This window comes from Campylobacter sp. RM16189, assembly GCF_012978815.1.
GTDB lineage: Bacteria > Campylobacterota > Campylobacteria > Campylobacterales > Campylobacteraceae > Campylobacter_A.
The window spans coordinates 1-57,671 of record NZ_LIWR01000044.1; the positions used below are offsets into that span (position 1 = coordinate 1).

A 57,671-nucleotide genomic window follows, 5' to 3' on the forward strand; every position below is an offset into this window, starting at 1 on the left:
ATATCGCTCTCATAGAAGACGGGCTTAGCGCGCTAAATGAGTTAAAGCAATGCGGATTTAAGCTCTATGCAACAGCAAGCGGCGGTAAAAACGTAAATGAGATGAAATTTGGTCCTAAAACAGCTCTTGTTATGGGAAGTGAAGGCGAAGGAATGCCGAAAAAAGCGATCTTAAAATGCGACGAGTGCGTCGGTATAAAGATGAAAAACGGCTGGGATTCGCTAAATGTAAGTGCGGCTTTCGCCATAATTTGCGACAGGATTATAAATGAATGAAACTAGTATCTTACAAGAGATTGGACTAAACGAAATAGCCAGAAAAACGCATATAGAAGCTGAATATGTAGGTTATATTATCGATAGAAATTATGAGAAGCTTGCAAGACTAAATGTCAGAGGCTTTATTAAAATTTTAGAACGTGAATATAATGTAAATTTTAAAGAGTGGTTAGAGGAATATGATCAATTCGTATCTAAACACAAGGATGAAACTCCACAAAAAAGCACGGCCATTTTCCCAAAAATTTCATCATACACATCTACTGGTAAAAAATCATCCTGGGGTTTATTTTGGCTTCTTATTATCTTGATTGTAGTAAGTTTTTTAGTATGGTTTTTTGAAGGATATAAACATATAGGTAGCATATCTAGCCTATTTGAAGACAAAAATAGAAGTGTAAGCTATACGAATACTGTAGTAGTAGAAGAGGCTGAAAAAAATATAAACAGCATAAAAGAGACCAATGTCACTATAAATTTACCGGCCCCTATAGCAAAGCAAAATATAGAGCAAAAGCCTGAACTTATAATTGTATCTGCTCCCACACCTCAAGAAGAACCGGCCAAAGCTGATCAAATAGATGAAAATGAATCAAAAGAGCAGCCTGAACCTGAAGAGAAAGTTCAAAAAATAGAGCCTGAGACAATATTGCAAATAGACACTTCAAAAGTCAATCAAATAAAATCTACCGAAATAGGAAGCCAATATATAACAACCGGATTAAACGAAGTTAAAATTCATCCACGCAAGAAAGTTTGGATAGGCATTATAGATCTTGAAAGTAGCAAAAAAAGATCTGTCGATACGGATAAGCCTCTAAATATAAATTTAGATAAAAAGCAATTAGTAGTAACTGGGCACGGCTCTATAAATTTAGATATAGATGGAGAGGTTGTAAAATTTAGCACCGATAATCCAAAGAGATTTTTAGTAGAACAAGACAAGATAACGCTTATTAGCTATGATGATTTTGTGTCTTTAAATAAAGGCAAATCTTGGTAAAAAAAATTATTGCATTTGCTTTAGCGGCTTCTTTTGCTTTTGGAGCCAATGTATTAGAGATAGTAGATGGCATACTTGGTCAAACTAGCGCCAATACAACTGCACTATTTGGAGATGGACTGGATTATCTAGATGAAGACGGACGACCTAATATAGCTAAAATTTCAAACACGCTAAAGTCAAATTCGCTATTTCCTACTTCATATAAAGAGAAAATAAATTTAGATATACAATTTATATCAAGTCAAGCAAATCCGCTACTTTTGATAAAGATTGTAAAAGAAGCGCTAAACAGCCTTGGATTTAATGAAATTTTAACAACCGAATTTACAAATACCAAAGCTACGATTTGGGGAATTAGGCTAAATACTAAATTTATGCTTGATCCAGGCTCATTATATACTGCTTTTAAAAATACAAATACCATTATACAAGCTATTGAAAGAACAGATACCTTCACTTATAAATACGCACTTGATACCTCAAAATCCATATTAAATTTAACGGCCGTAGAAATAGGAAAAGAGATAGAACTATCAAAACCTCTTGAGCCATATTTTATAGATGTAAGCGATGCAAACAAGGTCGAAATAACTGCAAAAAATGGCGATAGTTGGTTTGCTTTGGTTAGAATTTTGGATAAAAATTTAAATTTGATAGATGAAAAAAGAAAAAACAAAAAGACGACTAAAATTAATTTTATACTTCCTTCAAACGCAAAATACATTACAATAGACGATGCAAACAGCCTTGAAAATATAAAAAGAGGCTTAAGAATCCATATACAATAACTAGGAGATAGCTATGTTTGATGAAATTCGCTTTAATACGATTGAGAGACTACCCAACTACGTATTTGCAGAGGTAAATGCTATAAAAATGGCCGCACGTCGTGCGGGAGAAGATATTATAGATTTTTCTATGGGAAACCCCGAGGGCAGGACTCCTCAACATATAGTCGATAAACTCTGTGAGAGCGCACAAAAAGATAAGACTCACGGATACTCCGCTTCAGCAGGGATCTATAAACTCCGCCTTGCTATTTGCAACTGGTATAAGCGCAAATATGACGTAAATTTAGACCCTGAAACAGAGGCTGTAGCCGTAATGGGGTCAAAAGAGGGCTTTGTGCATCTTACACAAGCTATCATAAATCCTGGAGATATAGCCGTAGTACCTGATCCTGCGTATCCTATTCATACTCAAGCATTTATCATTGCGGGTGGAAATGTCGCGAAAATGCCTCTAGTTTATAATGAAAAATATGAGCTTGACGAGAATAAATTCTTTGAAAATTTGCAAAATACCATCTACTCAAGCTCACCAAAACCAAAATATGTCGTGGTAAATTTCCCGCATAACCCTACGACTGTAACGGTTCAAAAGAGCTTTTATGAGCGACTTGTGGCAATGTCAAAAAAAGAGAGATTTTATATCATATCAGACATCGCATATGCCGACCTTACTTTTGACGGATACAAAACACCTAGTATTTTTGAAGTCGAAGGAGCAAAGGACGTAGCAGTAGAGTGTTATACTCTATCAAAAAGCTATAATATGGCTGGCTGGAGAGTTGGTTTTGTATGTGGAAACAAAAGGCTTTGCGCGGCACTTAAAAAAATCAAATCATGGTTTGACTACGGAATGTTTACTCCAATTCAAGTAGGCGCAACAGTGGCATTAGACGGTCCTCAAGATTGCGTAGAGGGAATTCGCCAAATTTATGAAAAACGTAGAGATGTCCTAATAGAAGCATTCGATAATGCAGGCTGGCAAATAGAAAAACCGAGTGCAAGTATGTTCGTATGGGCAAAAATACCTCCTCAAGTGGGCAATTTAGGAAGCTTAGAGTTTTCCAAACAGCTTTTAACTAAAGCTTGCGTGGCCATAAGTCCCGGAATAGGCTTTGGAGAAGGCGGTAACGATTATGTAAGAATCGCACTTATAGAGAATGAAAACCGCATTAGGCAAGCGGCAAGAAATATCAAAAAATATCTAAAAGAGTTCTAATGAATGTAGCAATTTTAGGAGTTGGCACAGTCGGCGAACAGGTGGCTAAAATTTTGATTCAAAATCAAAAGCTAATCAGCGCAAGAGCCGGCAAGGAGATAAAACCAGTCATTGGTGTTGTAAGAAATTTAGACAAAAAACGTGATGTAAATTTACCGCTTACAAATGATATAAATAGCGTTATCAATAGAGACGATATCGATATTTACGTAGAATTGATGGGCGGAGTTGATGAACCTTATAGAGTCGTAAGTGAGATTCTACATAGAAAAAAAGCTGTTGTTACAGCAAACAAAGCACTTTTAGCTTACCATAGATTTAAACTTCAAAATCTAACAGGAGACACTCCTTTTGGTTTTGAAGCTAGCGTGGCTGGCGGAATCCCTATTATAAAAGCTCTTAGAGAAGGTCTAAGCGCTAATCAGATTCTCTCTATAAACGGCATAATGAATGGAACCAGCAACTATATACTAACCTCTATGATGAATAGCGGAGTCAAATTTGAAGACGCTCTTAAAAAAGCTCAAGAACTTGGATACGCAGAGGCTGATCCTACCTTTGACATAGGCGGATTTGATACGGCTCATAAGCTGCTAATACTAGCAAGTATCGCATACGGTGTTCACGGAGATCCTGAAGACATACTGATAGAGGGTATAGAAGGCATTACAAAAGACGATATTTTCTTCGCTCAAGACTTTGAATATGTCATCAAACTTCTTGCGATAGCTAAAAAAGTAGGAGATAAAGTAGAGCTAAGAGTACATCCTGCACTTGTAGCGAAAGATAAGATGATAGCCAAAGTCGATGGAGTCATGAACGCAGTAAGTTTAGCAGGAGATGCTGTCGGAGAAACCATGTTTTATGGTCCTGGAGCTGGTGGAAGCGCTACCGCAAGTGCTGTTATAAGCGATCTAATCGATATTGCCAGAGGCACAAATTTCCCGATGATGGGATACAAATCACCTCTTGAGATAAAACCCCTAGAGTTACTTGCCCAAGATGAGATTAGAACCAAATACTATTTCAGACTAAAGGTTGATGATAAAGTCGGTGTTTTGGCTAGAATTACAAATTTAATGAGCGAAAATAATCTTTCAATCGATAGTTTTTTACAAAAACCACACATTAAAAATGAAGAAAATGACAAAAAAGCGACTCTATTTTTTACAACTCATACAAGCAGAGAGGCTGATGTCAAGCGAGTTATAAGAATACTAGAAGAGCAAGAATTTATAAGAGAAAAGCCATTTATGATAAGGATTGAACAGTAAGTGGGCTTAAATGAATATCTCTTTGGAATAAGCTCAGAGGATATAGCCTCTAGGCATGTTAAAAACGAGGGATATGAAATTTTAGATAGAAATTTTAGCTCAAAATTTGGCGAGATAGATATTATCGCAAAAAAAGATGAAATTTTACACTTCATAGAGGTCAAAGCAACCAAAGGAGAGTATGAAGCGATATATAGACTAACTCCTGCTAAATTTGAGAAAATTTTAAAAACTATTGATTTTTATCTGCTTCAAAATGGATTAAACTCCGATTTTCAAGTGGATCTGATAACAATAGAAAATGATAATATAAAGTGGATAAAAAATATTAGTTTATAATTTTTATTATTTATTATTTTTTAAACTTGTTTATGTATAATACAATCCAAAATTCAATTAGGAGAAAATTATGGGAAAATACATTGAGCTTACATCGGCTAACTTCGACGTAGCTAAAGAGGGTGTTGCACTTGTTGATTTCTGGGCGCCTTGGTGTGGACCTTGCAGAATGCTTGCTCCGGTTATTGATGAGCTTGCGGAAGAATTTGACGGCAAAGCCAAAATTTGCAAGGTAAATACAGATGAGGTTCAAGATCTGGCGGTTGAGTTTGGCATAAGATCAATCCCTACATTGCTATTCTTCAAAAATGGCGAAGTTGTTGAACAAATGGTAGGAGCTCAATCAAAACAAGCAATAGCAGATAAGATAAATTCGCTTCTTTAATGAGCATAAAAAGGCGGGGGACTTTACTCCCCCTGACTTCGGTTTTTGCTTCATTTATTGGCGCCGCTTTAATTGCTTCGGTTTTTGCTTACAATAATTATAGATTCTCAAAATACAAATTTGTAGACTTTAGCTCTTTAACTTTTTATGAGAAAAATGAAATTTTTATGCCGAAAAATAGTAAATTTTTGCTAGTTGTTTTTAGCTCAAACATGAATAATTTAGACAAAATTTTAGAAATTTCAAATAAAAATTTGCCTATTGTAGCAGTTGATCTATTCCAAAAAAGATTTGAACCAAAGGAAAATATAACTTATATTACATCAGATATAAATACTATTTTAAAACTTATGAATCTTCTGAATATTACTACATTGCCAAGTAGTGTTGAGATGATCCATCAGGACGAAAAAATTTATAAACAAGATTCAAAAATAAATAAAATTTAAAAGGAATACAATATGTTGGATTTAGCTATCATAGGTGGTGGTCCTGCAGGACTAAGTGCCGGACTTTATGCGACTCGCGGCGGACTTAAAAATGTTGTTATGTTTGAAAAAGGCGAACCTGGCGGACAAATCACGGGAAGCTCCGAGATAGAAAACTATCCTGGTCAAAAAAATCCAGGTGAGAGCGGAATGGATTTCATGAGCACTTGGGCTCCTCAATGTATGAAATTTGGGCTAAAACACGAAATGGTAAACATAATAAGAGTTAGCCAAAATGCAGATAAAACCTTTAAAATCGTATTTGATGGAGGAAAAGAGGAAAGTGCAAAATCTGTAATCATAGCCACCGGCTCAACTCCTCGTCGTGCAGGCTTTAAGGGCGAAGATGAGTTCTTCGGAAGAGGAGTAAGCACCTGCGCTACATGCGACGGATTTTTTTATAAAAATAAAGAAGTTGCCGTTCTTGGTGGCGGCGATACTGCTATAGAAGAGGCGATTTATCTTGCCAATATCTGCTCTAAAGTCTATATCATACATAGACGAGAAGGTTTTCGCGCAGCTCCAACGACTTTAGAAAAGGCTCGCAAAAACGAGAAGATAGAATTTATCACAAGCGCCACCATAAAAGAGGCTTATGGCGATAAAATGGGTCTTAACGGACTTATATTAAATACAAAAGATGGAGAGCGCGATCTAAAAGTTCCTGGAATTTTCACATTCGTGGGACTAAATGTAAACAATGAAATTTTAAAGCAAGAAAATGGCGAATTTCTATGTAAAATGACAAACGAAGGTCAGGTAGATGTAAATCTAAAAATGCAAACAAATATACCGGGACTCTTTGCCGCTGGAGACATTAGAAAAGATGCCCCAAAACAAGTCGTAGTAGCTGCAGGAGATGGTGCAGTAGCTGCTCTTTCTGCGTTAAGCTACATAGAAAGCCTAAACTAACTCAAATTTAGCCGAAATTTCGGCTAAATTTAACTTCTAGTAAAATTTATCAATCCTCGTTTCATACTAGCCCTATCTATTTATCGCTATTTTTATCAAAAATATGCTAAATTACAAATCTTAAATTAAAAAGGATTAATCATGATAAAAATCGGAATTCACGGCGCAAGCGGAAAAATGGGAAGAATGATAATAGAGTGTTTAAAAGACAATAAAGAAGCTGTTTTAACTGCCGCTTATACGATAGAGCCTCTTGATTTTGCCCTTAATGCAGTGGTAACAAATAGTCTTGAAGAGCTATTTGAAAATTGCGATGTAGTAATTGATTTTACTATAAAAGATGGGGCAATAAATCTAATAAATTATGCAAGAACCAATCCAAAACCACTAGTAATAGGCACAACAGGACTTGGAGAGGATGGAGCTCAGCTAATAGCTCAAGCCTCAAATACAATGCCTATACTGCAAGCTACCAATATGAGTCTTGGTGTGGCTGTGCTAAACCGCCTTGCAGCAATAGCCTCAAAGACGCTAAAAGAATTTGACATAGAGATAGTAGAGCAGCACCATAGGCATAAAAAAGACTCTCCAAGCGGTACTGCGCTAACTCTTGCAGAGCGTGTGGCAAATGCACGAGATTTGAATATAAAAGAGGTTATAGTAACAGGCAGAGAGGGTCTAATAGGAGCAAGAAGTAAAGATGAGATCGCGGTTTTAGCGGTGCGCGGAGGAGATGTTGTGGGGCGACATACTGTTGGATTTTATAATAATGGAGAATTTATAGAGTTAAATCATACCGCAACGAGTCGTGCAACATTCGCCAAAGGTGCGATTAAAGCCGCTATCTGGCTATCCTCTCAAAAAAACGGACTATACGGTATTGATGATTGTCTATGGTTTTAAAGAGCTATTTTTATAAATTTTATATTGTTTTATATCTAAAATTTTTAAAAATTTAGATAAGTTTGGCTAAAATAAATTTTAAAATAAAACAAAAGGTCTAAAAATGTGCGCTGTGGTAGGAGTGGTTAATTCAAAAAATGCGGCAAAAACAGCTTATTATGCCCTGTTTGCAATGCAGCACAGAGGTCAAGAGGCAAGCGGAATAAGCGCCAGCGATAACGGCTATATTAGAACTATAAAAGCCACAGGACTTGTTACCGATGTTTTTGACGAGAAAAGCTTTGAAATTTTAAAGGGTGATATGGCGATAGGACACAACCGCTACTCGACTGCAGGAAGCGGCTCTATAGATGACGCACAACCGATATCCGCTAATTACAATCTAGGCTCAATCTCACTGGTTCATAACGGAAATTTAATAAATAAAGATGAAATTCGCCAAGCCCTCATAGACGAAGGAGCGATCTTTCAGTCAAATATGGATACAGAAAACATTATCCATCTAATAGCAAGAAGTAAGAAAAAACATCTAAAAGATCGTATTACAGAGGCTTTAAAAAAGATTATAGGTGCATATTGCCTTATAATCCAATCAAGACATAAAATTTTTGCCGTGCGTGATAAATATGGCGTAAGACCTCTATCTATAGGCAAACTAAAAGACGGAGGATACATAATAGCCAGCGAAACTTGCGCTTTTGATCTCGTGGGAGCTAAATTTATAAGAGATGTAAAACCGGGAGAGATGATAATATTTGAAAACGGCAAAGATGAATTTCAAAGTATAGAACTATTTAAGCCAGATCCCAGAATTTGTGCGTTTGAATACATCTACTTCGCACGCCCGGATAGCGTCATAGAGGGAAAAAGCGTATATGACGTGCGTAAAAACATGGGTGCTGCCCTAGCCAAACAAAGCGGCATAAAGGCTGATTTCGTAGTGCCTGTGCCTGACAGCGGAGTTCCTGCGGCTCTTGGATATGCAAATGAGAGCAAGATACCTTTTGAACTTGCTATAGTAAGAAACCACTATGTAGGACGCACTTTCATTGAGCCTACTCAAGCGATGAGAAATCTTAAGGTCAAGCTCAAGCTAAATCCTATGTCAAGCATACTAAAAGGCAAGAGCATAGTGGTAGTGGATGATAGTATAGTTAGAGGCACTACGAGTAAAAAGATAGTAGAGCTACTTCGCTCTGCGGGAGCTAAAGAGATACACTTTAGAGTCGCTTGCCCAGAGCTTAAATTTCCTGAACGCTACGGTATCGACACTCCAAGCTTTGAAGAGCTTATCAGTTATAAGATGAATAAAGATGAGGTATGTAAATTTATAGGAGCCGATACTCTTGAGTTTTTAAACCTCAAAGATCTTGTAAGCAGTATAGGCAATGAGCGAAAATACTCGCTTGTAAGTTTTAATGGGGATTATTTTATAAAATAATTAATAGCAATCCAGCTTAGTTATAAACATAGTATTTTTAAAATACGGAGGATATGACATAGAGACACTAAAATTTCTAGCCTCTCTTATCTTTAAATTTTTAGCAATACTTACCTTTTGCTCGATTGTGTTCGGACGAGCATCTTTATCATTCTTAAGCCATGAGAATAGCGACAATCCGCTTGGTTTAAATATCGCATCGCCCTTTAAACCTTCCTTACTTATAGGGTCATTTATCAGCTTTACTATGATATTGCAGTTAGATATATCAAATGAGCCTACATTCCTTATAATACCTTTAATTACTACGGTTTCATTCATTAAAACTCTACTTTTAGTAATGCCTTCTAAAATAGCTTTTTTAGTATATTTGTCCACAACAAACATTAAAAATATCCCTATCAGAAGAGTAACGCTAAAATTTATAACTATTAAAGAAGTAAATATTTTTTTGTTTTCTTCATATTTTGACAGATACGCCAAGAGTCCTGAAAGAAGCAATAATATAACAATTATTAGAATATGAAAAATATTAAAATACTCTAGCATTAAAAACACTCCGAACTAGCCGTTATATTATAATCACTCAATTTAAAATTATTTATTACGCCTTGCACACGCTTTGTCTCATTGATATCCAATATCTCTTTAAGAAATATCTTATCTTTCATGATTGGTCTTAACATATTTATTTGATTTCTAAGCTTATTTCCGGAAGGCTTATAAAATTTAAGATCAATCCTGCAATACTTAAGTGGATTTTTTGATAAATTTGTAAGCTTTAAATCGACCAAAAGAGTATTTGAGTATGAAAGCTGCTTTTGTGATATTAGCTCTAAATTTCTAGTTCTCAAATTCTCATCCAAGAAACGATTTATATAAAATATCCCGAAACCAAAAGCTACTATATTTAATAACATCAACAAAAAGCCTAAAAGATGAAATCTTGTAATTACATATATACAAACTACAAAAAGGATAAAAAACATCAAGACAAGCCATATATAGGCCGCTATATCTATCCAGCCTAAATGCTCGAGATAGAAGCTTAGTCCATCTTTTAGCTTATCTAACATCTCTTGATTTTTTCTCCTCGATTCCACTTGCTCCAAACCTTCTAGCAAGCTCATCTTTGATGCGATCAGGGTGAATATTATGAGCGGCAAGTGCTACCATAGAGTGAAAGCACAAATCGGCCGCCTCATACACCAAATCGTTTTTACTTTTTTCATCTTTGGTATTGGAAGCATCTTTACACGCCATTACAAACTCAGTCGCTTCTTCGCCGATCTTTTTAAGTATTGCGTTTTCGCCCTTTTTAAACAGGCTTGCCACATACGACTTTTGGGGGTCTGCGTTGAGTTTTCTATCTAAAATTTCGTGATATACTTTGTCAATTATCTGGTAATTTGTCTTTATATCTGGCAATTTACTATCTAAATTTAAGTTCTTGTTACTTGAATTAAGCTCAAATTTCCTAAAAAAGCAAGATTTCTTACCGGTATGACAAGCCGCGCCACCAATCTGCTCTACTTTTATTAAGATAGTGTCATTATCGCAGTCCAAAAATATCTCATCGATTTTTTGGACATTGCCACTCTCTTCGCCTTTTTTCCAAATTCTATTTTTTGTGCGTGAAAAATAGTGGGCAAAGCCGGTTTGAACGCTTAAATTTAAAGCCTCTTTGTTCATAAAAGCAAGCATTAAAACATCATTTGTAGTGCTCTCTTGCACTACCACAGGTATCATCCCTCCGACTTTATCCCAATCTATCTTCATCGCACTCTCTTAAAATTTATTTCTAACGCTCAATAGCCGATTGTCTTGCCTTGTCTTTTGTATCAACCCAAATATTTGGCACCGATCCTCCAGGTGTTAAGAAAATTTTAGCATCGCTATTTTCACGCAAAGCTTCGTTAAATTTACCCTGAATCTCTATTTGTTTTAACTCTAGCAAATTTTGATCCAAACTCTTGGCAACCTCTTTATTTGCATACGCTTGAGCATCGGCTTCTATCTTAACCGCATCAGCCTTACCTTTAGCCTCTATGATAGCTGCCTTTGCGGTTCCTTCTGCAAGAGCAGCCTTTTTAAGCGCTTCTTGGTTTGCACGCTCTACTTCGTATTTGGTTCTCTCCGCCTCTTGTTTAGCGATTTGAACGCGCTCAATTTGCTCTTTTACCTTTTCAGGCAAGATTATCTCTCTAAGTTGAACGGTAAGCAGCTCTACCGGCCTATTTGGCTGAGAGTCGATATCTTTGCGAATTCCTTCATCGATTTGAGCGGCTATCTCATTTCTCTTAGTAGGAAGCTCTTCGGCTGTATATTTACCAGTTACGCTTCTTACCACATCTCGCACTACCGGATCTACTATTTTGCTTTCCCAGCTAAGTCCCCAAGCAGCAATTGTTTGAGGTGCATTTTCCGGATTTAAGCGATATTGAACCGTAATATCTATACTTACAGGAAGGTTTCTAGCGTCTAAAACTGAAATTGAGTTTTTGCGAATAATTCCCGCTTGAGATTGGGTTGAAAATTTTTGTGTCTCACCCATATCCTCGCCTGAAGTATAGTTTATAAGGCGAACTCTAGTATCTACGATTATAACCCTTTGAATTCCTGGTATAAAGAAGTGAAAACCCGGCTGCATTGGGTTTGGATCATATTTACCTGCTGTAGCCTTAATGCCTACTTCGCCCGAGTTTATAACCACAAAAGGCTGAGTAATAGCTAAAATAGCTATGATAACTATGATAGCGTAAGCAAGTCCTGACATTTTTCCAAAATTCTTTGGTAAATTTGGCGCCTTGAAATTCAGCTTTGGACCGTTATTGCTTCCGCCGCTACTATTGTTCTTTTTATTAAAATAATCATTTAAATCTGCTGGCATTCATATCCTTGTTTAGAATTTTAAATATAAGTTAGCATTGAAGCATATTTTTGATTTCGTCCGTAAACTACGTCAAAATAAGCATCTTGCAGTTTTTTAGTGACTTCGCCACGTTTTCCACTTCCAATAACTCTAGCGTCAATACTGCTTATCGGAGTTACCTCAGCCGCCGTTCCCGTAAAGAAAGCCTCATCGGCTACGTAAGCCTGATCTCTAGTAATTCGCTCGCGGCGAACTTCATAACCTAAATCTTTTGCGATCTTGATAACGGTATCTTGAGTAATGCTTGCTAGGCTATTATCATTTGGAGGAGTTACGATAGTGCCGTTTTCCACGATGAAAAAGCACTCGCCAGGACCCTCAGCCACGAAGCCTTCGCCATCTAAAAGAAGCGCCTCATCGTAACCCGCATCTTTTGCTTCGTAATTTGCCATTTGCGAGCTTAGGTAGTTTGAGCTTGCCTTTGCTCTATTCATTTGACCGGCCGGATTTAGCTTGGCAAAGCTTGAAATTTTAACTCTAATGCCCTTTTCAAGCCCTTCATCACCAAGATAAGCACCCCACTCCCAAGCTGCGATTGCGGTTTGAACGGGAGCTTTTGTGTGAGCTAGCCCCATTATGCCGTAACCTAAAAATATAATCGGGCGAATATATACGTTGCCGTTAAATTTATTTGCTCTTAAGAGCTCTATTTGTGCGTTTTCAAGCTCTTTTTGAGTATAAGTGCAGTTTAAAATTGTCATTTTTGCAGACTTTAAAAGCCTGTTTGTGTGATCTTGTAAACGAAAAATCGCTAAACCTTTATCGGTTTTATAAGCCCTTGTGCCTTCAAATACGGCATTTGCATAGTGAAGCGAGTGAGTTAAAACATGAACTTTAGCCTCATCCCATTTTATTAATTTTCCATCCATCCAGATAAATTCCGAAGCATTCATCTTGTGCCTTTCATCTTGTAAAATTTACGGAGTTTAGCAAAATAATCTTTAAAATTTAATTGTTTTGTAAATAAACACGAAAAAGCTCCATTAAACCCTTGTAAATACAAAAGTAAATCATATAGCGACACCTACAAATAAAATTTACAAATTTAAGAATATAAAAAAGAAAAATTCCAAAGATAAAAATCCAATAAGGACATTCAATTCAAGATAAATTTAAAAGAAAAATTAAAGAGCCAAGCAGTATCGCTTAGCTCAAATCGGGAGTATTATTTAGAGAATGCCTTTTCTATACTAAACGGAAATGCTTGATAACCCATAGCGTTTGTCATTTTAATCTCGATTGAAGGCTCTTTTGCACCCCATTCAAATTCATTAATATGCGGACTTGGTACGCCTACAGGTTTGCCCGCTGCGATGTCAAACTGCATTCCGGCAACTGCCGAATAAGCAAATACGCTATCAAGGTCGTCTTGGTACTCAGCAAGGCTGGTTACCGAGCTATACCAATCAGCTCCTCTTTGCTTGCCGTATTCCCAAACTTGCTCTACGGTTTTAGCCTTCTCATCTACCTTATAAACTACAGCACGGGAGTATTTCATGCCCGCTATTGCAGGTTGCTCAAATCCTCTACTGTCGCCGTTATCAAATACGGTTAGATACACTATGCCTTTTTTGGATTTGCTATCGATTCTAAATGCGGTGTGCTGAGTGTATTGCCAGTCAAACCCGCCTGTGTCGCTTTCATATCCCGGGCATTTTGTATAATCGTCTTGGCAAACGATCTTTTTGCCGTTTTTATCTACAGGCTGTAAAAGAGCGTCTTTAAATTTATCGCCCCAGCCTTTATGTCCGCCGATTATCCACTTAACTTTCTTGTCGCGTCCGATTTTAATAACCGCATTTTGATGGCGTGAGCTTATGATGATACTATCATCACTCGGGTCGTGATCCACACTATATTACATGAGCCCAGTTACGTCCCGGCCCACTTCTTACGATATCACCCCCATTTCAGGAAGTTCGCGGTTAAAAATTTCGCGTCCTAAGATATCGTATTTAACGTATCTTTGTCCATATCCCCAAGTGATAGCTCCGTCTTTGTTTTGTTTAAAGCCCATCATAACGCCTGCGTTAAAAGGCTTTTTAAGGTCGTAAATTTTGCTAGGCTCAAGATACCATCTAACTTCACCTTTAGTATCAAGAATAAAGTTGCTAGGCGTATAGTTCCACTCAAGAGCTCCGCCTGCAGGGTTGTTCCAAACCACTTTAGTGCCTTTGCCCGTTTTATTATAGAAGTTATTTACATAGTAAAGTCTATTTTCAAATTTCTTGCTTGGAGCTTTTATAACTTCGATCTTATCAAATAAAGCTCCCTTTTGGCTTGGATGTCCCGTAGCCTCAAGATAGATAGCCGGAGCGTAAATTTTATACGTCTCTTTTATCCTCTCTTCTTTGCCTTTATAAGTTTTTGTATATTCTACTTCAACCGTATTTTGATAGTCGGCATACATGCCAAATACGGGAATTCCGCCGTGAGTGCGAAGGTGCTTGTTGGCTACGTCATAGCTTATTAATTGTCCGCCAGGTTTTGGGACGATAGTTATTTTGGCGTCTTTTATGTCGTATCCGCAGTTTTTAATAACAGCCGTTAAAGGTGCGCTATCATAAGGATTTACTACAACTTCTCCCAGTTTTCCCGCAATAGCGTAATCTATGCTATGTTTTAAATTATAAATTTTAGTATATCCCCCAAGAAGATCTTGGGGGAGGGAATTTCAGTAGTTATTATTTTTTGCTTTTAACTTTGCGGTCAAATGCTTTATCAAGATGTATAGGTATAGCTTGATATCCTATGCCTGTTCCTTCAAATTTCATTTGAAGACCAGGCTCGGTAGATCCCCACTTAAACTCAAGCAACTCAGGAGCAGGCTCTCCTACAGGAACACCTTTTGACAAGTCAAACTGCATGCCCGCCGTTGCAGAATAAACTAGCAATGAGTCTTTATCGTCATGGTATTCAGTAAGGCTCGTAACCGCACTAAACCAATCTCCGCCTCTTTGTTTGCCGTATTCCCAAACTTGCTCTATAGTCATTTTGTTTTGATCTATCTTATAAACAACACCGCGTGAATACTTCATACTAGCAAGAGCAGGTTGTTCCATGCCGCGGCTATCTCCGTTATCAAAAGCGGCTAGATAAAGGATGTCTTTATTTGTTTTTGAATCGATAATAAACGCCGTATGTTGTGTCCAAGTCCAGTCAAATCCGCCTTTTTCGTTTGTGTATCCAGGGCATTTGCTATACTCGTCCTCGCAAACGATTTTGTTTCCTTTGCTATCGACAGGCTGCAATAGGTATTTTTTAAATTTCTCACCCCAACCTTTATGAGGACCGACTATCCATTTGATTTTCTTATCACGTCCGATTTTTACCATCGCATTTTGGTGGCGGCTGGAAACTACTATAGAATCATCATTTGGATCATAATCAACGCTGTTTACGTGAGCCCAGTTTCTGCCTATTCCCGTTCCTGCTATATCGCCAAATTGATTATTTTCATCAAGTTTAGCTAGCTCGTCAGCTCCTATAGTATGTCCAGCTTGAGAAGCATCAACGTTTAAGCAAACGGCTCCTTGGTCAAGAACCATGATAGCATCGGCTCTATAAGGATCCATGATCTCATAAAGTCTCCAATCGTCTACGACGTATCCGTCTTTATCAACCTCTACTATCGTATCTCTAACGGTTCTAACGTTTTTACCGTCAGGGCGTTTTGTGTTAGATGAGCCGACTCTTAATAGATAGTTGCCGTTTTGTGCGTTATTTAAAGAGTGAGAGAAGTCGTTATAAGCAAGCGGAAGCTGGCGATCAAAAATTTGTCTTCCCATCAAATCGTATTTAACATATCTTTGTCCAAAGCCCCAAGCAAGAGCTCCGTCATTATCTTGCCTAAATCCCATTTGAATACCGGTTCTATAGATATTGCCAAAATCCAAAAGCTTGTCTGAGTCAAAATACCATCTAACCTCGCCTTTTGTATCTACTATAAATGAATTTGAAGCGTCATTCCACTCCAAAGCGCCGCCCGCAGGGTTATTCCAAACGGCTTGAGAGCTTCTGCCCGGAGCTTTTCCAGGAACGTTGTTTATAAGATATAGCCTATCTGCAAATTCCTTGTCTGCTTTTACAACGGTTACTTTTTCAAAAGGAACTCCCGTTTGCATAGTAAGTCCTGACGGAGTAAGTCCTATACCGCCTGTCGTTACTTGATACTTTTCGGTAATAGTTTCATCCTTAAAGCCCATGGCTGATTTAGTATAAGTAACTTCAACCGTATTCTTATAAGACGGATATAGCCCAAAAACCGGGATACCGCCGTAAGTTTTTACCGTTTGGTTATCTACCTTATAGCTGATAGTTTGACCCCCTGGTTTTGGAACGATAGTTACTTTAACGCCTGATAAAACATAGCCGCCGTTAGTGATGATAGCTGTCAAAGGTGCGTATCCGTAAGGATTCATCTTAACAACTCCAAGCTTGCCTTGTTGTTGATAATCATTCTTTGGACCGCTTGGACCGCCTATAGCAAGAGAAGAAGTAGTTAAGCCTCCGACTAGTAGCCCTGCTACAACAATTGATGAAAGTAAATTTCTAGCCTTCATACGGACTCCTTTAATAGATTTTGTAAATTTTACCTAAAGCAAAATTTATCAAATCTACTTGTTAGGATAGAATGCAAGATATCTTTTTTGACTTTTTTAATACTATTTCTTATAAAATTTTATTAGTGTAATTTTAAAAAAATTTACTAACATAAAAATCACACAAATATTAAAATATCTTTAAATAATTTTACATAATATAAACTTCTTATAAAATTTAAATTTGCGAACGGTTATTAAAATTTGAACTGAATTTTATCATTAAAATATAACTAAAATACCTAATTATAAATTAATGCAACAAAATATCTAAAAAATAATCAAGCTAATAAAATTATATAAATTTAAATGCTACCAAATAATGGTTGTGCCTTTATCAGCACATACAATTCTTAAATTTGAGAACAAATTTATATTATTTTTTCCTTAAAAAACTTTTGTTTATATGACTATAATTACCGGTAGATTATATAAATTTTAGATATATAGGCATAAAATTAAATTAAAAAATAAATTTTATATATATTAAAGATTATAAAATTTCAGTTATGAGAAAAGTGTTGATTAAAAATTTTACACATTGCATAAAAACTTTTTTGATATTAATAAAAAGCAACTTCTAGTCTATGGAATTCATTAAAACAAACCGATAAAAATTTAAATAGATTTTAAGTGTATAATCTAATTTTATATATTAATATTAACTACTAAATTTATCTTAAATTTATTTTCGTGTTATTTTTGTGGAAGTTAGGTTGTATAAAATTACAATATCAAATTTATTCTAAAGGAGTTTAGATGAAATCTCTACTTACAAAAACAACTAAAATTTTAGCTGCAGTTGCGCTTTTTGGCGCCGTAAGTGCTAACGCTTTTACAGAAGGTAAGGATTATATGGTTCTTGAAAAACCTCTAAGTGTAGAGAAGGGAACTCTAACTAAAGTTTTTAGCTACGCTTGCCCGTTTTGCTACAAATACGATAAAAGCGTAACTCCAAAAGTGGTTGAAAAAGTATCCGGCCTAAAATACGTGCCGTATCACTTAAAAACCAAGGCCGAATACGGAGAGGCTGCGAGCAAAGTTCTTGCCGTTTTGGTGGTTAAAGACCAAGAAAAAGGGGTAAATTTACTTGATGATAACTCAATGTTCAAAAAAGCGAAATTTGCCTACTACAAAGCATATCACGATAAAAAAGAGAGATGGAACGACGGCAAAAATCCCGAAGCCTTCATAAAAACAGGGCTTGATGCTGCCGGAATGAGCATGGATGAATACAACAAAGAGCTTGAGAATCCAAAAGTAATCGAACTTCTTAAAAAATGGGACGAGTTTTACGAAGTGGCTAAAATTCAAGGCGTTCCTGCGTTTGTAGTAGACGGCAAATACCTTATCTACACAAGCACCATCACTTCGGTAGACGGCTTTGCCAAGCTTATAGAAGAGTTGCTTAAAAAATAGGCTTTCAAGATGAATATAGTAAATAAAATTTCAGCTTGGCAGGATACTAGATTTCCTTGGCTGCTGATGGCTTTTGCGAGCATTGCGCTGGTTTTGCTGGCGCACTCGCTCTTTCAAAAGTACGTCTATATGCCGCCTTGCGAACAGTGCGTATATATAAGATTTGCTTTTTTATGTATGGCATTTGGCGGTTTGGTAGCGGCTATCAATCCTAAAAATTTAGTTCTTGCGTTTATAGGATATATGTTTGCGTTTTGGGGAGCGATCCAAGGGATAATGTATAGCGTTAAGCTAGCCAAAATTCACACCGCAGTTCATAGCGACGATCCTTTTGGAGTTCAAGGATGCTCAACGGATCCCGTATATCCGTTTAACCTACCGCTTCACAAATGGGCGCCTGACTGGTTTTTGCCTACGGGAGATTGCGGATACGATAACCCTATAGTTCCCGACGGAGTGGCTTTAAGCGGATTACAAAAATACCTTGTAGACTTATATCAAGACGGCTGGTATCTAATCCCTTCAAAGCACTTCATGTCAATGGCGGACTGCACGCTTCTTGGCTTTGGTCTATGCTTTATAATCCTGCTTACAATGGCGGTATCTAAAGTCATAACCTTAGTTAAAAACCCTAAATAATCTAATAAAAGGTCTGAATTTTCAGACCTTTTTAGATATACTGCTTGCCTAAACAAGGAGTAGTCCGGTGGGTATTGATATATTTAACAGATACAACTTCAAAATTTATATCATCATAATCCTATCCAGCCTGTTTGTGATACTTCTTGGCGCAAACGTATATAAAAACGCCAAACACCACATCGCAACCCTTTCAAATACAAACAAAATAGCCACTAGCGAAAATATCGTGCAGATATTTCAAATTTGGCTTGATGAGAGGATAAATTCTCTTGTGAAAGCCTCTAAGCTTATACAAAATGCCGATATTTTAGACGATGAAGAGAGTATTAAGAAATTTACTCAAGCCTTTTTGGGCGATTTGGGTGAATTTGATCTGGTTCAGCTTTTAAAAGACGACGGAGAGATCTACATAAACGGCGAAAAATTTCCAAAAAGCCCCAAAGAGATAAATTCCAGACTTAGCCTTATCTGGTATCTGGAGACAAAAAATAGCAACAAACCTACAGTAAATTTTATGCCCGAGCATACGATTTTAGAGCAAGAGACTTTAAATTTATGCGTACCAAACTACAAAAACGGTAAATTTGCAGCCGTTTTATGCGGAGTAGTCAAAGTAAAAAGCATATTTGACAACATAAGCAACTTCAAGCTTCCTCCCAACTCATATTCCTTTATCGTAACGCACAGCGGCGAAATTTTAACAAAGATGAAAGATGAAAAGTTCAAAGCGCAAATTGAGGATAAATTTCAAGAGCTGTTTTTAAAAGATGAGGACATAAGCAGCATAGTTGTGGATTCAAATTTCATATCCATTGCGGAAATTCCCTCGCTTAATTGGTTCATAGGCGCAGGCACGGACAACGCAAAAGAGACAAAAGAGCTGCTTGGAGCAACGACCAAAAACGCACTTACGTTACTTTTTGCGTTTATCGCGCTTGCCTTTATCGCAAACTCGCTTCATAACTTTATGTATGCCAAGATCAAAAAGCGTCAGGATGAATACGAAGCCATTCTTGCGCACAAAGCCAAGATGAGCGAAGCGGGCGAGCTCATAAGCGGGATAAATCATCAGTTCATTCAACCGGTAAATTCGCTAAATTTAGCCATATCAACGTTGCTTATGCTAAAGCGAGAAGGCAATCTTGACGAGCAGATGCTGCAAAACATACTTGAAAAAGGGCAAAAGTCCATATTGCTACTAAGCAATACGATAGATATCTTTAGAAATTTTTACAAAACAAGCGAAAACATAAGAGAATTTAGCGTCAAGCAGAGCATTAAAAATCTCTTAACTCTTATGCACACCGAGCTTACAAGAGCCAATGTGCATGTGGTTTTAAGCGAATTTCAAGATAAAAAAGTAAATCAGATAGAAAATATAATCCAGCAAATTTTACTTATCTTAATCCACAATGCAAAAGACGCTTTGGTGGATAAATTTAAAGACGATATCAAGTCAAGAAGAGTGCAAATAGATGTAAAATTCGATGAAAACAGGTGCTATATAGAGGTCATCGAATTTGGAATCGGAGTGAGCGAAGCGATGAGCCGCAAGATATTTGATGAGCCAAAAACTACTAAAAAACAAGGCAGCGGCATAGGGCTGTACTTCGCTAAAAAGCTTGCCAACAGAAAGATAAACGGAGATATTAAGCTTGTAAATAGAGCGCTTCCTACGGTATTTGAGTTAAATTTCGATGTTGATTTAAAGGGCGATAAATGAATAACGAATCTTTAAAATTACTAAAAAAGCTATCGATTTTGATCGTTGAAGACGACGATATGTCAAGAGAGCTCATAGCAAGCGGGCTAAAGCCCTATTGCGCTAGCGTTAGAGTCGCCGCGGACGGATGCGAGGGGCTTGAATGCTTTAAAAAACAAAAATCAGACATCGTCATAACAGATATCCATATGCCTATAATGAACGGATTTGAGATGATGAAAGAGATTTCAAGGCTTAAACCTCATCAAAAATTCATCGTCTTTACCTCTTACGATACGGATATGAACTTGATAAAAAGCATAGAACAAGGCGCTGCGCTATTTTTAAAAAAACCTATCGACATCAAAGATCTTCGCTCAATGATAATTGCGTTAACCTACGAAAAAGACGAAAAATTAATCAAAATCAGCGACGAAATAAGCATAAATTTAAAAGAGGAGAAAATTTATAAAAACGGAGAGGAAATTTATCTGACATACTTGCAAAATAAATTTTTCTGGCTCTTTGCGTACAACTTAAACAAGCTCGTTAGCTACGAGATGATAGAGGAATTCGTCTATGAAAACGAAGCCGTAAGCAAGGGTGCTATACAAAATATCATCTTGCGTCTAAAGCGAGAGCTTGGGATAAAATTTAAAAATATCTCAGAAGCGGGTTACATCCTAGTAGCAAGCCAAAAAGAATAAAAGGGCTTGCAAAATTTAATTGGAAATTTAAAAGAAATTTGCCCGCTTGATAAATAAAACGGGCAAAAACATTGGCTAATTAAATTTAGCGGGCTATCAAATACAAAATTTTGATGCTAGATAGGATTTATCTCGCTACTTCTTGCGTTATAAACGAACCAACTTAAGATCATGACCAAAAACACCGCTCCAATAAATGCAAAACCGATAAAGCCTATTACTGACAAAGAACTACTAATCTCGGCACTTTTAGGCAAAAAAATAGCTGGCATCCACTCATTAAGAGGTAGTCCAAATGGGAATGAGAAATTTTCCAAAGATAGTGTCTCGCTCTCATTTGTATAACTAAGTCCGAAAATAACACCTAAAAATATAAAAATATAGGCTATTAATTTTACCGCAAAAGATTTAGGCTCTATCATGGCAATAATAGCACCAAGTAAAATAATCGCCAAAATAGATCGAATAATCATACTAAGAGGATCTGAGGCGCCACAAAAAAATGATCCGACAAGCAAACCGATACATACTAAAAACAGAGCCATCCAAGGCTTCCTTGTGCGCTGAAAGTTATATATCCAGCAGACAAAACCTTTATTATCTTTATTATAATCCATAATCTACTTTCCCAAAAGTTCTTTTATAATTTCAATTAATTTATCTATCGAATAAGCCGCATCTAGATTAATTAGATATTTTCCATTTACGACAAAAGCGGGTACTCCACTTAAAACAGCAACCGAATAGCTATCGTCCCAACCAGCTAAAATTTCTTGCGCTCTTGCGGATTTTAGGGCATTTTCGTAATCACTTCTATTTACCTTGGCATCTTTTAAAATTTTATTTATATACTCGTTTTTATCATTAAATTGATCATTTTTGTCGTGATATGATCTATAAATGGCAAATTTTGCTCTTTTAAACAGAGATTTATCATCAAAATAGCCTATATTTTTCTCCTCATCAAGTGAGATCATAGAGGCTAAAATTCCGCTCACAGTCTCGCCAAATTCACCTTTTGACTTTAGATGATAAGGTATAAATTTAACTCCATCAAGTTTAGACATTACTTTTTGAGTTACGCCTTTATCAAATTTATAGCAGTGCGAGCAAGCGTAGCTAAATACTTTAGTAAGAGTATTATCGCCTACCGAAAGCGGTCTTTCGAGCACCTTATATTCTATCCCGTCGGTTAGAGCAAAAGCGCAGGAGCTAAAAAGCCCAAGTGTAGCCAAAACCTTTATAAATTTAGTAAAAATTTTCATACAACTCCTTATTAGTCCTGATATTTTATGAAATACTATAAAAGAAATGATAAATTTGAGGTTAAAACATTATCTGCCAAATTCGCAAATAATCCGTATAAATCAACTATAAATTTTAGTTAATTTTAATATCCTAATAATGTCAAACATGCCATCTAAATCGGCTTTTATCTTTTTGTCTAATTTTTTACTTACAATGTTCTTATGAATATCAGGCTCAAAGCTATCAATGCCTCTATCAATCCTTATATAAATTCGCCCGTCAACAAAGCTTAATCCAATAGGAACTCTCATATACTTAGCAAGCTTTACAATAGCCTCCATTAAAGCCGGACTTAGTATATACATTGCATTTTGGATATCGGTTGTATAAACTCTAAAAAGTTCGTTAAATTCAGCATTATCAACGATAAATCGTTTAGCTAGGGGATCATGCGGCTTGCCTTTTGCTAGCACAAAGGTTTTTGATTCTATCTTTTTATTAAAATCAGCCATAAAAAATATCCCTTTAAAAAAACTTACTTCAACACTCTCTTGTTCCATAGTTGCTGGATTAAAGAAACTATCTTTACCGATTAATTTTAAGTCGCTAAAGCTAAATTTGACTCCATCTATCTCTCCGCTTACCAGATCATTTCCAAACTGTTCGGTTATGCTAAAGAACAATCTGCTTTGCATTATATAAAATAAATTTATATGATTATTCATCTCATATTTAAACCCAAGCGAGTTAAAGTAGCTCTCAAGGTAAAATTTTTTATATTTTTTCGCAAATTCACTTTTTTCCTTTTTTGCAAAATAAAAGAAAAGATTATGATAAAAGATATAAGTAATAACCAAAGAGAGTATCAAGGCTAAAATTTGACCTAAATTTTTACCTTTTATGAAACCAAATTGCGTATTTAATGGAGCCTCGGTAAAGATTTGATACAAAAAGTAAAAAATAAATACAAATATTATGAAAGTAACAAATATGCGATATGAGAAAAATTTAGAAAGTATTAGTTTTCGCTCTTTTTCAAGCTCAAGTAGTGTCTTCAAACGCAACCTTTAAATTTGAGTAATTATATCAAATTTAAGCTCTCAAAGAGGATTAACGCGGCCAAATTTAGCCGCGTTAAAAAAGTTAGTATTCAAATATATTTGGATTTATAACAAGCGAGCGATAAGCCACGTCATCTCTTGAAGCAGACTCTACATCCATTTCAAATTTGATTTCATTTGTCTTTGGATCGATCTCAACTAAAACCATCTTTATAGTCTTATCAGGGCGAAGCAGATTTACGTTTGAGCTTGAGATGTAGTAAGTCTTTTTATCTTTTTGCCACTCGGTGTTGCTGGTAACCGCGCTATAAAATTCAAATCCGCGCTCTTTGCCAAATTCCCAAGTTTGCTCAACGGTCAAATTTTTCTCATCTATTTTGTATTCAACTGCGCGGGAGTATTTATCCTCTTTGAATGCAGGCTGCTGCATACCTCGCCCGTCGCCGTTATCAAACACGCTTAAATGCTTGATATTGCCTTTGTTTTCGTATCTGTCCGTTAGCCAAGCGGTGTGCTGTGTCCAAGACCAGTCAAAATCACCTTCACATTTAGAATTTTCGCATTTGATCTTTTTACCATTTTTATCAACAGGAACCAAAACTTTAGCCTTAAAGTCATCACTCCATCCCTCAGGGCTTGCCAGTATCCATTTGACCTTTTTATCTTTGCCGATTTTTACGATACCTTGATGGCGAAGAGAGAGAATAATACCCTCATCGACTACATCATAAGAGATAGAATTTACGTGAGCCCAGTTGTGCCCTGTGCCGGTGCCGATCTTATCGCCAAACGGAGCGTCCGAGCTAGTGTCGATTTCCTTTGCGTTCATGTCGATGTTTAGACAAATCGCACGTGGATCAAGCGCCTTTATAAGGTTACTTCTATAGACATTATTTCCGAAAATTTCGTTTAGATCCCACTCGTTTACCACCTTACCCGTACTGTCAAGCTCAATGATATGATCGCGGATAGTGTGCGAAATTTGTCCACCTTTGTGGTAATAGTTGTATTTGCCTACACGAAGTAATAAATGATCGCCCTTAATCGGCAAAACTTCATGGCTTAAATCAATATAGCCGCGTGGCAAAATTCTTTCATAAACTTGTTTGCCCATAAGATCATATCGCATATATTTTTGCGACATTCCAAAGCTTATATCGCCGTTTGGCAGCTGATGAAACCCCATCATCATACCTGTGTTTTCGACATTTCTCTCGCGGCGATCGTAAAATTTAGCATAGTCAAGATACCATCTAACCTCGCCTGTAGTATCTACGATATAGTTTTCTGTGTAGTCATTCCAGCTAGCCGCACCGCCGTATCCGCTTCGCCAGTCAAACGGCTTATAAATTCCCGTAATTGTATTATTGATAAGATAGAGTCTATCTTTAAATTCGGGATCTACTTTCTTTGGAACTCTCTTTTGCATATGCTCAAATCTAAAATCTCGGCTTAAGGTTACGATCGGTTGAGCGTAAATTTTATATACCTCTTTTTTCTTTTCACTCTTAAATACATAGCTTACTTCAACCTGGTTCAGATAGTCGGGATATAGCCCCCATATAGGCACGCCGTCGTGGTTTAAAAGAGCGTTTTGCGAAACGTTGTAGTTAATATCAACTCCTCCGTTTGGCTTGCCAAGTACGCGCACGTGGATATCGGTTATATCTTTGCCGGCACGATCTACTATAGCAGTAAGCGGCGCTACGTCATATGGATTTATAAAAACCTGCCCAAGCTCGCCTTGTTTTTTGATCTGATGAGCCAAAACTCCCGAATTTGCAGGCGTAGCAACAATAAACAACATAGCCGAGGACAAGCCTACTGCAAGAGCTGCGGAAACTAATGAAATTCTTTTCATATTCATCCTTTTCTCAATAAATTCAAAGCAAAATATAGTTTAATTTATAGATAAATTTAAATTTTATATATTTTTACTATCTAATAGCATATTTTAAGTATTTTACACTGAATTTAATATTATTTGTAAAACAAAGAGTTAGTAAGTATTTTATGTTTATAAGATTAAATTTACCTAATATTATATGCAAAATTATTTAAGCTAAATTTATTATTAATTTTAGCTATAATCACTGAAATTTTAAAGGAGAAAAAATGCCATTTGTAAATATCAAAGTTTCAGCCCCCGAACCCTCAAAAGAGCAAAAAAAGCAGATCATCGCCGAAGTTACCGATACTCTAGTAAGAGTACTTGGCAAAGATCCCGCCGCGGTTCTTGTGATGATAGAAACACTTGAGGCTGAAAGTATCGGCAAAAACGGACTTAGTTTAGAAGATTTAAGGAGTAAAAAATGAGTTGCAAGAAAAAAGAAGCTTGTGAAGTAAAAAGCGAATTTAGCAAAGAGGATATCGAGCGCAAGGTAAATCTCGCAGCCGGCGATAAGGCGCCTGAATTTAGCCTTGAAAATCAAGACGGTGTGAGTGTAAATTTAAAAGATTTCATCGGTAAAAATGTCGTGCTTTATTTTTACCCTAAAGACAACACTCCAGGATGCACTACCGAGGCTTGCGAATTTAGCGCTATTTATGATGATTTTATCGCAAGCGATACAGTTATAATCGGCATAAGTCCAGATAGTGTAAAAAGTCATGCGGGCTTTATAGAAAAGCAAAATTTAAGGCACATTTTACTAAGTGACGCAAATAAAGAGGTAGCGAAAATTTACGGAGTTTGGCAGGTGCGTAAAAATTATGGTAAAGAGTATCTTGGCATAGTTCGCACAACTTTTGTGATAGATAAAAAAGGCAAAATTTCTAAAGTCTATAAAAGCGTAAAGGCTAAAGATCACGCTGCAAAAGTTCTTGCCGACCTAACTAAATAAAATAAATTTATAAGGAGTCAAATTTATTGACTCCTTTTTAAAAAATATTTCATAGTATCTTAAAATTAAATTAATATATAAAATATAATTTATTGTAAAAATTTAAAATATTTTATTTAAATATAAAAAATTTTACAATAAATTTAAATTTCATAAAAGTATTTTTATAGTAAAATACATTTTATATATTAATTCTTATATTTTATCTATTTTTAATAAAACTACCTATACAATATCACGAAAGTTAAATTAATATTATTATAGTAATACTAATTTAATAATAGTACTAATAAATATCAGGAGGTTTTATGCTGAGTGTTTATAAGATAAATACCTTCCCGCCGTCTGCAAATTCAAGAGGCGGTGAGGCTGAATTTGAAGGCACTTATCGCAAAGGCGAACTTAGAGGTATCATAACGATAAATCAAGATAATTGCGTCGGATGCGACACCTGTCGCTCTTTCTGTCCGACGGATGCGATAGAAGGCTCGTTAGGCATCGCACACAGGATAGATCAAAATTTATGCGTAGCCTGTGGTCAGTGCCTTATCAACTGTCCGTTTGCCGTTATCGAGCAGATGAGCTTTGTTGATGAGGTTATGGCCAAACTTGAAGACAAAAAGACCTTTGTCGTAGCGCACCCTTCTCCTGCCGTTCGTGTCTCTTTGGCTGAAGAATTTGGCGGAAAACCTGGCGAACTAACGATAAATAAGATGTATAACGCTCTTGAGATGGCGGGCTTTAATATGTACGACGTAAATTTCGCCGCCGATCACACTATCCTTGAAGAAGGAACCGAGCTAATCAAAAAGATCAAATACTGGCTACTCGGCGAGCGAAGCGCTGATTTAGAGCACGTTTCGCACCATCCATTCCCGCACTTTACGAGCTGTTGTCCGGCTTGGGTTAGAAATGCTGAAATTTTCCATCCCGAGCTCATACCTCACATCTCAGGTGCAAAATCACCTATCCAAATGGGCGGACCGCTTGCTAAAACATGGGCGGCTAAATTTGTCTGGAACAAAGACCCGCGCGATATCTACGTAGCGACCGTTACACCATGTACTGCTAAAATTTATGAAGCAAGCAGACCTGAGTTTAACTCGGCTTACGAGTACTTAAAAGAAACAGGCGAAATTCCTGCGGATACAAAGAGCTTCCCTGATATAGACGCAACTCTTACGGCTCGCGATATAGCTGAAATTTTCCGTAAAAAGGGCATAAATCCGCTTGAAATGAGCGATGAATATCCTGAAAAAACAATGAACGTATATACAGGCGCAGGAACGATATTCGGCAATAGCGGAGGCGTTATGGAGGCTGCACTTAGAACGGCTTATTTCTTGCTATCGGGACAAGAGTTAAGAGATCCTGAACTAACTCCTGTAAGAGGGTATGATAAAGACTTAACCGAAGCGGTTATACCTATCCCTTTAAAAGACTACGGCGGCAAGACGCTCGAGCTTAAAGTAGCGGTAGTAAACGGCGCTTCAAGAAACCTCGGCACGATACTAAAACATATCACGAAAGATTCTAACAGATATCACTTTATCGAGGTTATGAACTGCCCTGGAGGCTGCGTAAACGGCGGTGGTCAGCCGGTTCACGCTATGGGAACGTCGTGGCTTCATCCATTGCTTCCTCTACCTCTAAAAGCATAAATTTAAAGGACAAAAGATGAAATTTCAATACATAGAAAAACCGGTAGGCAAAATCTTCTCAAGAAGAGATTTTTTAAAAGTTGGTGGAGTGATGACGGCGGTCGTTGCAATGACAGGATATGCCATCACAGATATCATAAAAAGACGCAAATCCTATATCGCAATGCGCCAAGAGGGCTTATATAAAGATGACAAGCGCTGTCAAAATTTAAAGCTTACAAGCTCTCATCAAAACCCAAGCTGTGCGAAATCCTACGAGGATCTAAAGACCGAACCGATGGGCGAGATAGCCGAAAAACTTCTGCATACCAATGCTTATTTCGATCGCAAAAATTTGATCTTACAAGGAGCTAACCATGCATGAAAAAAGAGTTTTAAAATTTCCTCTATCAGAAAAGGTCTTTCATAACGTAAACTTAATCACCTGGATAGCTCTTATCGTAACGGGTGTTTTGATCTACTTTCAGCTTGTAGATGAGCCTACTTCAGAGCTTATGATGGATTGGCATATCGGTATCGGCATAGTATTTACGATAAATTTCTTCGGATTTGTATTCTTAAATTTCGATCGTTTTGCTTTGATGATGAGAAATTTACTCATCTGGGATCGCGATACTTTCGCTTGGTTTAAGAATTTCGGCGGATATCCAAGAAGACTGTTTGGCATCAAATTCGGTCCTGAAGAGGTAGCTCCTCAAGGCAGATTTAACGCCGGTCAAAAGGCTGCTTATCTTATATTTATGTTTATGATATTTGGGCTTATAGTTTCAGGCTGGTTGCTTTATGCATATCCTGCCGCGATGGGCAAAATTTTCGTTAAATGGATGTTTTACTTCCACGTTTGGGGCTCGATACTAACAAGCTTACTTGCATTTTGCGTGCATATGCCGCTAGCGATTATAAACGTAGAGGATCTAAAGGCTATGTTTAGAATAGGCGCGGGCGACGTGCCGCTTGATGATGCGCACCATCACGCCCCAAAATGGGTAGAAAACGATCTTATGGCGGTTGATGCTGCAAAACCCGCTCATTAAAGGCGATTTATGTCGTGGACAGATGAACGATACGAACAAATTCTAAAATGGGTTAGCAAGCACGAATACGAAGATTTCATTAATGAAAACGAGATAGAAGAAATTCTATCTCAAACCAAAAACGCAAGCAAAGATGAAGTTAGAGCCGTCATCAAAAAGGCTAAAGAAAACGCTATAAAAGGCACCATGCTAACTCCTTACGAAACGGCGGTGCTTTTAAATAACTCTCACGATGAAATTTGGGATGAAATTTTTGAAGCCGCAACGGAGGTCAAAGAGGAAGTTTACGGTAACAGAATGGTGCTTTTCTCGCCTCTTTATATCTCAAGTCCGTGCGTGAATAACTGCAAATACTGCGGATTTGCCGCTTCAAACACCGCTACGAAAAAGAAAATTTTAAAAGACGACGAACTAAAAGGCGAGATAGAAAGCCTGCTTGATATGGGACAAAAGCGTCTTATAGCGGTTTACGGCGAGCATCCAAAGAGTGATTATAACTATATCGCAAAGACGGTAAGAGAAATTTACGGCGTTAGAAAAAACAACCTCAGTATCCGTAGAGTAAACATAAACGCCGCTCCTCTTTTTGAAGACGAATATAAGGTAGTTAAGGCTGAAGGCATAGGCACATTTCAGGTATTTCAAGAGACCTATCACAGAGAAACTTACGCCAAATACCACCCTAAAAATACGCTAAAAGGCATTTACGACTGGCGCGTTTTTGCGCTTCATAGAGCTCTTAAAGCAGGGCTTGATGATGTGGCTATAGGCGCACTTTTGGGACTTTATGACTATAAATTTGAGATTTTAGGCTTGCTTTATCATGCCATGAGTTTAGAAAAATACTTTGGCATAGGTCCGCATACTATATCTTTCCCTCGTATCAAAAAGACCTCAGCCGGCGCAAACGACATGCCTTATGCGCTAAGTGATGATGAGTTTTTAAGAGCTATTGCGATCATTCGCCTGATGTGTCCGTTTACAGGCACTATCCTAACGGCTAGAGAAGAGCCGTCCGTAAGAGATGAGGCGATAAGAAAGTGCGGGATTTCTCAAATGGACGCAGGCACAAACATAGGCATAGGCGGGTATTCTAAGAAAAATATCAAAGACGAGCTTGACAATCAGCAATTTAAAATCGGGGATCACCGCTGTATCGACGAATTCGTGCTAAACGTGATGAAAAAGGATAAGATCCCAAGCTTTTGCACATCCTGCTACCGCGAGGGTCGCACGGGTGATCACTTCATGCCTTATGCAAAAAACGCCAAGATCAAGTATCTTTGCTTGCCAAATGCGATCTTAACGCTTAAGGAGTATTTGCTAGACTACGGCTCAACCGAAGCAAGAGAGCTTGGCGAAAACGTGATCATTCCAAAGTATCTTAGTGAGCTTGAGGAAAATTTGCCTAGCGTTGCGCAAAAAGTTAGAAATTTGATAAGCGATATGGAAAAAGGCGCAAGAGATTGTCATCTATAAAATTTATAAACGAGCTTGAAGCAACCCATACCACTTCGCTTTACGGGCTTGAAAAGATCATTGCTGACAATGACAACTGCGAGTATCTTTTCGAGGCGGCAAACAGAGTTAGACAAAAATTTGTAAAACAAGAGGTACATCTAAAAGCTCTTATAGAGATCTCAAATATCTGCGCTAAAAAGTGCTTTTACTGCGGTCTTAGAAGCAAAAACAAAAGTCTAAAACGCTACAAGATGAGCGCAGATGAGGTAGTATCTTGCGCTAAAGAAGCCGCCATCAGCGGATATAAAACTATCGTAATGCAATCAGGCGAAAGTAGTGCCTTTAAAGATGATGAAATTTGCAAGATCATACGCGAGATAAAGAAATTTGGCGTTCAGATCACGCTTAGCTTTGGCGAAAAGAGCTTTGAGCAGTATAAAGCCTACAAAGAAGCGGGTGCAGATAGATACCTGCTTCGCATAGAAACTACCAATCAAGCTCTTTATAAAGCCCTTCATCCCAACATGAGCCTAAAAAACCGCATTAAGTGCTTAGAAAATTTGCGAATTTTAGGCTACGAGACAGGAAGCGGCTTGCTTGTGGGCTTGCCGGGAAGCAGCGCTAAAATCCTAGCAAGAGATCTGATGTTTTTAAAGAAACACGACTTTGACATGATAGGCATAGGGCCTTTTATACCTGCTACAAACACGCCACTTGAGCACTCAAAAGCAGGCGAGATAAAGCTTGCTCTAAAAGCAAACGCTCTAACAAGACTGCTCTTGCCTGAGATAAATATCCCCGCCACGACCGCTATTGAGACGCTTGATCCAAACGAAGGACGCAAAATGGCTTTAAGAAGCGGTGCAAACGTCATCATGCCTTCAATCACGCAAGGCAGATATCACGATCTATACAGGCTCTATCCGAATAAATTTTGTCTAAAAGAAAGCGTGGCGGAAATTTATGATAGGTTTGATGATATGCTTGCCTTGATAGGAGATAAAATTTCGCTTACAAACGGCAACAGCGTGCATTTTAACCAAAGGCAAGGGCTGTGAACACTCCAAAATCGATGCGCACGGCCATAGGGATTTTCGGCAGGCGAAACGTCGGCAAATCAAGCATTATGAACATGCTAAGCAATCAAAGCGCCTCTATAGTATCCGATGTGGCGGGAACTACGACCGACACGGTGCAAAAAAGTATCGAGATACACGGACTTGGCGCCGCTACGCTATTTGATACGGCGGGCGTTGACGATGTGGGCGAACTTGGCAAGCAAAGAGTTTTAAAGACAAACGAGACGATAGAAAATATCGATATAGCCCTTTTGGTCGTGGAAAATAACGAATTTGGCAAATTTGAAAGCGAGCTTATTGCTAAATTTAAAAGCCTGAACAAGCCTTTTTTGGTGCTTGTAAATAAGTGCGACCTCAAAGAGTCAAAGGACAAGTTTTTAAATTTGATAAAGCCATTTAAATTTGTCAAAACTTCTGCCAAAACGAGTCTTAATTTAGAGCTAATTTATGAAAATTTAGCCGAAATTTCAAAGCAAATTTCAAAAGATACTGACGATCTTTTTAGCGGAATTTTAAATCCTAATGACATTGTCTTGCTTATAACGCCGATTGATGATGAAGCTCCTAAAGGCAGGCTCATACTGCCTCAAGTGCAAGCCATAAGGCAAATTTTAGACGGCAAGGCTTACGTTTGCGTCTCAAGTAGCGCGGATGTGTCAAAAACCGCGCAGATGTTTAAGCCAAATTTGATAGTGTGCGACTCACAATGCGTCTTAGAAGTCGTAAAAACAGCTCCAAAAGAGGCAAAAATCACTACTTTTTCTATCCTGATGTCAAGACTAAAGGGTGATTTGAGCGAATTTATAAAAGGCTCTGAGCGAGCCAAAAGCCTAAAGGATAACGATAAAATTTTAATAGCCGAAGCCTGCACTCACAACGCAAAAGATGGTGACATAGCAAGGGTTAAGATCCCAAAAATGCTTAGCAAATTTAGCGGCAAAAAGCTTGAGTTTAGCTACACAAACGGCAAGGATTATCCTGCGAATTTAGACGAATTTGCGCTCATTATCCACTGCGGAGGCTGCATGATAAACAAAACCATGATGAAAAACCGCATGCAAAAGGCCTATCGCGCCATAGTGCCTATAACAAACTACGGCATTATCATCTCGCTTTGCCAGGGTGTGCTTGATAGAGTGACTGAAATTTTTCAAAACAATCTACAATCGGGAGCGATAGGGACGGATTTAACGAGGTATATTGCTACAACAAGCGAGCCTAAATACTAGCCAAACTTAGGCTAGGCGATGATTTAAAGATACCTATTGTCGCTAAAAAACAGCACAAGACAACGCTAAACGATATTGCAGACAAGTATTTTTGATAGTAGAGCAATAGCAGGCGAAATAATAGCGCAGGAGTAAATTTAACAGACATCTAAGAGACACAATAGGCTATAAGCCTTTAGTATCGATTAAAAAAGATGATGTTATAGAGCTACAAAAGGAGCTTATAGGCGCAGGATATGCAAACGCAACTATAGGCAATATATTACAGCTTGGCGCAACGATATTTTATTATGCTATTAAGCAGGGTTTCTTTAATTTTGCTAACCGGTTTATAAGCGTAGAACAAGTGGCGAAGCAAGACTATACGACAGCTTAACCGATAAGACTTTTTACGTAAGTATTAAAAACGAGCTGCCGCAGAGCATAGAAACAGCCGATAAAATAGCGCACAGATTACACGCTAGAGGGCTTACCGATGATAACCACCTGATATATCAACTTAAAGCATTTACAGACGGCAGAACACTAAACCGCAAAGGGCTACAAGACCGCTTTAACTCAAAACAAGCATTAGACAATTTTATCAACACAAGCCGAAAAAAACGCACAAAAAAACGGATAAATTTTAATTACAATCCGCCTTTAAAAATGTCGGAATTGAGATTTAAAAGAGGGTTTAAAAATGTTGGAATTGAAAAAAATCATTTCAAAATATATCTTTTAAACACGCTTTAAGCGGGCTTTAAACTATTTTTAAAAACCTCAACGAGGTAGAGCAATTAAAATATTTATTCAGTGCAAGGGTGAATAAAATCAAGCAAATTTAACTCAATTCATAGTATATAAATTTTAATATTCAAAATATTTGTGTATCAAAAAAGAGCAAATTTTATACACAAGACAGCAAAGCAATCAAAAAGTAAAATATATTTTCAGCTCAAAAGCATTTCAAACCTTAAATTAAGAAAACTAAAAAATTAATCATTTTTTGATTAAAACCTTAAGAAAAATTATAAAAATTTGGCATTTTTTGAAGTTGTGAAACGTGCTTTAAGTTTCACAAAGCTTAAACGGCTAAAAATGCTTGAAAAGTGAAAAGCACAAAGAGCGAAAAGAACGCAAAAACCCTAAAAAACGACATTTTGTAAAAAATTTGTATTGAAAAGTGCAATTTCATAACTATTTTTGTTTTTTGGTGTATTCTTAAACTTTTTAATTAATATTTTGTAGAACTAAATAACAACGATTTATTATATCAATTTCTAAGCTTAAAAAATGTTTAATTATTATTTTTTATGCCAAATAGCTATAAGTAAGCTTTAAAAATATAGGGCTTTTTTTGTTACACTTACTTTTTACACTTTTGGCTTATTAAATACCGTATTTTAGGGCTTTTTTATAAAATGGATTAGATGAATTAGTCCGTATAGTATCTCATAAATGCCCTAAAATAGGCACTTTTAAGCACTTTGTTACACATGGCTTACACTTTTGATATTTTTCTAACCTTAAGAGGTTGTCAAAAGCTCGTATTTTAGGGGATTTTAAAAGGGAAAAAAGTTAAAAATGGTGCGGATGAAAGGACTTGAACCTTCACGCCGTGAGGCACCAGATCCTAAGTCTGGCGTGTCTGCCAATTTCACCACATCCGCACGTGTATAAAGAATGAAAGTTTATCTAAAAAATCTTAAATAAACCAAATGGTACGCCCAAGAGGATTCGAACCTCTGACCTACGGCTTAGAAGGCCGTTGCTCTATCCAGCTGAGCTATGAGCGCATAACAACAAAGTGGCGCGCCCGATAGGAGTCGAACCCATAACCTACAGATCCGAAGTCTGTCGCTCTATCCAATTGAGCTACGAGCGCCAAAGTGGGGTGAGTGATGGGAATTGAACCCACGACCCTCAGGACCACAATCTGATGCTCTAACCGACTGAGCTACACTCACCACATAGATGGTCGGGGTGAAAGGATTCGAACCTTCGGCCCCTTGGTCCCAAACCAAGTGCGCTAACCAGACTGCGCTACACCCCGAAGTATGTGTACCTACTTCATTGAAAAAGCGCATTTTAACCAAAATCTAGTTCAATGTCAATAAATTTTAGATTAAAATTTATTTTTTAGCAAGATATCTTTATTTAACACTTAAAAACGACCAAATTTAACTAAGCTAACAAAATTCACCAAATCAAATTCTAAGCTTTACAAGCTCATCTTTTATGCTTTTTTCAACGCGAAAGCTGTCTCTTATCTTTGAAATAGTCTTGTTTTGCACAAATTTATCAAGCCTTTTACTCTCAAGTAAATTTAAAACAGACTCTTTAAATTTGATAAAAATTTCAGCTAAAGCCCACGCCATAGCCATTTTCACATAGTATCTATCATCTTTTTCGTTTAAGCAAATTTCAAAAAATTTATTAAGCTCAAACGCCTCTAAATTTCTCATATAATAAACATAAAAAAAGCGCTTTTCATACTCCAAATTTGAGCTAAGACACTGCAAAAGAAGCAAATTTATAAATCTGCTATCTTTGAATTTTATCGCATCAAACTGATCACAGATCGCCCAATTTGGCATAGTTTTTACAAATTCGCTTGCTAGCTTAAATTTACTCTCATCATCTTTTATATCGATAATCAAAAACGCCTTGATAGCAAATTCTTCATGAAAAACAGGCTCAAAAAGACGAATTTCATCTAAGCTTACTTCTTGCGCAATTTGCTTTGCTACCCGTTTAAGAGTAGGCGTTCTAACGCCTAAAATTTCAGGCTGAGTTATTAACTTTTGCGAAAAAATCCTAAATTTCTCCTCGCTATGCGCTAGCAAAATTTCAAGCAATTTTTCTTTAAGATTCATAACCTATCCCTTCTTGGTAGCTTTTTGAGCTTAAAATACATATAGACCAAAAAGCATCCGGCTGTAAAATATACGTTGAAAAACATGCCGACCCAAATATCCACAAGCACTCCTTTTAGCACATAAACCACGAACGAAAATATGCAAATTTGAAGTAAGATAAGCCGCATGGCATTTAGCACAAACGCCATGATAGGCTGCTTTATCGCTTGTAGCGCGCTGCCTGAGATGTTTATGATCGCATATCCCAAAAAAGCAAAGGAATTTATGAGTAGATAGCTTTGTCCTGCGCTGATAACCTCCGGATTTGCGTCAAAAAGTGAGATGATATAAGTGCCGCAAAACACGCAAAAAGCACAAGCAAAAAGGCAGAAATAAAGCAAAATTTTAAGCGCGCTTTTGTAGCACTCTATCACGCGCCCATACTCTTTGGCGCCAAAATTTCGCGAGATGATGCTAAGGACTGCCGCAGCGATACCCACAGTAGGAAGCGCCACGATCTGCTCGATCCTAAGCGCAATACCGTATCCTGCGACTGCGTTTGTGCCGTAGTGGCTTATAAATTTAAGCAAGATAAGCCCGCCAAAAGACATCGAAAGATAGTTTAGGCAAGCAGGCACGGCTTGTTTTAAAATTTTAGAGTAAATTCGCCAGTCAGGCAAAAACATAGTCAAATTTTTAAAATCAATCATACCCGTATCGCGAACTTTTTTAGATAGATAAAGAGTGCCTAAAAGCTGCACGCTAGCGGTTGCAAGCGCTATGCCGCCAACTCCAAGATCAAAGATGTAAAGATAGACGTAACAAAAAAGAGCGTTTATAAAAAGGCCGACAAAAAGCCAATTTCTAAGCGTTTTCGTATCGCCAAGTGCTACCAAAACTCCGTTTAATCCCTTAATCGCCAAGAAAAAAGGAGAAGCCAAAAAAATCACCCTTATATACTCAAGCGCTTCGCCTAAAAACTCATCGTTTGCGCCCAAGAAAATGAGCAGTTTCGGAGTGATAATATAACCTAAAATTCCCATCGAGATAGCAAAAAGAAGTACAAAAGCAACGCCTTTTTGAGCGTAAATTTTAGCTAGAAATTCTCTTTTTTGCCCGAGTGAATTTCCAATGAGCGCAGTAAGCGCAGAGCCAAAGCCAAGCCCGATACCAACGACGCTAAGATAAAGCAAAAAGCTCATCGACATGCCTGCAACCGCAGTAGTTGAGATGGTAGAGGCAAAGTAAGTGCCCGTGACGTTATAAAGGGTGTTAAACATCATAGCAAGCCCGGCCGGCGTAGCTAGAGTGATGATAAGCGGTCTAATGGGGTCTTTGGTTAAATTCATGACTGAATTCTATCACAAATTTGGCTTGAAATTTAAGCGAATGATAAAATTGGCGCTGCCGTAAAAAGAAAGTAAATTTGCGCTTAACTAGCTTAAATTTAAGAAACTCTTTTGACCGCAAAGCAGCCAAAAGAGTAAATTTATCAGTGGTTTTCTATCTGGCGAGCTTTCTTTCTTGCGTAGATATTAAGAAGCTCAACAGAGAGAGAAAAGCCCATCGCAAAGTAGATGTAAGCCTTAGGCACGTGCAAGCCAAGACCTTCGCCAACAAGCGCAAATCCGATAAGGATAAGGAAGGCAAGGGCGAGAATTTTGATCGTAGGGTTGTTGTCCACGAAATTTGATATCGCCTTGGAAGCAAACATCATCACGCCAACTGCGATCATAACCGCAAGTATCATGATCTCGATGTGATCGGCCATACCAACCGCTGTGATAACGCTATCAAGCGAAAATACGATGTCAAGAATGGCGATTTCGGTGATGATGATCCAAAATCCAGCCGCTTTAGGCGTCTTTTGCTCGTGATGTTCGCCGGTTACGTTTGAGTGGATCTCAAGAGTGGATTTTGCGATAAGGAAAAGTCCTCCTAAAATTAGCACCAAATCCCGCCCCGTAATCGTAAAATCAAACACGGTAAATAGCGGCTTTGTAAGCTTCATAATCCAAAATAGCGAAAGCAGCAGCAATATCCGCGTAATCATCGCAAAGGCAAGTCCCATTATACGGGCTTTGTCTCGCTGATGAGGCGGAAGCTTGCCAACCAAAATCGCTATAAAAATGATGTTGTCAATTCCCAAGACTATTTCAAGTGACGTAAGGGTAATAAGCGATAGCCACGCCTCAGGAGAGCTCATCCATTCAAACATTTATTTTTTCCTTTTATTAAAATTTGGCTGATTATATAACAATTTAGTTGTTAGTTTTATGAAATTTTGCTTTTAATCAAAGCGCCTTTATATCGGCTACGAGTGCTTCAACCTCTTCTTTTTTGGTCGACCAGCTAGTACAAACCCTGATAAAATTTCGCCCGTCAGTCATTTTATAAATAAACTGAAATACATACTTTTGACTTAGTTTTTCAAGCCATTCATCACTAAGCGCGAAAAACTGCTGATTAGTTTGAGAATTTGACATAACCTCCACACCTTTATCCTCAAAGGCTTTTCTAATTTTAAGCGCGTAAGAAACGGCATTTTTACAAATTTCAAAGTAAAGATTATCCGTAAATAGCGCATCAAACTGGATTCCAAGCATCCTACCTTTAGCCAAAAGCGCACCACGCTGTTTCATTATATACCTAAAATCTTTTTTAAGAGTGTTGTTTGTAATCACCACAGCTTCTCCAAAAAGAGTTCCGCACTTGGTGCCTCCGATATAAAAAATGTCGCAAAACTCAGCAATATCTGCTAAATTTAGATCACAAAATTCGCTCATTATCCCATATCCAAGCCTGGCGCCATCTATAAAAAGTGGTAAGTTTAAGCTTTTGCAAACGCTACTAAGATCTTTAAGCTCTTGCTTTGAATAAAGCGTGCCAATCTCGGTAGGAAATGAGATATATACCATTCCAGGCTGAACCGTATGATGTCTTACAGGATCTTTTTGATGTAGTTCACAGCACTCTTTAACCTGCTCGGCCGTTATTTTTCCATCAATTGAAGGTAAAATCAAGACCTTATGTCCGCCAGCTTCTATGGCTCCAGCTTCATGGACGGCTATATGACCACTATCTGCAGAAATTACGCCCTGATGAGGACGTAAAATAGAGGCTATAACTATAGAGTTTGTCTGAGTACCTCCAACCAAAAAATGTACATCTGCATCAGGTTTTTGACAAGCATCTTTGATCTTTTCTATTGCTCTTTCACAATATTTATCACTGCCATATCCTAGACATTGATCGTTATTTGTCGCAACTAAATTTTGGATGATTTTAGGATGAGCCCCGCTTGCATAATCGCATTGAAAATATGTCATTTACTCTCTTTGATATTTTTTTAAAAACAAGATTATACAATAAAAATCGGAATAGAATTTGCAGAATAAATATTACTATCAATCTGACTTATAAAAATAATTATCTATTAAGTAGTTTAAAGATACAATTTTGTTTTTCTAAAGATAGAGATTAGAAGTGGTGACCCATACGAGACTCGAACTCGTGTTACCGCCGTGAAAGGGCGATGTCCTAACCGCTAGACGAATGGGCCACTAAATTAAGCGGAAGTGCAATTTTATCTAAGAAATATTTAAAATTAGCTTAATAGAAAGTACTTGATGAACAAATTTTTAAAAATCACATATATATTTTTAATATTATTTATATTTTCAGGCTGCGCTAACCTTCAAATCAGCAAGGTTTCAAACACTTTTGCTATAACAATTCTATCTCCCATTATAAAAATAAATGATGTAGGTTTTCTTCATAAAACCTCAAATTCTCTAAATTTACAAATTTACAGCTCTGCAGTAAATTTAGCAAATATAAAAATTTCCGAGCAAATTTGCATAAGCGCCGTCTGCTATGAAAAAAAAGATTTTAATAAAATATTTTTCCTAAACGAGCATTACGATGAGTTTTTTAGAGAGATTTTAGAGAGACAACCTATATATAATGGGCAAAATTTAGTAACAAATGAGTGCGGATTTAGCCAAAATCTAAGTAAATATTCAATACAATATGAAGTTTGCAATAAGAACATCCGTTTTAATGATGCAAAAAATAGAATAAAAATAATAATAAAAGAGCTTGAATGAAATATATTGGTGCACATGTAAGTGCGAGTGGCGGAGTCGAGAACGCTCCGCTAAATGCGATGCAAATAGGCGCAAACGCCTTTGCACTCTTTGTTAAAAATCAACGTCAATGGAGCGCCAAGCCGCTAACAGACGAAAATATCTCAAAATTTAAAGAAAATCTGAAATTAGCTCAAATTTCACCAGAGCATGTCTTACCTCACAATAGTTATTTGATAAATTTAGGTCATTTTGATAGTGAAAAGCGTCAAATTTCAATAGATGCCTTTTTAGATGAAATTAATAGAGTAGAAGAGCTTGGTCTAAAAATGATAAATTTTCACCCTGGCTCACATCTAAAAGAGATTTCAACCGAACAGTGTCTAGACAACATAGCCGAATCTATAAATTTTTTGCTTGAAAATAGCCAAAATGTAAAGCTTGTGATAGAAAATACTGCAGGACAAGGAAGTAATCTGGGCTTTAAATTTGAACACATCGCATATCTAATTAAAAAATGCTTCGATAAGAATAGAATTGGAGTCTGCCTTGATACCTGCCACACTTTTTCTGCTGGTTATGATATAAAAGATAGCTACGAAAAGGTTATGAATGAATTTGACCAAATAATAGGCGTAAAATATCTAAGCGCGATGCATTTAAATGACACAAAATTTGGGCTAGCATCCAAAAAAGATAGGCACGAGAGCCTTGGAAAAGGTTTTTTGGAGCTAAGAACATTTGAAAACATTATAAAAGACAAACGCACAGACAATATCCCGCTCATACTTGAGACGATTGACGAGAGTATCTGGGCGGATGAGATAAAAATTTTAAGAAATTTTATAGAATAGGAGAGCTATATGAAAAAATATTTATTGTTTTCTTTGGCGGCTTGTAGCCTTTTAAACGGTGCTGGGTTTAAACTACCTGAGCAAAGTAGCGATAGTGTAGCACTTTTAAACTCGAACATTGCAACGAGCTTTGGTCCTGATGCGGCCTATTTTAACCCTGCGAACATGTTGTTTTTAGATGATCCTAGACATCAGTTTGAAAGCTCGTTTTCATATTTGCAGCTAGATAACGTCAAATACACTCACTACGACGGCAAAAAATACAAATCAAGAAAATCAAAAGCCCTTCTTCCGACATTTCATTTCGTATCGCCTGAATATATTGCGAACTGGAAATTTGGTATATCTTTAGTTGTACCTGCAGGAATGTCGATGAGATGGGACGAGGATCTACCTAAGGCAACTTCAAAGAAATTTGATCTAAAGGTAATGGAGCTAAATCCTAGCGCCGCTTATAGAATTACAGATAATCTGGCTATAGGTTTTGGATTAAGAGCAATATATACAAAAGGAGAGGCCATTCAGGATATAAACTCTCCTCTTAAAGCAGACCAAGATATCAAAGGTGATGGCGTAAATTTTGGATACAACATAGCTTTGACATATAAACCTATCGAAAATTTAAGCCTAGCAGCCACATATCGCTCAAAGGTTGATATGAAACTAAAGGGAGATACCGATATCAAAGCGCCTGCTCATCCTCTAGGAGCATTTCCTGATGGCTCTTATAATGGCAAGGCTAAATTAAACGTTCCGCTTCCAGCATCTTTAAATTTGGCCATTTCATATGAGATCAAAGATACAACCCTTATGTTTGCTTATGAGAAAACTTACTGGTCAGCTTGGAAAGAGCTAAATTTCGACTATCCTAATGCTGGTGCATCAAATTACTCAAATCCATTTTTTAAAGCCTTTGATGAGCCAAAAGCTAGAAATTGGAAAGATACAAATACATATCGCTTTGGTATAGCTCATAATGCAACTCAAAAACTAAGAATCATGGGCTCTATCATATTTGATGAGGCGGCCTCTTTAAGTAGCACAACCAGCTTTGATTTACCTGATACAAAGGCCGTTGCATATGGAACAGGCTTTAACTACAAATTTAGCGAGGATTTAGAGCTTGGCATGAGCTACTTCTATCAAGATAGAAAAAAACGAGATGTGAAATACTATAGCGGCAATCCTAACTATCCAAATGGAACCTTTGAAAGAGGAAATGCTCAAGCTATAAATTTAGGTATAAAATATAAATTTTAAGGTATAAAATGAGTTATGTTTATCAAAATTTTTACGAGATGCTTAATGAATCTTGCAAGAAAAATCCAAAAGGTGTGGTAATTTATGGCGAGGGGTATAAAACTACCTATAGTCAGCTTAAATTTAGCATCGACAGAGTCGCAGCATATCTACAAAGTATCGGAGTAAAATTTGGCGATAAGGTAGCGATGATAGTCTCAAATTCGGAAGAATTTCTAATAAGCTACTTTGCAATATCTGCCATAGGTGCTGTCGCAGTACCAATAAATACATTCTTAAAACATGAGGAATTTGAGTATATCTTAAACGATTGCGGGGCGAAAATTTTATTCGCCTCCTCAAATTTATCAAAAGAGATTAAGGGGCTTGAAAGCAGAACAAATTTAGAAAAAATCATCTGGATAGGTGAATTTGGTAAATACAACGAATCAAACATAAGCTTTATAACAGCCCTTAGCTGCAAAATAGAGCTAGATCTGATAAAACAACCCGTATTAACCGATCTAGCGCATATCATCTACACTTCAGGCACAACGGGCAAGCCAAAAGGTGCGATGCTAAGCTATAAAAACGTATTTTCAAATATAATCGGCGCTACAAAGTGCTTTGATATCAACAAAAAAGATAGATTTATAGTCTTTTTACCTATGTTTCATAGTTTTACTCTCACCGTTATGGTTCTTTTACCTGTATTTACGGCAAGTTCGCTTATACTGATAAAGTCTGTTTTTCCATTCTCGAATGTTTTAAAACAAGCTCTTTTAAAAAGAGTTACAGTATTTTTAGGGGTTCCTGCGATATATACAGCTATAGGTAAGGCAAAAATTCCATGGTATTTCAAGTGGTTTAACTGCGTAAGGCTCTTTATCAGCGGTGCAGCTCCACTTGCAGAGCAAACCATAATCGACTTTAAAAAGAAATTTCCGCGCGCTAAGCTGCTTGAAGGATATGGTCTTAGCGAGTGTTCGCCAGCAGTCGCGATAAATCCAAGCAACAAGCAAAAGATAGCAAGCGTGGGGCTTCCTCTGCCGGGATATGAGATAAAGATCGTAAATGACGAGATGATGGAAGTTGCTACCGGTGAAGTTGGCGAGATCATCGTAAAGGGCGATTGTGTCATGCAAGGATACTTAAATATGCCTGACGCAACGGACGAAACGATAATGAACGGCTGGCTAAGGACGGGCGATCTTGGCAAGGTTGATGAGGAAGGATATCTATTTATCGTTGATCGCAAAAAAGATCTAATCATCTCAAAAGGCATAAACATCTATCCTAGAGAGATCGAAGAGGTGCTCTTTAAACTCGAAGCTATCGAAGCTGCGGCAGTTGTGGGCATACGCGACGCACACGCTGATGAAGAGGTTATCGCGTTTATTCAGTTTAAAGATGAAATGAGTATAGACGAAAAGAGTATCAGAGCTCATCTTAAAAAGCATCTAGCGAATTTTAAAATTCCAAAACATATCCATGTGGTTAAAGAGCTGCCTAAAAACGCGACAGGCAAGGTGCTAAAACGCGTGCTAAAAGATCAGATCGCAAAGGGCGAATTAAGTGAAATATCTTCTTGAATTTATCGGCTCAAACGCCAAAGACTCAAATTTAAGCGCGCTCATAAACTGCAATGAAAACGAGGCTAAAATCCTTCAATTTCTAAGCAGAGCCTACATAGACGGCAATGCTCAAAGTAGCGTTTATGACGTGCTTAAAGCGATTTTTGGCGAGGAAAAGTATAAATTTTTAGATCACTTAACAGACATTAGGTCTTTGATCGATAACGGCTGGATAAATCAAAGTTTTAGCATATTTAAAACTGCCGAAACCAAGCCAAATCAATCAAATTTACTCACTTTACTACACACGGAAATTTCACTCTCTGCAGCGTTTTTAAAAATTTTAGAAAACGGCGATGTTAGTATCAAAATGCCTGAGATTACGGCGTATGAGGATCATTTGGAGTATCTTAAAGATCAGTTTTTGCGTATTGAACTTTATGCTAGATTTGCTCTTTTTGATCCAAACAGCTCAAATGAGGCTAAAAATAGACTTGAAAAAGAGATACAAACTCTTAACGAAACTATAAAAAAACGCCTGAATTTAACTAAAATCATCCTTGTGGTTGAGCAAATTTTTAAAGAAAATTCGCTTGATGAAAAGGAGCAAATTATATTTTTAGCGCTTTTAAAAGAGGAGTACGCTGGCGAATTTGATAGCTCCCGCGATCTAAATGCGCTTACTAGCATTTTGGGCGGCGATGAGTTTCAAAGAGCTAAAAACCGCTCGCTTTTAGATGACGGCTCAAGGCTTATTGAAAGCGGACTGATTGATTACGATGAAGTGCTAAGCACGATAGGCAACATAACACGAAGCTTTTTTATAAACGATGACATTTTGCAGCGCATAATGCATCCAAAAAACGAGAAAAAGAGCAAGAAGCTTGAGCTCGCAAGCATAGTTAAAGAGCAAGAAATTTTCGAGCTGATCGAGCCTGCGACAAGTATCGATGATGTGGTGCTAAACGATAAAACAAAAGAGCTAATGGATGCGATTTTAAAGCAAGTTGATAAAAAAGTCTTAACGCGTCTTTCAAGCTGGGGGATTAAATCTCGCCGCGCCATAGACGTTAAGATCATCTTTTACGGAGCTGCGGGAACAGGCAAAACGATGAGCGCCATAGGACTAGCAAAGAGTCTTAAAAAGATGGTTTTAAGCTTTGACTGCTCTAAAATTTTAAGCAAATACGTGGGTGAAAGCGAACAAAACGTTCGTAAAATTTTTGATACGTATAAGGAAATTTGCGCTAAGAGCAAGAGCGAGCCAGTGCTGCTTCTAAACGAGGCTGATCAGTTCTTAAGCACAAGGACTGAGAGTTCAAGCGGGGCTGATAAGATGCACAATCAAATGCAAAATATATTTTTAGAGCAGATTGAGAAATTTGAAGGCGTCTTAATCGCTACGACGAATTTCTTGCAGAGCCTTGATAGCGCGTTTTCAAGAAGATTTGACTATAAAATAGAGTTTAAAAAGCCGGATTTTGCGGCACGCCTTGCGATTTGGCGAAAAGTAATGCCTGAAAATGCGAGCTTTGAAGATGGATTTGACATAAAAGAGCTTGCCAAATTTGACTTAAGCGGCGCGCAAATCATGCTTGTGCTTAAAAACACGGCTCTTAAAGTTGCCATTAGAGATGATGGAATTTTTACTCTTAAGGATTTTGAAAACGAGATAAAACGCGAAATTTCAAGCGCCTTTGACGAAGAGAAAAAAGTAGGGTTTTAAACTAATATTTTCAAATACAAAAAAATAAAATCAAGCAAAATTCGCTTGATTTTATGTAGTTTTATTAAACCGCAGCCTTTGGCGAGATGACTGAGTTATCGAAATTTGGCTCGGTATTTTCTTCCATTATGCGTAGTTTTTTGCTTCGCTTAATCTTTGCATCATCCTTAAATATCGCTCTAACCTTATCCATACCCGCATAAAAATCTCGCATCAAAACAAGACAGATATACTTACCGAAAAACGTAGGTTTAATTACTCCGTTTTCTTCATAGATAGCATTTACAAGCTTAAGCAAATTTAGCTCGACAAAGAGCTCTTTGTGGATGTTTGTACGGTTAAATTCGTTGTATTTGATTATATCAACTCCGCCGTCAAAAAGCTCGGTTAAGAAGATGTATTTCAGGCGATCTTTTTTAGTAAAGCTGCATTTTGCGATGACGGGGCTCTCATGGTTTTTCACTATCCTTCCGTAATCAAGCAAGTTAAACGCGTTTATAAGAAGCTCTCCATTTAAGAAGCTAAACGCACCGCTTCCGATTCCAAGATACTCATGGTGGCTTCCTACATATTCATCGCGCAAATTTGCGTTATCGCGACCAAACGCCCAGGCGTTACTTTGGTGATAGTCGCTGAAATTTTCGCAAATGAGCTCATAAAACTCGCGCTCGTTATCGCTATCATCCACGCCAAGTGAGCGAGCTATCGCGTCACGCGTAAGCGGAGACTTCATAAGCGGATAGAAAGTTATCTGCTCAGGAGCGATTGATTTTGCGATTTTTACATCATGTAAAAGCTGCTCTCTAGTCTGATTTGGCAGGTTAAAAATAAGATCAAGGCTTATCGTAGGCAGCACGCCCATAGCTTTTCTTAGCTTTTCTTGAAGATGCTCGCTTGAACCGAAGCGATCATATCTGGCAACTTTTTTTAAGATGTCATCGCTAAAGCTTTGCACACCGACACTTAAGCGGTCGATAAGCCCTTGAAATCTCTTTAAATTTTCAGGATCGATGTGGTTTGGATCGCTCTCGCACGATATATCTTTGATATCAAAAAGCTCTTTTGCAAGTACAAGTGTCTTTTCAAGCTCAGGCTCGTTTATAAGCGTGGTTCCGCCACCGACATACATCGAGGTAAAGTTAAATCCGGCCTCCTTAACCTGCCTCATCTCTTCGCGCAAATTCGCAAAATAATGCACCGCAAGCTCTTGTTCGTAATGATACTTGTGAAATGAGCAATAAGGACAAAACGTGTGACAAAACGGCACGTGCGCGTACAGCATATACTCAGTGTCAGGCTTTGGAATTTTGTTAAATTTATTATCTAAAATATTTATATTTAGCCCGTTATAAAGGGACTTTTGCATAGAATTATGAGCGTAATTAACTGCAAATTTTTCTATAATATTCTTAAAACCCATAATTAATTCCTTTTTATAAAACAATCTTTATATATAGATAGTCGTAAATTTACCAAAAAAAGTATTATAATTATTTTAAATTTCTAAAACTAAGTGGTAATTCAAGATTTAAAGCTTTAACGATCCTTATGCACTCTTGCAGATCATCGATCGATTTGCCTGCGACCCTCACCTCTTCGCCTCTAATTGTTGCATTTACTTTTAGTTTTGCGTCTTTTATAGCTTTTGTGATCTTTTTTGAATTTTCGCTATCAAGCGTATCGTTTAGCTTAAGAGTGGCTTTTATATTGCTTCCGCTTGCGCTTTCTCGCTTGCTTTCACTAACCGCTACAGGCGGGATATTTCGCTTGATAAGCTTTGAGATAACGATATCTTTTAAAGCGTCGATTTTATTATCGCTTGTGCTAAGAAGAGTGATGAATTTATCCTTTTCGTTTAGCTCGATCTCAGCAGCGATACCCTTAAAATCATATCTTGCGGCAACCTCTTTTTTCGCTGTTTCAAGAGCGTTTTTAACCTCCATCAGATCAACTTGCGCACTTATATCAAAGCTATGTTCGGTAGCCATTTAACTCTCCTTTATAAAATTTTCTATATTTTTTACTATCAAATTTATGAGCTTTTCACGCGCCTCTTTGCTCGCCCAGGCGACATGTGGCGTGATTATCAAATTTTCTTTGTTTTTGATATTTAAAAGCGGGTGATTTTGCCTCATCGGCTCGCTTTCAAGCACATCTACGCAAGCCATCAAATTTCGCTCATCGATCGCCTTAGCAAGTGCGCTTTCATCAACTATCCCGCCGCGTCCAAAGTTCATAAGCACTGCGCCCTCTTTCATCAAATTTAGCTCTTTAGAAGAGATTAAATTTCGTGTTTTTTCATTAAGAGGAGCGTGTATGCTTACGATATCGCAGCTCTTTAAAAGCTCATCTAAATTTTGCCTTTTAAACTCGGCGTTATCGTTTACTCCGCTTGTTGAGTAATAGCTAACGTTTGCGCCAAAGGCCGCAGCTATCCTAGCTACGCTTCTTCCTATCTCGCCAAGTCCGATGATGCCGAAATTCTTACCGCTTATCTCGCCAATAGATCTATCTAAATTCGTAAAAATTTCGCTCTTTACCCACTCGCCGCTTTGCACATAATCATCATAAAATTTAATGCGATTTACTAACGCTAACAAACAAGCAAAAGTATGCTGCGCAACACTGTTAGTCGAGTAGCCTGCGACGTTTTTAACGGCTATATTTTTAGCTTTTGCATAGTCTAGATCAACGTTATTCATGCCGGTTGCACTTATGCAAATAAGCTTTAAATTAGTTGCATCCATAACATCGCGGTCGATTATAACCTTGTTAGTTATCACGACATCAGCACCCTTTAAACGCTCTATGGTTTGACTCTTACTCGTCTTATCATAGCTTACAAACTCGCCAAATTTAGCAAAAACATCAAGGCTAACGTCACTTCCTAAAGTTGAAGCGTCAAGGCAGACTATTTTCATGTTTAACCCTTTATGTAATGTCCTACGAATTTAGAAGCGTTGTTTAAAATTTCTCCGCCTTTTCTATATCCAAGCGCGCAAGCCTCATAAGCAAAAAAGACTCCCGCCTGATAACTATCACCTCTTTCGTCTTTGTTAAATTCGTAAAATTCTTGATACACGGCTCTGTTTTTCTCGTATTCGCCATCACTGCTAACACTAACGCTTCCGTCAGCTTCTATAATGCTAACGTTTGCTCCTTCACGCCCAAATATAGGCTTTTTAACACATTTTTTACCTACTAACGGTTTGTCTGAAGCCTCAAGTAAAAGTGGATGATTTGGGTAAAGCTCCCAAAGAATTTTTAAAATTCCCTTGCTCTGAAACATCAGCGTATAAGCAGGATTTAAGATAATGGCTCTTTGATTTGCCATTATATTTTTAAGAATTAATGCAAGTTCGCCCTCCTGCACGGCAATATCTTCCCAAGGAACAAGCTTAAACCAGTATTCATAATTTTCACCGCCTTTGAAGATGCCCTCTTCGTCGTTAAATTCAACCTCATCAACATAGGCAAAATTCGTATGAAACCCAGCCTCTTTAGCGATATACTCAAGCAGTTTTACGCTCTGTTCATCCTCAACACTGCCGGCAATAGAGCTAAACAAAATTTTCCAGCCTTCATAAAGCTTGTTAAACTCGCTTGTATCCTCACTAAGAGTTACGAGACGCTTGAAATTTTCCTTTAAGGCTTCGTAAAGATCGTTAAACTGCGAGCTCTCGTCCATGCCGTTAAATTTCAAAATCGCCCATTGGATAATCGCCGTTTCAAATATCGCAGTCGGCGTATCGGCGTTAAATTCAATGAGCTTTATAGGCTTTCCGTTAAGTCCGCCAGCTAAATCAAAACGCCCGTAAAGATGCCAGTGAACTTCGTTTTCCCAGCTTTCTTTTACCATATCAACAAGATTAAAAGGTATGCCAACCTCGTGATAGAGGTTATTATCTATTATGTGCTGTCCGGCGGTTACAAACATATCATATAGCTCATTTGCCGCGTCGTAGTAGGCTTCCGCCTCTTGCTCACTAACTTCTACAAGCTCATCTGCGATATATGAGCTATCGTCGCTATCGGTATGCCAAGCAAAGCCGATATTTTCCAAAAACGCCTTATCTAAAGGCTTGACTTTTTTTAAATTTAACATCATCCACCTACCGATTGATTAGTTTTGCTTCCGCTACCGAAAAATCCGCTCTTACCGCCAGCAGGCTTGCCTGCAGAGCTTGTAGCTTTAGCTTTATTAAAGCTATCAACGCTTCTTGAGTAAGTCGAAGGATTTTTATAAGCTGTTTGACGATGGCTTTGGAAACCTTGATTATTAAACAGCTTGCTACCTATCCAGCTTCCTAAAATAGCGCCCGCAGCCGAAGCTAGCAATGTCTCGCCAAGACTAAGCCCGCCGCTACTAAGCTGTGCATCAGGTTTTGTCAAATTTGAAGTGCCGTTATCTATCTTAGCGTTTTCTTCGGCGATTAGCTTATCCATCTCCTCTTTTGTTAGCACGCGCTCCTTGCCGTCAAGCTGCTTTAGCACGACTCTGGTTTCGCTGCTTGGATACTCTTCAAGCACTTTGTAAGAGCCAGGCGCAGTCTCTTCTATGATGACGAAAGCTCCTTGAGCTTGCGCTGCTTCTTGCACTACGCTTTGATCCTCTCCGCCTCCGCTACATCCCGCAAGACCTGCCATAACTACCGCGCCAAATCCGCCTACAGCGGCATAAGTTGCAATTTTTTTGATTCTTTTCATACTTCACCTACTATCTGTTTTATTGATTTTTCATTTCTTACCCATATCACGCCGTCTTTAAATTTGATAAATTTTGACTTGCCGATACTTTTAATGATCAGTTTTTGTATCTTTTTTATCTTTTTGTTTTTTAAATTTAAACCCTTTAAAAACTCGCTTAAGCTAAGCCATTTTTTGACCTTTGGCTCATCTTTTACTTCGTTATCAAATTTAGCCTTTTCTTCATTCTGGGTTGTCTCATGACCTTCGTCAAATTCGACATCGATCGGACGGATATATTCGCCGTTTTGTCTTGCTAAAAGCGGACGCTCAAGCATCTGCAAAAAATATCTAAATTTTTCGTCACGCTCTTTGTAAATTTCAGCTATTTCATCTTTATTAGCGATTAAAATTTGCTCTTTTTGCGCGTGCAAACGCTCCTTATCGTCTTGCAAATTTCTATTTTGCTCTTTTAGCTCTTCAAGCTGTGTTAGTAAAAATTTGATAAATTCACTTCGCTCTTCGCTGGTTTCGCTTGAATTTTCACTAACAATTTTTTTAGCGTTTGTTTTGGTTGTTTTAGCTTTTGTTTGTGGCTCGTTAGTCGCTGCATCGTCTTCTATTAAGACGTATTTAACGCCTTTTTCATCGATTGATTTTAAGCTTTTTCGTCTTATCCTGTTATAGATCGCCTCTTTTGTTATGCCTAGAACTTCGGAGGCTTGGCTAACGGATAACTTACGCATAAATTTCCTTTTCTTAAAAAATGCAGATATTATGGCAAATTTAGGCTAATAAAGAAGTTAAACTAACTAACACGAAGTTAGTTAGTTTAATTTGGTTAGAGTTTTGACTCGTAGCGTCTAAGCATATAAAGACGTTTAAGCATTTTTTTACGAGCTGAAATTTTTTGCTTTTTGCGAATTTCAGTCATAGGCTCGAAAAATCTTCTTGCTCTAACTTCAGTTACAACAAGGTTTCTATCGACTTGCTTTTTAAATTTCCTATACGCTTCGTCAAAAGACTCATTAGGATGCACCTTGATTCCTGGCACGACCCTCACCACCTTTCGATTAAAATAGAGTGCGATTATACTTAAATTTTCTTAAATTTCAAAATTTATTTAGTTTTCTGCTTATTATAAGATTGCTTTAACTACAAAAGTTCTATAATTTAAATTTAAAATATTACATTTTTAAAACAGGAATTTTGATGTCAAATTTAATAGATAATCCACAGTCTAACTACGCCAAAAAGCGCTATATTTTTTATTCGATTTTGACCTGTATCGCGCTGATACTGCCGTTTATCCGAATCGGTGGTAACTACTTTTTCCTGCTTAGTTTTGACAAAAAGCAGCTTCACCTGCTCTTTAACAGCTTTGATACGCAAGAACTTTATCTGATGCCGTTTGTGCTTATCATATTTTTTCTTACTATATTTTTTCTTACGACGCTTGGAGGAAGGGTTTGGTGCGGTTGGAGCTGTCCGCAGACGATATTTCGCGTGATTTATCGCGATCTTATCCAGACTAAAATTTTAAAGCTTCACAAAAACATAAGCAACAAACAAAAGCCTATAGATGGGCAAAATTTCAAAAAATTCTTAGGCGTAGCGATCTGGTCGGTCTTAGCCTGTTTGGCTGCGGCAAATTTCTTGTGGTTTTTTGTGCCGCCTGAGGATTTTATAAGCTACGTTAAAAACGGCGGCGAGCATAAATTTTTAATGGGAATTTGGTTTTTTATAACCGCTTTTATAATATTTGACGTGGTTTGGCTAGCGGAGAAATTTTGCGTATATATCTGTCCATATGCGAGAATTCAATCTGTTATGTTTGATGATGATACGATTCAAGTTATTTATGACGAGGGGCGCGGCGGTAAAATTTACGATAAAAACATCAAGCTTTGGAAAAAACCGCCGGAGCCTGAAAATGAGTGCATAGGGTGCGAAGCCTGTGTGAAAATTTGCCCTACTCACATAGACATAAGAAAAGGCATGCAGCTTGACTGTATAAACTGCCTTGAGTGCGTGGATGCGTGCAGTAAAGTAATGGGCAAGCTTGGCAAAAAGACGCTCATAGACTGGACGAGCGATAACTCGCTAAAATCAGGCAAGAAGGTTAATTATCTTAGATTTAGAACTATCGCTTATATGGTAGTTATCGGCATTACCGCGGTGATTTTAGCCTTCATGAGCACAAAGAAAGAGTACATGCTGCTAAACATAAATCGCACTAGCGAGCTATATAAAATTACAAAAAGCAACAGAGTCGAAAACGCATATACATTTTTATTTCAAAATACAGATAATAAAGAACATGCTTATTATTTTGATGTAAATGATACAAATATTAAAATTGACCGTCCAAAAGATGAAATAGTATTAAAAGCCGGAGCCAAAAAGAAGGTCGTGGTAGTGCTATCATCAAATATTATAAATTTCGACAAGAGTGGAAATAAACCTATATCTATAAATATAAATGCTTATGCAAAAGATGATAAAGAGAGAGTAAATATCAACAGAGAAACTATATTCGTGTATCCTGACAAATAAAATATAAAAATTTAAAATTACATTTTATATTTTATATATTCATAAAGAAAAATTTAATGTTATTAGAGCTACAATAACATTCAATTCACTTTTTTGAATAAATTTAACCAAGGATTTAGTATGTCAGTCAAAATGTCTAAACGCGGTCAGGAGCGGTATGAGAAGATTATAGAGGTGGCTCTAGAGTCTTTTTTAAACAAAGGATATGAGAATACCAGCTTAAGTGATATTATAGACAAGAGCGGTGGATCTTTAGCAAGCGTATATAAATTTTTTAATAACAAAGAGGGTCTATTTACTGCTATTGTTGAGCGTAGCTTAGATAACTTCTGCGCCGAGATAGATGAAAAGATAAATTTAAAAATTTCTCACAAGATAGACGACTTCCTAACTAAATTTGCAACTATATTTTTTGATATTGTATGTGATAGAAAAACTACCTTAATAACAAGAATTATGCTTATTGAAGGTTACAAAAATAACGCCTCCTTAGGAAATATGTTCTTAGAGCAAGTTATAAATAGAGTAAATCAAATTTTAGTAAATTTTATGGAGAGAGAAGAGATAAAATCTCAGCTTGATGAGTCTATAGACCCTAAAACAGCAGCATCTTTATTTTGCGGACTAGTAAGGAACCCTTATCATTATCATGCTATCTTATTGAATAGTGATATAGTATTAAGTGCAAAAGAGCGCGAAAATCATGTTAAAACATGCATTAAAATTTTTCTAAAAGGTATTACAAAATAGTTTTTGTCTTAAAGATTGACAAAAAAATCAAATAAGAGTAAAATAGCAATTTTATTGTAACATAAGTTACAATATTAAAAACTACATCAACAAGGTTATTTTATGAATATTTTTAAAAATATTTCTACTCTAGTTATAGTTTCGCTTCTATTTACCGGATGTTTTAAAGAAGATAGTTTAAAGTCAGGATCAGCTCAAGATCCAAAGCAAATTCCGCCTGCAAAAGTTGATATCATAAAAGCCAAAAAAGAAGACATCCCGATCACCTTTGAATACCCGGGCAAAATCGCAAGCAACCAAGATGTAACGCTTAGACCGAAGGTTTCAGGCACTCTGATAAAGCAGTATTTTAAGGCCGGAGATAAGGTAAAGGCGGGAGACAAGCTGTTTTTAATCGATCCTGAAAAATATCAAGCAAGCTATGACGCTCTTGAAGCAAGCGTTGGAGTCGCAAGCGCAACACTTAAAAACGCTCAAACCGAATTTAACAGAGTAAAAAAACTATACGAGAAAAAAGCCGTAAGCCAAAAGGAATTTGACTCGGCAAAAAGCGCTCTTGACATAGCAAACGCAACCTTGCTAAGCGTAAAAGCAAATTCCAAAAACGCAAAGATAGATCTTGGCTACACGACTGTAGTTGCGCCATTCGACGGAATCTTAGGCGAAAATTTGGTTGATGTGGGCTCATTCGTATCAGCTAGCGCAACCGAGCTTGTAAGGCTTACTCAGATAGACCCGATAAGCGTTAAATTTTATATCGCAGACGTTGATAATCTAAATAGAGTTAAAAATGTAGAGGCAGGCTCTTGGGCGCAAAACGGCGCGCAGGCAACTCTAAAAGTGGGGAATCAAATTTTTAAAGGCAAAGTAACTTTTATAGATAGCGTTGTGGATGTAAATGTAGGCAGCGTTTTAGCTAAGGCTGAATTTGCAAATAGCGAGCTAAAGCTGCTTCCAGGAGCATTTGCAAGTGTGGTTATGGACGGATTTTATCAAAAAGACGGCTTTAAAATTCCTCAAGTTGCCATCCAGCAAGACGCTATGAATACCTTTGTGCTTGTGCTAAAAGATCAAAAAGTCACGCAAAAAAATGTAGAAATTTCATATCAGAAAGAGGACTACGCCGTAGTTAGCAGCGGACTTGAAGAAGGCGATCTCATCATCATAAATAACTTTAAAAAGATTAGAGTCGGAGCCGGCGCGCAAGCTGATAAGGAGATAAACTAGATGTTTTCTAAATTTTTTATAGATAGACCTATCTTTGCAACGGTAATATCTATAATCATCGTAATAGCAGGCTCAATGGCGATTAAAGGACTTCCTGTCGAAGAGTATCCGCAGCTTACTCCGCCTCAAATTTCAGTAAGTGCGTCATATACGGGAGCCGATGCGCAGACTATCGCCGACTCGGTTGCGACGGTGATTGAAGATCAGATAAACGGTGTTGAAAATATGCTTTATATGCAAAGCACCTCAAGCTCAAGCGGTACTATGGGTATAAATGTATATTTTAAGATAGGTGCAGACTCAAAGCAAGCGGCTATCGATGTAAACAACCGCGTTCAAGCGGCTCTTGCAAAACTTCCTAGCGAGGTTCAGCAAAGAGGCGTAACGGTAAGAGAAAGAAGCTCAAGCATACTTGAGGTTATCTCATTTACATCTGAAGATATGGATATCATCAAGATGCACAACTACGTGCTGGCAAACATCGAAGATGAGATAAAAAGAGTCGATGGAGTCGGAGATACCGCGGTTATCGGCAACAAAGACTACGCTATGAGAATTTGGCTTAAGCCCGATATGCTTGCTAAATTTAACATCTCAACAAGCGAAGTCATAGCTCAAATCAATCAGCAAAACAAACAATACGCCACAGGTAAGATAGGAGAGCAGCCAAACACTACGGACAATCCTTACGTCTTTTCTATTAGACCCGAAGGGCGTCTAAAAAGCGTGCAAGAATTTGAAAATATCGTCTTAAGAACTTCAAAAGAAGGCACTATGCTAAAGCTAAAAGACGTAGCAAACGTCGAGCTTGGAGCAAGAAGTTATGTGTTTGAAGGTATGCTAAACGGACAAAAGATGGTGCCTATGCTCATTTTCTTGCAAAACGGCGCAAACGCTCTTGCAACCGTAAATGCCGTAAATAAAAAGCTTGACGAGCTATCAAGAAATTTCCCGACCGGATTTAAGCACACGGTCGCTTATAACCCGACCGAATTTATACAAGTATCTATAAATGAGGTTATGAAGACCTTTTTAGAGGCGATGGTGCTTGTAATGGTCGTTATGTATATGTTTTTAAAGAGTTTTCGCGCGACCATCATACCTATGCTTGCGGTGCCTGTGTCTATCATAGGCACATTTGCAGGGCTTTATGCGATGGGCTTTACGATAAATTTGATAACGCTGTTTGCTCTCGTGCTTGCTATTGGCATAGTCGTTGATGATGCGATCATCGTTATAGAAAATATAGAGAGAATTTTACATGAAGAAGATATCAGCGTAAGAGACGCTGCTATAAAAGCGATGCAAGAGGTTGCCGCGCCGGTAGTTTCTATCGTGCTTGTGCTTTCTGCGGTATTTATCCCGGTTGCATTTATGGAAGGGTTTGTTGGCGTCATACAGCGTCAATTTGCGCTTACTTTAGTTGTTTCGGTTTGTATCTCGGGATTTGTCGCACTTACCTTGACGCCCGCACTTTGCGTGGTTATGCTTAAAAAGCAAGAATCACAACCATTTTGGTTCGTGCGTAAATTTAACGAATTTTTTGACTGGAGCACGAGCATATTTACAGCAGGTGTCGCAAAAGTACTAAGACATATCATTCCAAGCTTCATCGCCATAGGCATTATGGGCTATGCTATATTTGTGCTGTTTAATTCAATCCCTGGCAGCTTGGTGCCGCCTGAAGATAAAGGCTCGATAATAGCCATTACCTCGCTTCCACCCGCTTCTGTCATGGATAGAACCAAAAAAGAGATGAAGGATATAAGCGACGCATTTACTAAAAATCCAAACGTAGAATTTGCAACAGGCCTTGTTGGATATGATATGTTTGCGGGCGCACTTAAGGAAAACTCGGCAGTTGCTTTCATAAGACTTAAAGACTGGAGCGAAAGAAAGAGCGCAGATAGTTCGGCTAGCGCTTTAGTAGGTCATTTTAATAAGATATTTTGGGGCTCAAAAGAATCAATGACTTTCGTCGTAAACGTCCCGCCGATAACAGGGCTTAGCATAACCGGTGGCTTTGATATGTACCTGCTTAACAAAACCGGCAAAACATATAACGAGATCGAAAAAGACGCTTTAAAAGTAGTCGCCGCAGCAAATGCTCGCCCGGAGCTTACAAGCGTAAGAACCACGCTTGAGACAACCTATCCGCAGTATAATCTAACCGTAGATAAGCAAAAGGCAAAGCTCTTAGGAGTAAGCGAGCCTGATATCTTTAGCACCATAGCGGCAACCATCGGCTCATACTACGTAAATGACTTTAATATGCTTGGAAAGTCCTATAACGTCTATGTAAGAGCTGTTGATACATATAGAAATTCGCCGGAGGACTTTAGAAATATCTTTGTTAAGTCAAACAGCGGCGAGATGATACCGCTAAATTCGCTTGTTACGTTAAAGCGAGGAGTTGGGCCTGATATCGTGGATAGATTTAACCTCTTTCCGGCTGCTAAAATCATGGGCGATCCAAAGCCTGGCTACACTTCAGGAGACGCGATTAAAGCAATAAGCGAAGTGGTCGCAGAGCAGCTATCAAACGACGAATACGCCATAAGCTGGTCAGGAAGCGCCTATCAAGAAGTTAGCTCACAAGGAACGGGCGCTACGGCGTTTATATTTGGTATGGTGTTTGTGTTTTTGATCCTTGCCGCGCAATACGAAAGATGGCTCATCCCGCTTGCCGTTATCACAGCCGTGCCGTTTGCGGTGTTTGGCTCGCTTGTGGCGGTTTGGGCTAGAGGGCTAACTAACGATATATATTTTCAGATAGGGCTTTTGCTTCTTATCGGACTATCAGCTAAAAATGCGATTTTGATCGTGGAATTTGCGATGCAAGAGCGCGAAAGCGGAAAGAGCGCCTTTGAAGCGGCTGTTAATGCGGCTAAACTAAGGTTTCGCCCGATAGTAATGACCTCTATCGCATTTACGCTAGGAGTTTTCCCAATGGTTATAAGCACAGGCGCAGGAGCCGCGTCTCGTCATGCACTTGGCACGGGAGTGATCGGCGGCATGATAGCGGCAACCACGATAGCGATCTTTTTTGTGCCGATGTTTTACTATCTGCTTGAAAATTTAAACAACAAATTTTGGGATAAAAAGCCAAAAGTAAAGGAGAGCGCCCATGCGTAATCTACTCATAATCGCTGTTGCGATATTTTTTGCAGGCTGCTCGTTTAGACCTGAGCTGCCAAATGTCGATACAAATTTTGAGGCGACTTATCAGCTCACAACCGATATCAAAGATAGATGGTGGGAAGAATTTGGCGATGAAAATTTAAATGCCATCGTTGAAGAAGCTCTTAACAACAACATCGATCTTAAGATAGCCTTTTTAAATTTGCAAAAAGCAAAAGCAAGCCTTGGCATAGCAAGTGCGGATCTGTTTCCTAGCGTAAATTTAAACGCAGGCGCTACAAGAGCCAGAACAAGCGGTGAAACCTACACAAAACAAGACAATGTAAAATACACAAACC

At 37.7% G+C, this 57,671-nt stretch carries 54 protein-coding genes, 6 tRNA genes and 1 pseudogene (1 of these 61 running past the window's edge); 33 read left to right on the forward strand and 28 right to left on the reverse strand.

The features are described 5' to 3' along the window. The 11 genes from CDOM16189_RS08075 to purF form a co-directional block, all read left to right on the forward strand. On the forward strand, nt 1–275 hold a 275-nt coding region (locus CDOM16189_RS08075; protein WP_249321664.1), incomplete at its 5' end, for a TrmH family RNA methyltransferase. Continuing rightward, the gene (locus CDOM16189_RS08080) at nt 268–1,281 is read left to right on the forward strand and encodes a phosphatidylglycerophosphate synthase (RefSeq protein ID WP_169976295.1); all 1,014 of its coding nucleotides are present in this window, start codon (nt 268–270) and stop codon (nt 1,279–1,281) included. The genes CDOM16189_RS08075 and CDOM16189_RS08080, both read left to right, overlap by 8 nt. Next, nucleotides 1,275–2,072: a hypothetical protein gene (locus tag CDOM16189_RS08085; protein ID WP_169976297.1), complete on the forward strand. Its 798-nt coding sequence runs from the start codon at nt 1,275–1,277 to the stop codon at nt 2,070–2,072. Before CDOM16189_RS08080 ends, CDOM16189_RS08085 begins: the two co-directional genes overlap by 7 nt. A gap of 13 nt (nt 2,073–2,085) precedes the next feature. After that, entirely contained in the window at nt 2,086–3,291 is a 1,206-nt protein-coding gene (locus CDOM16189_RS08090) for an LL-diaminopimelate aminotransferase (protein ID WP_169976299.1), read from the forward strand. Further along, nucleotides 3,291–4,565: a homoserine dehydrogenase gene (locus tag CDOM16189_RS08095; protein ID WP_169976301.1), complete on the forward strand. Its 1,275-nt coding sequence runs from the start codon at nt 3,291–3,293 to the stop codon at nt 4,563–4,565. The genes CDOM16189_RS08090 and CDOM16189_RS08095 overlap by 1 nt, the downstream gene beginning before the upstream one ends. Next, nucleotides 4,566–4,904 (forward strand): YraN family protein, encoded by a 339-nt coding sequence (locus CDOM16189_RS08100; protein WP_169976303.1) that lies wholly within the window; start codon nt 4,566–4,568, stop codon nt 4,902–4,904. Nucleotides 4,905–4,974: 70 nt separating this feature from the next. Beyond that, the gene (gene trxA / locus CDOM16189_RS08105; protein WP_169976305.1) at nt 4,975–5,289 is read left to right on the forward strand and encodes a thioredoxin; all 315 of its coding nucleotides are present in this window, start codon (nt 4,975–4,977) and stop codon (nt 5,287–5,289) included. A gap of 167 nt (nt 5,290–5,456) precedes the next feature. Beyond that, nucleotides 5,457–5,738, forward strand: a complete 282-nt coding sequence (locus CDOM16189_RS09915) for a hypothetical protein (protein ID WP_249321666.1) — start codon at nt 5,457–5,459, stop codon at nt 5,736–5,738. 12 nt (nt 5,739–5,750) lie between these two features. Next, entirely contained in the window at nt 5,751–6,689 is a 939-nt protein-coding gene (trxB, locus tag CDOM16189_RS08115; protein ID WP_169976309.1) for a thioredoxin-disulfide reductase, read from the forward strand. 141 nt (nt 6,690–6,830) lie between these two features. Then, nucleotides 6,831–7,592 carry a 4-hydroxy-tetrahydrodipicolinate reductase gene (gene dapB, locus CDOM16189_RS08120; RefSeq protein ID WP_169976311.1) on the forward strand — a complete coding sequence of 254 codons (762 nt, stop codon included), beginning with the start codon at nt 6,831–6,833 and terminating at the stop codon, nt 7,590–7,592. Between the two features lie 103 nt (nt 7,593–7,695). After that, nucleotides 7,696–9,033, forward strand: coding sequence for an amidophosphoribosyltransferase (purF, locus tag CDOM16189_RS08125; protein ID WP_169976313.1), 1,338 nt, complete (start codon nt 7,696–7,698; stop codon nt 9,031–9,033). Here purF and CDOM16189_RS08130 read toward each other — a convergent pair whose 3' ends face one another. The 7 genes and pseudogenes from CDOM16189_RS08130 to CDOM16189_RS08160 all read right to left on the reverse strand — a co-directional run bounded on the left by CDOM16189_RS08130 (nt 9,034) and on the right by CDOM16189_RS08160 (nt 16,527). Beyond that, entirely contained in the window at nt 9,034–9,582 is a 549-nt protein-coding gene (locus tag CDOM16189_RS08130; RefSeq protein WP_169976315.1) for a DUF2393 family protein, read from the reverse strand. After that, nucleotides 9,582–10,136 (reverse strand): DUF2393 family protein, encoded by a 555-nt coding sequence (locus tag CDOM16189_RS08135; RefSeq protein ID WP_169976317.1) that lies wholly within the window; start codon nt 10,134–10,136, stop codon nt 9,582–9,584. The genes CDOM16189_RS08130 and CDOM16189_RS08135 overlap by 1 nt, the downstream gene beginning before the upstream one ends. Further along, nucleotides 10,099–10,812: a bifunctional phosphoribosyl-AMP cyclohydrolase/phosphoribosyl-ATP diphosphatase HisIE gene (gene hisIE, locus CDOM16189_RS08140; protein ID WP_169976319.1), complete on the reverse strand. Its 714-nt coding sequence runs from the start codon at nt 10,810–10,812 to the stop codon at nt 10,099–10,101. The genes CDOM16189_RS08135 and hisIE overlap by 38 nt, the downstream gene beginning before the upstream one ends. Before the next feature lie 22 nt (nt 10,813–10,834). Next, nucleotides 10,835–11,923 (reverse strand): prohibitin family protein, encoded by a 1,089-nt coding sequence (locus CDOM16189_RS08145; protein WP_169976321.1) that lies wholly within the window; start codon nt 11,921–11,923, stop codon nt 10,835–10,837. Nucleotides 11,924–11,943: 20 nt separating this feature from the next. After that, nucleotides 11,944–12,858, reverse strand: coding sequence for a branched-chain amino acid transaminase (locus CDOM16189_RS08150; RefSeq protein WP_169976323.1), 915 nt, complete (start codon nt 12,856–12,858; stop codon nt 11,944–11,946). Between the two features lie 272 nt (nt 12,859–13,130). Next, nucleotides 13,131–14,579, reverse strand: a pseudogene (locus CDOM16189_RS08155) (aryl-sulfate sulfotransferase); the annotation flags it as partial. A 70-nt stretch (nt 14,580–14,649) separates the two neighbouring features. After that, nucleotides 14,650–16,527, reverse strand: coding sequence for an aryl-sulfate sulfotransferase (locus CDOM16189_RS08160; RefSeq protein WP_170000961.1), 1,878 nt, complete (start codon nt 16,525–16,527; stop codon nt 14,650–14,652). Nucleotides 16,528–17,325: 798 nt separating this feature from the next. On the opposite strand from CDOM16189_RS08160, the gene CDOM16189_RS08165 reads away from it, so the two are divergent. From CDOM16189_RS08165 to CDOM16189_RS08180, 4 genes are all read left to right on the forward strand, one after another. Further along, entirely contained in the window at nt 17,326–17,985 is a 660-nt protein-coding gene (locus CDOM16189_RS08165; RefSeq protein ID WP_170000962.1) for a thiol:disulfide interchange protein DsbA/DsbL, read from the forward strand. A gap of 9 nt (nt 17,986–17,994) precedes the next feature. After that, a complete protein-coding gene (gene dsbI, locus CDOM16189_RS08170) occupies nt 17,995–18,624 on the forward strand; it encodes a protein-disulfide oxidoreductase DsbI (RefSeq protein ID WP_169976327.1) in 630 nt (209 codons plus the stop codon). A gap of 67 nt (nt 18,625–18,691) precedes the next feature. Beyond that, a complete protein-coding gene (locus CDOM16189_RS08175) occupies nt 18,692–20,350 on the forward strand; it encodes a cache domain-containing protein (protein ID WP_170000963.1) in 1,659 nt (552 codons plus the stop codon). Then, nucleotides 20,347–21,036, forward strand: coding sequence for a response regulator transcription factor (locus tag CDOM16189_RS08180; RefSeq protein ID WP_170000964.1), 690 nt, complete (start codon nt 20,347–20,349; stop codon nt 21,034–21,036). Before CDOM16189_RS08175 ends, CDOM16189_RS08180 begins: the two co-directional genes overlap by 4 nt. 116 nt (nt 21,037–21,152) lie before the next feature. On the opposite strand, the gene CDOM16189_RS08185 is transcribed toward CDOM16189_RS08180, so the two are convergent. The 4 genes from CDOM16189_RS08185 to CDOM16189_RS08200 form a co-directional block, all read right to left on the reverse strand. Continuing rightward, on the reverse strand, nt 21,153–21,653 hold the full coding sequence (locus CDOM16189_RS08185) for a disulfide oxidoreductase (RefSeq protein WP_170000965.1): 501 nt from the start codon (nt 21,651–21,653) through the stop codon (nt 21,153–21,155). Nucleotides 21,654–21,656: 3 nt separating this feature from the next. Then, complete coding sequence (locus tag CDOM16189_RS08190) at nt 21,657–22,301, reverse strand: thiol:disulfide interchange protein DsbA/DsbL (RefSeq protein ID WP_170000966.1); 645 nt, start codon at nt 22,299–22,301, stop codon at nt 21,657–21,659. A 102-nt stretch (nt 22,302–22,403) separates the two neighbouring features. Continuing rightward, complete coding sequence (locus CDOM16189_RS08195; protein WP_170000967.1) at nt 22,404–23,342, reverse strand: DUF3137 domain-containing protein; 939 nt, start codon at nt 23,340–23,342, stop codon at nt 22,404–22,406. A gap of 85 nt (nt 23,343–23,427) precedes the next feature. Then, nucleotides 23,428–25,152: an aryl-sulfate sulfotransferase gene (locus CDOM16189_RS08200; RefSeq protein WP_502707262.1), complete on the reverse strand. Its 1,725-nt coding sequence runs from the start codon at nt 25,150–25,152 to the stop codon at nt 23,428–23,430. A 308-nt stretch (nt 25,153–25,460) separates the two neighbouring features. Here CDOM16189_RS08200 and CDOM16189_RS08205 point away from each other — a divergent pair, with 308 nt between their 5' ends. The 8 genes from CDOM16189_RS08205 to hydF all read left to right on the forward strand — a co-directional run bounded on the left by CDOM16189_RS08205 (nt 25,461) and on the right by hydF (nt 32,652). Further along, the gene (locus CDOM16189_RS08205) at nt 25,461–25,661 is read left to right on the forward strand and encodes a tautomerase family protein (RefSeq protein ID WP_169976341.1); all 201 of its coding nucleotides are present in this window, start codon (nt 25,461–25,463) and stop codon (nt 25,659–25,661) included. Next, entirely contained in the window at nt 25,658–26,188 is a 531-nt protein-coding gene (bcp, locus tag CDOM16189_RS08210; RefSeq protein WP_169976343.1) for a thioredoxin-dependent thiol peroxidase, read from the forward strand. Before CDOM16189_RS08205 ends, bcp begins: the two co-directional genes overlap by 4 nt. Before the next feature lie 308 nt (nt 26,189–26,496). Continuing rightward, nucleotides 26,497–27,849: a [Fe-Fe] hydrogenase large subunit C-terminal domain-containing protein gene (locus tag CDOM16189_RS08215; protein ID WP_169976345.1), complete on the forward strand. Its 1,353-nt coding sequence runs from the start codon at nt 26,497–26,499 to the stop codon at nt 27,847–27,849. Between the two features lie 16 nt (nt 27,850–27,865). Beyond that, the gene (locus tag CDOM16189_RS08220) at nt 27,866–28,213 is read left to right on the forward strand and encodes an iron hydrogenase small subunit (RefSeq protein WP_169976347.1); all 348 of its coding nucleotides are present in this window, start codon (nt 27,866–27,868) and stop codon (nt 28,211–28,213) included. Next, nucleotides 28,206–28,883: a cytochrome b/b6 domain-containing protein gene (locus CDOM16189_RS08225; RefSeq protein WP_169976350.1), complete on the forward strand. Its 678-nt coding sequence runs from the start codon at nt 28,206–28,208 to the stop codon at nt 28,881–28,883. Before CDOM16189_RS08220 ends, CDOM16189_RS08225 begins: the two co-directional genes overlap by 8 nt. A gap of 9 nt (nt 28,884–28,892) precedes the next feature. Further along, the gene (gene hydG, locus CDOM16189_RS08230) at nt 28,893–30,362 is read left to right on the forward strand and encodes a [FeFe] hydrogenase H-cluster radical SAM maturase HydG (protein ID WP_169976352.1); all 1,470 of its coding nucleotides are present in this window, start codon (nt 28,893–28,895) and stop codon (nt 30,360–30,362) included. Further along, nucleotides 30,350–31,402 (forward strand): [FeFe] hydrogenase H-cluster radical SAM maturase HydE, encoded by a 1,053-nt coding sequence (hydE, locus tag CDOM16189_RS08235; protein ID WP_170000968.1) that lies wholly within the window; start codon nt 30,350–30,352, stop codon nt 31,400–31,402. The genes hydG and hydE overlap by 13 nt, the downstream gene beginning before the upstream one ends. Further along, a complete protein-coding gene (hydF, locus tag CDOM16189_RS08240) occupies nt 31,399–32,652 on the forward strand; it encodes a [FeFe] hydrogenase H-cluster maturation GTPase HydF (RefSeq protein WP_169976356.1) in 1,254 nt (417 codons plus the stop codon). Before hydE ends, hydF begins: the two co-directional genes overlap by 4 nt. A gap of 1,567 nt (nt 32,653–34,219) precedes the next feature. Here the strand turns inward: hydF and CDOM16189_RS08245 are convergent. The 10 genes from CDOM16189_RS08245 to CDOM16189_RS08290 all read right to left on the reverse strand — a co-directional run bounded on the left by CDOM16189_RS08245 (nt 34,220) and on the right by CDOM16189_RS08290 (nt 39,054). Beyond that, nucleotides 34,220–34,304: transfer RNA gene (locus CDOM16189_RS08245), tRNA-Leu, on the reverse strand. A gap of 49 nt (nt 34,305–34,353) precedes the next feature. Continuing rightward, a tRNA-Arg gene (locus tag CDOM16189_RS08250) sits at nt 34,354–34,430 on the reverse strand. 12 nt (nt 34,431–34,442) lie between these two features. Beyond that, nucleotides 34,443–34,519 (reverse strand) — tRNA-Arg (locus CDOM16189_RS08255). Nucleotides 34,520–34,524: 5 nt separating this feature from the next. After that, a tRNA-His gene (locus CDOM16189_RS08260) sits at nt 34,525–34,601 on the reverse strand. A gap of 8 nt (nt 34,602–34,609) precedes the next feature. Then, nucleotides 34,610–34,687, reverse strand: a tRNA-Pro gene (locus tag CDOM16189_RS08265). 154 nt (nt 34,688–34,841) lie between these two features. Continuing rightward, complete coding sequence (locus CDOM16189_RS08270; RefSeq protein WP_169976358.1) at nt 34,842–35,510, reverse strand: DNA alkylation repair protein; 669 nt, start codon at nt 35,508–35,510, stop codon at nt 34,842–34,844. Next, complete coding sequence (locus CDOM16189_RS08275) at nt 35,507–36,841, reverse strand: MATE family efflux transporter (protein ID WP_169976360.1); 1,335 nt, start codon at nt 36,839–36,841, stop codon at nt 35,507–35,509. Before CDOM16189_RS08275 ends, CDOM16189_RS08270 begins: the two co-directional genes overlap by 4 nt. Before the next feature lie 143 nt (nt 36,842–36,984). Next, the gene (locus tag CDOM16189_RS08280) at nt 36,985–37,710 is read right to left on the reverse strand and encodes a TerC family protein (protein ID WP_169976362.1); all 726 of its coding nucleotides are present in this window, start codon (nt 37,708–37,710) and stop codon (nt 36,985–36,987) included. A gap of 76 nt (nt 37,711–37,786) precedes the next feature. After that, complete coding sequence (locus CDOM16189_RS08285) at nt 37,787–38,821, reverse strand: threonine aldolase family protein (protein ID WP_169976363.1); 1,035 nt, start codon at nt 38,819–38,821, stop codon at nt 37,787–37,789. A 158-nt stretch (nt 38,822–38,979) separates the two neighbouring features. Further along, nucleotides 38,980–39,054, reverse strand: a tRNA-Glu gene (locus tag CDOM16189_RS08290). A gap of 67 nt (nt 39,055–39,121) precedes the next feature. Here CDOM16189_RS08290 and CDOM16189_RS08295 point away from each other — a divergent pair. The 5 genes from CDOM16189_RS08295 to CDOM16189_RS08315 are packed head-to-tail and all read left to right on the forward strand — an operon-like array spanning nt 39,122 to nt 44,973. Continuing rightward, nucleotides 39,122–39,601, forward strand: a complete 480-nt coding sequence (locus CDOM16189_RS08295; RefSeq protein WP_169976365.1) for a hypothetical protein — start codon at nt 39,122–39,124, stop codon at nt 39,599–39,601. After that, nucleotides 39,598–40,434 (forward strand): deoxyribonuclease IV, encoded by an 837-nt coding sequence (nfo, locus tag CDOM16189_RS08300; protein WP_169976367.1) that lies wholly within the window; start codon nt 39,598–39,600, stop codon nt 40,432–40,434. The genes CDOM16189_RS08295 and nfo overlap by 4 nt, the downstream gene beginning before the upstream one ends. 9 nt (nt 40,435–40,443) lie before the next feature. After that, nucleotides 40,444–41,694, forward strand: coding sequence for an OmpP1/FadL family transporter (locus CDOM16189_RS08305; RefSeq protein WP_169976369.1), 1,251 nt, complete (start codon nt 40,444–40,446; stop codon nt 41,692–41,694). An 8-nt stretch (nt 41,695–41,702) separates the two neighbouring features. Next, complete coding sequence (locus CDOM16189_RS08310) at nt 41,703–43,265, forward strand: fatty acid--CoA ligase (RefSeq protein WP_169976370.1); 1,563 nt, start codon at nt 41,703–41,705, stop codon at nt 43,263–43,265. Continuing rightward, entirely contained in the window at nt 43,249–44,973 is a 1,725-nt protein-coding gene (locus CDOM16189_RS08315; protein ID WP_169976371.1) for an AAA family ATPase, read from the forward strand. Before CDOM16189_RS08310 ends, CDOM16189_RS08315 begins: the two co-directional genes overlap by 17 nt. Nucleotides 44,974–45,037: 64 nt before the next feature. Here CDOM16189_RS08315 and CDOM16189_RS08320 read toward each other — a convergent pair whose 3' ends face one another. The 7 genes from CDOM16189_RS08320 to rpsU all read right to left on the reverse strand — a co-directional run bounded on the left by CDOM16189_RS08320 (nt 45,038) and on the right by rpsU (nt 50,713). Next, nucleotides 45,038–46,393: a coproporphyrinogen III oxidase family protein gene (locus CDOM16189_RS08320; RefSeq protein WP_169976373.1), complete on the reverse strand. Its 1,356-nt coding sequence runs from the start codon at nt 46,391–46,393 to the stop codon at nt 45,038–45,040. A gap of 70 nt (nt 46,394–46,463) precedes the next feature. Further along, nucleotides 46,464–46,961, reverse strand: a complete 498-nt coding sequence (locus CDOM16189_RS08325) for a YajQ family cyclic di-GMP-binding protein (RefSeq protein ID WP_169976375.1) — start codon at nt 46,959–46,961, stop codon at nt 46,464–46,466. Continuing rightward, nucleotides 46,962–47,894, reverse strand: coding sequence for a D-2-hydroxyacid dehydrogenase (locus CDOM16189_RS08330; RefSeq protein ID WP_169976377.1), 933 nt, complete (start codon nt 47,892–47,894; stop codon nt 46,962–46,964). 2 nt (nt 47,895–47,896) lie between these two features. Further along, complete coding sequence (locus CDOM16189_RS08335; RefSeq protein ID WP_169976379.1) at nt 47,897–49,078, reverse strand: glutathionylspermidine synthase family protein; 1,182 nt, start codon at nt 49,076–49,078, stop codon at nt 47,897–47,899. Next, nucleotides 49,078–49,680: a UPF0323 family lipoprotein gene (locus CDOM16189_RS08340; RefSeq protein WP_169976381.1), complete on the reverse strand. Its 603-nt coding sequence runs from the start codon at nt 49,678–49,680 to the stop codon at nt 49,078–49,080. Before CDOM16189_RS08340 ends, CDOM16189_RS08335 begins: the two co-directional genes overlap by 1 nt. Beyond that, entirely contained in the window at nt 49,677–50,405 is a 729-nt protein-coding gene (locus CDOM16189_RS08345; protein WP_170000969.1) for a DNA-binding protein, read from the reverse strand. The genes CDOM16189_RS08340 and CDOM16189_RS08345 overlap by 4 nt, the downstream gene beginning before the upstream one ends. Nucleotides 50,406–50,500: 95 nt before the next feature. Beyond that, nucleotides 50,501–50,713 carry a 30S ribosomal protein S21 gene (gene rpsU / locus CDOM16189_RS08350; protein WP_169976385.1) on the reverse strand — a complete coding sequence of 71 codons (213 nt, stop codon included), beginning with the start codon at nt 50,711–50,713 and terminating at the stop codon, nt 50,501–50,503. A gap of 158 nt (nt 50,714–50,871) precedes the next feature. Between rpsU and ccoG the strand changes: the two genes are divergently transcribed. From ccoG to CDOM16189_RS08375, 5 genes are all read left to right on the forward strand, one after another. After that, complete coding sequence (gene ccoG, locus CDOM16189_RS08355) at nt 50,872–52,215, forward strand: cytochrome c oxidase accessory protein CcoG (protein ID WP_170000970.1); 1,344 nt, start codon at nt 50,872–50,874, stop codon at nt 52,213–52,215. Between the two features lie 120 nt (nt 52,216–52,335). Then, a complete protein-coding gene (locus tag CDOM16189_RS08360) occupies nt 52,336–52,965 on the forward strand; it encodes a TetR/AcrR family transcriptional regulator (protein ID WP_170000971.1) in 630 nt (209 codons plus the stop codon). A gap of 102 nt (nt 52,966–53,067) precedes the next feature. Beyond that, nucleotides 53,068–54,192, forward strand: coding sequence for an efflux RND transporter periplasmic adaptor subunit (locus tag CDOM16189_RS08365; protein WP_170000972.1), 1,125 nt, complete (start codon nt 53,068–53,070; stop codon nt 54,190–54,192). After that, complete coding sequence (locus tag CDOM16189_RS08370) at nt 54,193–57,327, forward strand: efflux RND transporter permease subunit (RefSeq protein ID WP_170000973.1); 3,135 nt, start codon at nt 54,193–54,195, stop codon at nt 57,325–57,327. Next, nucleotides 57,320–57,671 carry the 5' portion of an efflux transporter outer membrane subunit gene (locus CDOM16189_RS08375; RefSeq protein ID WP_169976395.1) on the forward strand. The gene runs 1,031 nt beyond the window's last position, so the window shows 352 of its 1,383 coding nt (coding positions 1–352); it begins with the start codon at nt 57,320–57,322; the stop codon falls past the right edge of the window. Before CDOM16189_RS08370 ends, CDOM16189_RS08375 begins: the two co-directional genes overlap by 8 nt.

What these genes read in the sequence shown, in the direction of transcription:
- CDOM16189_RS08080 (WP_169976295.1), top strand. Translation starts at nt 268, where the DNA reads ATGAATGAAACTAGTATCTTACAAGAGATTGGACTAAACGAAATAGCC.
- CDOM16189_RS08090 (WP_169976299.1), top strand. Translation starts at nt 2,086, where the DNA reads ATGTTTGATGAAATTCGCTTTAATACGATTGAGAGACTACCCAACTAC.
- CDOM16189_RS08095 (WP_169976301.1), top strand. Translation starts at nt 3,291, where the DNA reads ATGAATGTAGCAATTTTAGGAGTTGGCACAGTCGGCGAACAGGTGGCT.
- trxA (WP_169976305.1), top strand. Translation starts at nt 4,975, where the DNA reads ATGGGAAAATACATTGAGCTTACATCGGCTAACTTCGACGTAGCTAAA.
- CDOM16189_RS09915 (WP_249321666.1), top strand. Translation starts at nt 5,457, where the DNA reads ATGCCGAAAAATAGTAAATTTTTGCTAGTTGTTTTTAGCTCAAACATG.
- trxB (WP_169976309.1), top strand. Translation starts at nt 5,751, where the DNA reads ATGTTGGATTTAGCTATCATAGGTGGTGGTCCTGCAGGACTAAGTGCC.
- dapB (WP_169976311.1), top strand. Translation starts at nt 6,831, where the DNA reads ATGATAAAAATCGGAATTCACGGCGCAAGCGGAAAAATGGGAAGAATG.
- purF (WP_169976313.1), top strand. Translation starts at nt 7,696, where the DNA reads ATGTGCGCTGTGGTAGGAGTGGTTAATTCAAAAAATGCGGCAAAAACA.
- CDOM16189_RS08130 (WP_169976315.1), bottom strand. Translation starts at nt 9,582, where the DNA reads ATGCTAGAGTATTTTAATATTTTTCATATTCTAATAATTGTTATATTA.
- hisIE (WP_169976319.1), bottom strand. Translation starts at nt 10,812, where the DNA reads ATGAAGATAGATTGGGATAAAGTCGGAGGGATGATACCTGTGGTAGTG.
- CDOM16189_RS08145 (WP_169976321.1), bottom strand. Translation starts at nt 11,923, where the DNA reads ATGCCAGCAGATTTAAATGATTATTTTAATAAAAAGAACAATAGTAGC.
- CDOM16189_RS08150 (WP_169976323.1), bottom strand. Translation starts at nt 12,858, where the DNA reads ATGAATGCTTCGGAATTTATCTGGATGGATGGAAAATTAATAAAATGG.
- CDOM16189_RS08160 (WP_170000961.1), bottom strand. Translation starts at nt 16,527, where the DNA reads ATGAAGGCTAGAAATTTACTTTCATCAATTGTTGTAGCAGGGCTACTA.
- CDOM16189_RS08165 (WP_170000962.1), top strand. Translation starts at nt 17,326, where the DNA reads ATGAAATCTCTACTTACAAAAACAACTAAAATTTTAGCTGCAGTTGCG.
- dsbI (WP_169976327.1), top strand. Translation starts at nt 17,995, where the DNA reads ATGAATATAGTAAATAAAATTTCAGCTTGGCAGGATACTAGATTTCCT.
- CDOM16189_RS08180 (WP_170000964.1), top strand. Translation starts at nt 20,347, where the DNA reads ATGAATAACGAATCTTTAAAATTACTAAAAAAGCTATCGATTTTGATC.
- CDOM16189_RS08185 (WP_170000965.1), bottom strand. Translation starts at nt 21,653, where the DNA reads ATGGATTATAATAAAGATAATAAAGGTTTTGTCTGCTGGATATATAAC.
- CDOM16189_RS08190 (WP_170000966.1), bottom strand. Translation starts at nt 22,301, where the DNA reads ATGAAAATTTTTACTAAATTTATAAAGGTTTTGGCTACACTTGGGCTT.
- CDOM16189_RS08200 (WP_502707262.1), bottom strand. Translation starts at nt 25,152, where the DNA reads ATGTTGTTTATTGTTGCTACGCCTGCAAATTCGGGAGTTTTGGCTCAT.
- CDOM16189_RS08205 (WP_169976341.1), top strand. Translation starts at nt 25,461, where the DNA reads ATGCCATTTGTAAATATCAAAGTTTCAGCCCCCGAACCCTCAAAAGAG.
- bcp (WP_169976343.1), top strand. Translation starts at nt 25,658, where the DNA reads ATGAGTTGCAAGAAAAAAGAAGCTTGTGAAGTAAAAAGCGAATTTAGC.
- CDOM16189_RS08215 (WP_169976345.1), top strand. Translation starts at nt 26,497, where the DNA reads ATGCTGAGTGTTTATAAGATAAATACCTTCCCGCCGTCTGCAAATTCA.
- CDOM16189_RS08220 (WP_169976347.1), top strand. Translation starts at nt 27,866, where the DNA reads ATGAAATTTCAATACATAGAAAAACCGGTAGGCAAAATCTTCTCAAGA.
- CDOM16189_RS08225 (WP_169976350.1), top strand. Translation starts at nt 28,206, where the DNA reads ATGCATGAAAAAAGAGTTTTAAAATTTCCTCTATCAGAAAAGGTCTTT.
- hydG (WP_169976352.1), top strand. Translation starts at nt 28,893, where the DNA reads ATGTCGTGGACAGATGAACGATACGAACAAATTCTAAAATGGGTTAGC.
- CDOM16189_RS08270 (WP_169976358.1), bottom strand. Translation starts at nt 35,510, where the DNA reads ATGAATCTTAAAGAAAAATTGCTTGAAATTTTGCTAGCGCATAGCGAG.
- CDOM16189_RS08275 (WP_169976360.1), bottom strand. Translation starts at nt 36,841, where the DNA reads ATGAATTTAACCAAAGACCCCATTAGACCGCTTATCATCACTCTAGCT.
- CDOM16189_RS08280 (WP_169976362.1), bottom strand. Translation starts at nt 37,710, where the DNA reads ATGTTTGAATGGATGAGCTCTCCTGAGGCGTGGCTATCGCTTATTACC.
- CDOM16189_RS08285 (WP_169976363.1), bottom strand. Translation starts at nt 38,821, where the DNA reads ATGACATATTTTCAATGCGATTATGCAAGCGGGGCTCATCCTAAAATC.
- CDOM16189_RS08295 (WP_169976365.1), top strand. Translation starts at nt 39,122, where the DNA reads ATGAACAAATTTTTAAAAATCACATATATATTTTTAATATTATTTATA.
- nfo (WP_169976367.1), top strand. Translation starts at nt 39,598, where the DNA reads ATGAAATATATTGGTGCACATGTAAGTGCGAGTGGCGGAGTCGAGAAC.
- CDOM16189_RS08305 (WP_169976369.1), top strand. Translation starts at nt 40,444, where the DNA reads ATGAAAAAATATTTATTGTTTTCTTTGGCGGCTTGTAGCCTTTTAAAC.
- CDOM16189_RS08310 (WP_169976370.1), top strand. Translation starts at nt 41,703, where the DNA reads ATGAGTTATGTTTATCAAAATTTTTACGAGATGCTTAATGAATCTTGC.
- CDOM16189_RS08320 (WP_169976373.1), bottom strand. Translation starts at nt 46,393, where the DNA reads ATGGGTTTTAAGAATATTATAGAAAAATTTGCAGTTAATTACGCTCAT.
- CDOM16189_RS08325 (WP_169976375.1), bottom strand. Translation starts at nt 46,961, where the DNA reads ATGGCTACCGAACATAGCTTTGATATAAGTGCGCAAGTTGATCTGATG.
- CDOM16189_RS08330 (WP_169976377.1), bottom strand. Translation starts at nt 47,894, where the DNA reads ATGAAAATAGTCTGCCTTGACGCTTCAACTTTAGGAAGTGACGTTAGC.
- CDOM16189_RS08335 (WP_169976379.1), bottom strand. Translation starts at nt 49,078, where the DNA reads ATGTTAAATTTAAAAAAAGTCAAGCCTTTAGATAAGGCGTTTTTGGAA.
- CDOM16189_RS08340 (WP_169976381.1), bottom strand. Translation starts at nt 49,680, where the DNA reads ATGAAAAGAATCAAAAAAATTGCAACTTATGCCGCTGTAGGCGGATTT.
- CDOM16189_RS08345 (WP_170000969.1), bottom strand. Translation starts at nt 50,405, where the DNA reads ATGCGTAAGTTATCCGTTAGCCAAGCCTCCGAAGTTCTAGGCATAACA.
- ccoG (WP_170000970.1), top strand. Translation starts at nt 50,872, where the DNA reads ATGTCAAATTTAATAGATAATCCACAGTCTAACTACGCCAAAAAGCGC.
- CDOM16189_RS08360 (WP_170000971.1), top strand. Translation starts at nt 52,336, where the DNA reads ATGTCAGTCAAAATGTCTAAACGCGGTCAGGAGCGGTATGAGAAGATT.
- CDOM16189_RS08365 (WP_170000972.1), top strand. Translation starts at nt 53,068, where the DNA reads ATGAATATTTTTAAAAATATTTCTACTCTAGTTATAGTTTCGCTTCTA.
- CDOM16189_RS08370 (WP_170000973.1), top strand. Translation starts at nt 54,193, where the DNA reads ATGTTTTCTAAATTTTTTATAGATAGACCTATCTTTGCAACGGTAATA.